The 57671-nt window shown below is 35.3% G+C and carries 47 protein-coding genes (2 of these 47 cut by a window edge); 34 read left to right on the top strand and 13 right to left on the bottom strand.

Annotation, left to right across the window (positions count from 1 at the left end; all coding sequences use genetic code 11):
* The 3 genes from feoB to M2265_RS24375 all read left to right on the top strand — a co-directional run.
* On the top strand, positions 1–460 hold the 3' end of the coding sequence (gene feoB / locus M2265_RS24385) for a ferrous iron transport protein B (protein ID WP_132772668.1). Its footprint begins 1640 nt before the window's first position; the window shows 460 of its 2100 coding nt (coding positions 1641–2100); its start codon lies beyond the left edge, outside the window; the stop codon is at positions 458–460.
* A gap of 6 nt (positions 461–466) precedes the next feature.
* Complete coding sequence (locus M2265_RS24380) at positions 467–634, top strand: FeoB-associated Cys-rich membrane protein (protein ID WP_021191178.1); 168 nt, start codon at positions 467–469, stop codon at positions 632–634.
* Positions 635–915: 281 nt separating this feature from the next.
* Positions 916–2343, top strand: a complete 1428-nt coding sequence (locus M2265_RS24375; RefSeq protein ID WP_132772666.1) for an amino acid permease — start codon at positions 916–918, stop codon at positions 2341–2343.
* A gap of 161 nt (positions 2344–2504) precedes the next feature.
* Here M2265_RS24375 and M2265_RS24370 read toward each other — a convergent pair whose 3' ends face one another.
* Together M2265_RS24370 and M2265_RS24365 are read right to left on the bottom strand one after the other, a co-directional pair.
* The gene (locus tag M2265_RS24370; protein WP_132772664.1) at positions 2505–3362 is read right to left on the bottom strand and encodes an aminotransferase class IV; all 858 of its coding nucleotides are present in this window, start codon (positions 3360–3362) and stop codon (positions 2505–2507) included.
* A 13-nt stretch (positions 3363–3375) separates the two neighbouring features.
* Entirely contained in the window at positions 3376–4419 is a 1044-nt protein-coding gene (locus M2265_RS24365; protein WP_132772663.1) for an RluA family pseudouridine synthase, read from the bottom strand.
* A 55-nt stretch (positions 4420–4474) separates the two neighbouring features.
* Here M2265_RS24365 and M2265_RS24360 point away from each other — a divergent pair, with 55 nt between their 5' ends.
* The 7 genes from M2265_RS24360 (at position 4475) to ppk1 (ending at position 15394) form a co-directional block, all read left to right on the top strand.
* Positions 4475–5380: a 1-aminocyclopropane-1-carboxylate deaminase/D-cysteine desulfhydrase gene (locus M2265_RS24360; protein ID WP_132772661.1), complete on the top strand. Its 906-nt coding sequence runs from the start codon at positions 4475–4477 to the stop codon at positions 5378–5380.
* 89 nt (positions 5381–5469) lie between these two features.
* Positions 5470–6033 (top strand): NADPH-dependent FMN reductase, encoded by a 564-nt coding sequence (locus M2265_RS24355; protein ID WP_132772660.1) that lies wholly within the window; start codon positions 5470–5472, stop codon positions 6031–6033.
* Between the two features lie 72 nt (positions 6034–6105).
* Positions 6106–6684: a DJ-1/PfpI family protein gene (locus M2265_RS24350; protein ID WP_021191181.1), complete on the top strand. Its 579-nt coding sequence runs from the start codon at positions 6106–6108 to the stop codon at positions 6682–6684.
* A gap of 153 nt (positions 6685–6837) precedes the next feature.
* Positions 6838–7218 carry a hypothetical protein gene (locus M2265_RS24345; RefSeq protein ID WP_132772658.1) on the top strand — a complete coding sequence of 127 codons (381 nt, stop codon included), beginning with the start codon at positions 6838–6840 and terminating at the stop codon, positions 7216–7218.
* Between the two features lie 76 nt (positions 7219–7294).
* Entirely contained in the window at positions 7295–11887 is a 4593-nt protein-coding gene (locus tag M2265_RS24340) for an alpha-2-macroglobulin family protein (protein ID WP_132772656.1), read from the top strand.
* Between the two features lie 93 nt (positions 11888–11980).
* The gene (locus tag M2265_RS24335) at positions 11981–13192 is read left to right on the top strand and encodes a hypothetical protein (protein WP_132772654.1); all 1212 of its coding nucleotides are present in this window, start codon (positions 11981–11983) and stop codon (positions 13190–13192) included.
* 132 nt (positions 13193–13324) lie between these two features.
* A complete protein-coding gene (gene ppk1 / locus M2265_RS24330) occupies positions 13325–15394 on the top strand; it encodes a polyphosphate kinase 1 (protein WP_132772652.1) in 2070 nt (689 codons plus the stop codon).
* A gap of 37 nt (positions 15395–15431) precedes the next feature.
* Here the strand turns inward: ppk1 and guaB are convergent, their stop codons facing one another.
* Entirely contained in the window at positions 15432–16907 is a 1476-nt protein-coding gene (gene guaB / locus M2265_RS24325) for an IMP dehydrogenase (RefSeq protein WP_021191186.1), read from the bottom strand.
* A 239-nt stretch (positions 16908–17146) separates the two neighbouring features.
* Between guaB and M2265_RS24320 the strand changes: the two genes are divergently transcribed.
* The 13 genes from M2265_RS24320 (at position 17147) to rodA (ending at position 33645) form a co-directional block, all read left to right on the top strand.
* The gene (locus M2265_RS24320) at positions 17147–17620 is read left to right on the top strand and encodes a hypothetical protein (RefSeq protein ID WP_031289033.1); all 474 of its coding nucleotides are present in this window, start codon (positions 17147–17149) and stop codon (positions 17618–17620) included.
* A gap of 240 nt (positions 17621–17860) precedes the next feature.
* The gene (secDF, locus tag M2265_RS24315; protein ID WP_132772651.1) at positions 17861–20827 is read left to right on the top strand and encodes a protein translocase subunit SecDF; all 2967 of its coding nucleotides are present in this window, start codon (positions 17861–17863) and stop codon (positions 20825–20827) included.
* A gap of 144 nt (positions 20828–20971) precedes the next feature.
* On the top strand, positions 20972–21406 hold the full coding sequence (locus M2265_RS24310; protein WP_132772649.1) for a MarR family winged helix-turn-helix transcriptional regulator: 435 nt from the start codon (positions 20972–20974) through the stop codon (positions 21404–21406).
* Positions 21407–21414: 8 nt separating this feature from the next.
* Positions 21415–22419 carry an NAD(P)/FAD-dependent oxidoreductase gene (locus tag M2265_RS24305; RefSeq protein WP_132772647.1) on the top strand — a complete coding sequence of 335 codons (1005 nt, stop codon included), beginning with the start codon at positions 21415–21417 and terminating at the stop codon, positions 22417–22419.
* Positions 22420–22422: 3 nt separating this feature from the next.
* Positions 22423–22752 (top strand): 2Fe-2S iron-sulfur cluster-binding protein, encoded by a 330-nt coding sequence (locus M2265_RS24300; protein WP_132772645.1) that lies wholly within the window; start codon positions 22423–22425, stop codon positions 22750–22752.
* A 265-nt stretch (positions 22753–23017) separates the two neighbouring features.
* A complete protein-coding gene (locus M2265_RS24295; protein WP_132772643.1) occupies positions 23018–24337 on the top strand; it encodes an NAD(P)/FAD-dependent oxidoreductase in 1320 nt (439 codons plus the stop codon).
* Position 24338: 1 nt separating this feature from the next.
* Positions 24339–25994, top strand: a complete 1656-nt coding sequence (locus tag M2265_RS24290) for a DNA polymerase/3'-5' exonuclease PolX (RefSeq protein ID WP_132772641.1) — start codon at positions 24339–24341, stop codon at positions 25992–25994.
* Between the two features lie 83 nt (positions 25995–26077).
* Entirely contained in the window at positions 26078–27736 is a 1659-nt protein-coding gene (locus M2265_RS24285) for a M1 family metallopeptidase (RefSeq protein ID WP_132772639.1), read from the top strand.
* Between the two features lie 173 nt (positions 27737–27909).
* Positions 27910–28935 carry a rod shape-determining protein gene (locus M2265_RS24280; protein WP_021191193.1) on the top strand — a complete coding sequence of 342 codons (1026 nt, stop codon included), beginning with the start codon at positions 27910–27912 and terminating at the stop codon, positions 28933–28935.
* An 89-nt stretch (positions 28936–29024) separates the two neighbouring features.
* Positions 29025–29867 carry a rod shape-determining protein MreC gene (gene mreC / locus M2265_RS24275; protein ID WP_132772637.1) on the top strand — a complete coding sequence of 281 codons (843 nt, stop codon included), beginning with the start codon at positions 29025–29027 and terminating at the stop codon, positions 29865–29867.
* Positions 29860–30375, top strand: coding sequence for a rod shape-determining protein MreD (locus M2265_RS24270; RefSeq protein ID WP_132772635.1), 516 nt, complete (start codon positions 29860–29862; stop codon positions 30373–30375). Before mreC ends, M2265_RS24270 begins: the two co-directional genes overlap by 8 nt.
* Positions 30376–30410: 35 nt before the next feature.
* On the top strand, positions 30411–32387 hold the full coding sequence (mrdA, locus tag M2265_RS24265) for a penicillin-binding protein 2 (RefSeq protein ID WP_132772634.1): 1977 nt from the start codon (positions 30411–30413) through the stop codon (positions 32385–32387).
* Positions 32380–33645: a rod shape-determining protein RodA gene (rodA, locus tag M2265_RS24260; protein ID WP_132772632.1), complete on the top strand. Its 1266-nt coding sequence runs from the start codon at positions 32380–32382 to the stop codon at positions 33643–33645. Before mrdA ends, rodA begins: the two co-directional genes overlap by 8 nt.
* 20 nt (positions 33646–33665) lie before the next feature.
* On the opposite strand, the gene M2265_RS24255 is transcribed toward rodA, so the two are convergent.
* The 3 genes from M2265_RS24255 to M2265_RS24245 are packed head-to-tail and all read right to left on the bottom strand — an operon-like array spanning position 33666 to position 35994.
* Positions 33666–34520: a nucleoside phosphorylase gene (locus tag M2265_RS24255; protein ID WP_132772630.1), complete on the bottom strand. Its 855-nt coding sequence runs from the start codon at positions 34518–34520 to the stop codon at positions 33666–33668.
* Positions 34517–35134, bottom strand: coding sequence for a YigZ family protein (locus M2265_RS24250; RefSeq protein WP_021191198.1), 618 nt, complete (start codon positions 35132–35134; stop codon positions 34517–34519). Before M2265_RS24250 ends, M2265_RS24255 begins: the two co-directional genes overlap by 4 nt.
* Positions 35131–35994 (bottom strand): hypothetical protein, encoded by an 864-nt coding sequence (locus M2265_RS24245; protein ID WP_021191199.1) that lies wholly within the window; start codon positions 35992–35994, stop codon positions 35131–35133. Before M2265_RS24245 ends, M2265_RS24250 begins: the two co-directional genes overlap by 4 nt.
* An 878-nt stretch (positions 35995–36872) precedes the next feature.
* Between M2265_RS24245 and M2265_RS24240 the strand changes: the two genes are divergently transcribed.
* The 5 genes from M2265_RS24240 (at position 36873) to M2265_RS24220 (ending at position 42206) form a co-directional block, all read left to right on the top strand.
* On the top strand, positions 36873–37697 hold the full coding sequence (locus M2265_RS24240; protein ID WP_132772628.1) for a prephenate dehydratase: 825 nt from the start codon (positions 36873–36875) through the stop codon (positions 37695–37697).
* Between the two features lie 133 nt (positions 37698–37830).
* Positions 37831–38937, top strand: a complete 1107-nt coding sequence (locus tag M2265_RS24235; protein ID WP_021191200.1) for a chorismate mutase — start codon at positions 37831–37833, stop codon at positions 38935–38937.
* On the top strand, positions 38937–40184 hold the full coding sequence (aroA, locus tag M2265_RS24230) for a 3-phosphoshikimate 1-carboxyvinyltransferase (protein ID WP_132772626.1): 1248 nt from the start codon (positions 38937–38939) through the stop codon (positions 40182–40184). The genes M2265_RS24235 and aroA overlap by 1 nt, the downstream gene beginning before the upstream one ends.
* A gap of 68 nt (positions 40185–40252) precedes the next feature.
* Positions 40253–41356, top strand: coding sequence for a chorismate synthase (gene aroC / locus M2265_RS24225; RefSeq protein ID WP_021191201.1), 1104 nt, complete (start codon positions 40253–40255; stop codon positions 41354–41356).
* Positions 41346–42206, top strand: a complete 861-nt coding sequence (locus tag M2265_RS24220) for an ROK family protein (RefSeq protein WP_132772624.1) — start codon at positions 41346–41348, stop codon at positions 42204–42206. The genes aroC and M2265_RS24220 overlap by 11 nt, the downstream gene beginning before the upstream one ends.
* A 20-nt stretch (positions 42207–42226) precedes the next feature.
* Here the strand turns inward: M2265_RS24220 and M2265_RS24215 are convergent, their stop codons facing one another.
* Positions 42227–44641: a thiamine pyrophosphate-dependent enzyme gene (locus M2265_RS24215; protein ID WP_132772622.1), complete on the bottom strand. Its 2415-nt coding sequence runs from the start codon at positions 44639–44641 to the stop codon at positions 42227–42229.
* 212 nt (positions 44642–44853) lie between these two features.
* On the opposite strand from M2265_RS24215, the gene M2265_RS24210 reads away from it, so the two are divergent.
* From M2265_RS24210 to M2265_RS24195, 4 genes are all read left to right on the top strand, one after another.
* Complete coding sequence (locus tag M2265_RS24210; protein ID WP_132772620.1) at positions 44854–46032, top strand: DEAD/DEAH box helicase; 1179 nt, start codon at positions 44854–44856, stop codon at positions 46030–46032.
* An 85-nt stretch (positions 46033–46117) separates the two neighbouring features.
* Positions 46118–46864 carry a hypothetical protein gene (locus M2265_RS24205; RefSeq protein ID WP_132772619.1) on the top strand — a complete coding sequence of 249 codons (747 nt, stop codon included), beginning with the start codon at positions 46118–46120 and terminating at the stop codon, positions 46862–46864.
* Complete coding sequence (locus M2265_RS24200) at positions 46864–47667, top strand: DUF1080 domain-containing protein (RefSeq protein WP_132772617.1); 804 nt, start codon at positions 46864–46866, stop codon at positions 47665–47667. Before M2265_RS24205 ends, M2265_RS24200 begins: the two co-directional genes overlap by 1 nt.
* A gap of 11 nt (positions 47668–47678) precedes the next feature.
* Positions 47679–48131 (top strand): NUDIX domain-containing protein, encoded by a 453-nt coding sequence (locus M2265_RS24195; RefSeq protein WP_021191207.1) that lies wholly within the window; start codon positions 47679–47681, stop codon positions 48129–48131.
* A 550-nt stretch (positions 48132–48681) separates the two neighbouring features.
* Here the strand turns inward: M2265_RS24195 and rlmH are convergent.
* A complete protein-coding gene (gene rlmH / locus M2265_RS24190; RefSeq protein ID WP_132772615.1) occupies positions 48682–49155 on the bottom strand; it encodes a 23S rRNA (pseudouridine(1915)-N(3))-methyltransferase RlmH in 474 nt (157 codons plus the stop codon).
* A 496-nt stretch (positions 49156–49651) separates the two neighbouring features.
* Between rlmH and M2265_RS24185 the strand changes: the two genes are divergently transcribed.
* Entirely contained in the window at positions 49652–50533 is an 882-nt protein-coding gene (locus M2265_RS24185) for a DUF3078 domain-containing protein (protein WP_132772613.1), read from the top strand.
* Between the two features lie 59 nt (positions 50534–50592).
* On the opposite strand, the gene M2265_RS24180 is transcribed toward M2265_RS24185, so the two are convergent.
* The 5 genes from M2265_RS24180 to pheT form a co-directional block, all read right to left on the bottom strand.
* Positions 50593–51117 (bottom strand): hypothetical protein, encoded by a 525-nt coding sequence (locus tag M2265_RS24180; protein ID WP_132772612.1) that lies wholly within the window; start codon positions 51115–51117, stop codon positions 50593–50595.
* 1221 nt (positions 51118–52338) lie between these two features.
* Positions 52339–53892 (bottom strand): ribonuclease Y, encoded by a 1554-nt coding sequence (gene rny / locus M2265_RS24175; RefSeq protein WP_132772610.1) that lies wholly within the window; start codon positions 53890–53892, stop codon positions 52339–52341.
* Positions 53893–54138: 246 nt separating this feature from the next.
* Complete coding sequence (locus M2265_RS24170; RefSeq protein ID WP_021191210.1) at positions 54139–54429, bottom strand: cell division protein ZapA; 291 nt, start codon at positions 54427–54429, stop codon at positions 54139–54141.
* 55 nt (positions 54430–54484) lie between these two features.
* Positions 54485–54793, bottom strand: coding sequence for a hypothetical protein (locus tag M2265_RS24165; RefSeq protein ID WP_021191211.1), 309 nt, complete (start codon positions 54791–54793; stop codon positions 54485–54487).
* A gap of 36 nt (positions 54794–54829) precedes the next feature.
* Positions 54830–57226 carry a phenylalanine--tRNA ligase subunit beta gene (gene pheT / locus M2265_RS24160; RefSeq protein ID WP_132772608.1) on the bottom strand — a complete coding sequence of 799 codons (2397 nt, stop codon included), beginning with the start codon at positions 57224–57226 and terminating at the stop codon, positions 54830–54832.
* 410 nt (positions 57227–57636) lie between these two features.
* On the opposite strand from pheT, the gene purL reads away from it, so the two are divergent.
* Positions 57637–57671, top strand: partial view of a phosphoribosylformylglycinamidine synthase gene (purL, locus tag M2265_RS24155; RefSeq protein WP_132772607.1) — the 5' end (the start) only. The gene runs 3640 nt beyond the window's last position; the window shows 35 of its 3675 coding nt (coding positions 1–35); its start codon is at positions 57637–57639; its stop codon lies off the right edge, out of view.

The raw sequence follows: 57671 nt of genomic DNA, 5'->3' as shown, positions 1-57671 counted from the left end.
GCAAGAAGATCTCGATCATGAAATATCTTCTTATAAGGTGGAACACTCCTATTTAGGATATCTGGGCATGGTAATTGAACCTATTGTAGAACCATTGGGGTATGATTGGAAAATGGGAATTGGTTTGATATCTTCATTTGCAGCGCGTGAGGTCTTTGTTGGAACAATGGCTACCGTTTATAGCATTGGTGATGATGCAGATATTGAAGATGATGCTTCTAAAAGAACAATCTTAAGTAAAATGAGAGCTGAGGTAAACAGAAATACAGGTTTACCTGCCTATAATCTTGCTTCAGGTGTTTCCCTTTTACTATTTTATGCCTTCGCAATGCAATGTATGAGTACAATAGCAATTGTAAAAAAAGAAACAGCATCTTGGAAATGGACTTTAATTCAAGTAGGATTTATGACAGGCTTAGCTTATATAGCAGCTTTAATCGCCTATCAAGCATTAAAATAAAATATTATGACGAATTTAACTATTCAATACATCATCGTTGGAGTAATCATTATCGCAGCGGTAATCTACTTTTCAAAAACGATGCGTGCTTCATTCAAAGGTAAAAAAAGTTGTGGTAAAGGTTGTGGCTGTGATATGACGCAACCGAAAGTTCAACAAAAAAATAATCTGTAATCACATTCAAATTAGAGATCATTCTTTAGTATAATATATACTGAGTATTAAAAATAAAAACCGTTGTCATGTTCGATGTCAACGGTTTTTGTATTCCATTCGGAGCTGAAATAGAAAAGTTATTTTTGTTGTTAAATAATAAAAAATTACCCTTCAGCTTTGATTAGTTGTTATTAGCTCGTATTAACATCAATACAATGCCGAATTATTGATAGATAAAAACTATATTAGTCCTATCTAATGATATCAGCCCGTATATTAACTTTATAAAAAACAATTACGTGGATCAAAATCCAAAACAAAATAACGAATTAAAAAGAGGTCTACAGAATAGACACATTCAACTGATTGCTTTAGGCGGTGCTATTGGAACAGGCCTATTTTTAGGTATCGGTAAGGCTGCTATTTTAGCGGGCCCATCTGTGATCTTGGGCTATGCTTTAGCGGGAATCATTGCTTTCTTTATCATGCGCCAATTAGGCGAAATGGTTGTAGAGGAACCCGTCTCTGGGAGCTTTAGCTTTTTTGCAAATAAATACTTAGGATCTTTTGCAGGTTATGCTTCAGGATGGAATTATTGGGTGTTGTACATATTGGTAAGCATGGCAGAGCTAACTGCTATTGGTGTTTATGTGCAGTTTTGGTGGCCCGAAATACCACTCTGGACTTCCAGTCTGTTTTTCTTTTTTATCATTAATGGGCTAAACCTAGCTTCTGTAAAAGTTTACGGAGAGGCCGAGTTCTGGTTTTCTATAGTAAAGGTAGCCGCGATTATAGCCATGATTTTGTTTGGTTCTTATTTGCTTATCAGTGGTACAGGTAGCCCACAATCTTCGATCAGTAATCTTTATAATGACGGGGGATTTTTCCCAAAAGGCTGGCTATCCCAAAGCAGTAATGGCACGTACGAAGGTCTACTTGCCGCGATAGCTTTGATTATGTTTTCTTTTGGTGGCTTAGAATTAGTCGGCATCACCGCCGCAGAGGCCGAAAACCCTGAAAAAAATATACCCAAAGCGACAAATCAGGTGATCTATAGAATTCTTATCTTTTATGTTGGCGCCCTTATTGTTTTGTTCTCCCTATCGCCTTGGCAACAGATTACGGCAGATACAAGTCCTTTTGTAACGGTGTTTGACTCTTTGAAAAGTTTTCAGTTTACCCTATTTGGTAAAACCATCTACGCAACAAGCTTAATTGCCAATGTGTTAAATCTAATCGTACTAACAGCAGCATTATCCGTTTATAACAGTAGTGTCTATAGCAATAGCCGTATGCTATATGGTTTAGCAAGTCAGGGCAATGCCCCGAAGTTTCTAAACAAATTAAGTAAGAACCATGTTCCTGTCAATGCCATCTTAGTTTCGGCATTATTTGCAGCTATCTGTGTTGTTATTAATAAAATTATGCCCCAGGATGCATTAGAAATATTAATGTCGTTAGTTGTTTCTTCGCTCATTATTAATTGGGTCATGATCACCGTGACACACTTCTACTTTAAAAAGGATAAAGTCCGTAGGCATATAAAAACAAAATTTCCATCTTTTCTCTTTCCGATCAGTAATTACATCTGTATTTTATTTTTAGTAGCCGTATTGGTTATCATGTGGATAACAGGAATGAAAGTACCTGTTGAACTAATTCCGATATGGATGGTCCTTCTTTATTTATCTTATCTTTTAGTGAAAAGAAACAAATCCAAACAATAAAAATATAGCGTTCATACTTTTGAACGCTATATTTGTTTAAAATGTATAGGAATGATTCCCAAATTGATCACCACTCTTTTCAATTGTAATCATCACATAAATAAAAAAGCTTCTAAACAGTAATACCGTTTAGAAGCTTTTTATTGAATTTCTACTTTACTTTATTCAGGATCGTTATAATTCCAGTTTTGCAATTTATTCTGCAATATTCTGGAAATTTTATTGAAATATCTTTTTTGTTTATAACCCATGACCCATTGTACCCCTTGAACAGCGTTCGTGAGAAATATCTCTTCTGCTTCTTTCATGATCTGTGGGCTTATCTGAGCTTCTACTACTTCTATTCCTTCATCAATGGCCATGTCGATCACAACACGTCTCATAACACCTTCAATACAGCCTTCTGAAAGAGCAGGTGTATATAACGTTTTCTCGTAATGAACAAATATATTTGAACTCAATGCTTCGCATAAAAATCCTTCTTGATTCAATAATAAAACATCATCAAAACCCATCTTTTTCTTGTGAATTCCAGCTAAAACATAAATTTGAGAATTTAATGATTTAATTTTTGATAGATCACTAAATGGTTTTTTATATTCTGTGTACAAATCAACAATTAAACCTACTTTTTTATCCTTCAGATTAGGTTCAGGTCTCGCAACTTGAAATACGTATGACGGTTTATTCGAATTTGGGCTATATAAACCTCCTCCACTTCTAAAAACAGTTAAGCGTATGCGGACAAGCTGACCGACCATATTATTTTTCCGTATCAGTTCTTCCACCTTTGAACGAAAGAAAAACTCATCAAAGAGATTAGCATCCTCCAAATGTAAAGCGCTCATCCCTTTTTGCAACCTTTCCATATGGAAGGCTAGGAATCTGATCTCACCATCTTTAAACAGCATCGTTTCAAACAAGCCGTCGCCATAACGTACTGCCCTATTCTCAATAGAGAATATCTCTTGTTCTTCAGGTAAAATATTACCGTTAAAATTGATATATGTTGTTGGCATTTAAGTATAAATATTATTCTTCAGTTGGTTTTGATAAAGCGGCATAATGACGCCATTTCTCCAATCCTAAACGAAAATCTTCTGGTAATGGTACTTCAAATTTAATATTTTCTTTTGATGTTGGATGCACAAAACCAATCACTTCAGCATGAAGAGCTTGTCTAGGTAATATTTTGAAACAATTTTCTACAAACTGTTTGTATTTTGTAAATACGGTACCTTTTATAATCTTGTCTCCACCATACATGGCATCATTAAATAATGGATGACCAATAGATTGCATGTGTGCACGAATCTGATGTGTTCTTCCCGTTTCCAACTGACATTCAATTAAAGTCACATAACCTAAACGTTCTATAACCCGGTAATGGGTAACAGACCAGCGCCCATTTGCTTCACTGTCGTACATAGCCATAATACGTCTATCTTTCTGATGGCGTCCTATATAACCTGTAATGGTACCATCTTCTTTAATATCACCCCATACCAGCGCAATGTATTTTCTTGTGATACTGTGATCAAAAAATTGCTTCGCCAAGTGAGTCATCGACTTTTCATTCTTCGCAATAACAAGTAATCCAGACGTATCTTTATCAATACGGTGCACTAAACCTGGACGATCAGAGTTTCCGGGTAACTGTGGCAACTGCTGAATATGATGCGTTAAAGCATTTACTAATGTTCCATTATAGTTATTAAAACCAGGATGGACAACCATTCCTGATTCTTTGTTGACGATCAATACATCATTATCTTCATAAATGATATCCAAGGGAATATCCTCGGGATATACTTCGGTATCTCTTGGGGGATCGGGCAAGACAACAGTGATCACATCAAATGGTCTCACTTTGTAGCTTGCCTTTACAGGCTTTTCGTTCACTAATACGGACTCCGCTTCAATAGCTGCCTGAATTTTATTTCGAGATGCATTCTCTACTCTATTCATCAGAAACTTATCGATGCGCAGTAACGCTTGTCCTTTATCTACCTCTATACGCAAATGTTCAAATAACTCTTGATCATCTTGCTCTTGTAACTCTAAATTTTCAGCCATCGTACAAAAATAACCTAATTCATACAAATTCTACTAACTTTGTACATTAAAGTGTATGATATCTTTTAATTTTTATAGTCCCGAACAAAAAATTAGTTTTCCAAACTGGGAAAAAAAAACTATTTATGTCTCTATAAAGCGTGATGACATGATCCATCCGTTTATTTCAGGTAATAAATGGCGGAAATTAAAATTTAATTTGGAGCGTGCATTATCAGAAAATAAAAACCATTTGGTCACTTTTGGCGGTGCATGGTCTAACCACATTTTGGCAACAGCTTGCGCCGGTGCTACCTTTGGTCTAAAAACAACAGCCTTTTTACGGAGTGACCCTGGAATAAATAATCCGCTCATCGCCATGTGTCGATTATTTGGGATGGAAATTATCTATACTGATCGTACAGAATATAAAAATAAGCAAGTTCTGTTTGATAAACATTTCAGTAATAACTCAAATGCTTATTTTATAGATGAAGGAGGTCATGGACCGCTTGGTTCTAAAGGATGCGAAGAAATTATAGCATCACTACAAGAATCTTACGATCATATTTTTTGCGCCTGCGGTACTGGGACTACCCTCGCAGGATTACAACACGCTGTAGCGGCATCTGGATTACAAACCGTTGTCCATGGTGTTCCTGTCTTAAAAGGAGGAGATTTTATTCATGATGAAGTGCACAAAATATATCCTAGCGATCCTGTTGCAACCCTTCATACTGGATATCATTTTGGAGGATACGCGAAAACTAAACCCGAACTGTTACGGTTCATTGAAAAATTTGTTTCCAATACAGGAATCATGATCGAACCAACTTATACAGGTAAACTATTTTTTGCGGTTAATGATTTGATTTCTCAAGATTACTTTAAACCTGATGCACGCATTTTGGTTATTCATACCGGAGGGTTAACTGGCTTTCTGGGCATGTATGAACGTTTTAATCTTGATCTAGGTCAATAAATAACTATTTTGGAACCTTTCAAACATTATTTTGACATTTTCATAAAATTAATATTGTACGTTTGAACATCAAATAATAAAAGCTCAAAATGAAAATATTAGCATTTGCTGCTAGTAACAGCAGAAATTCAATTAACAAAACTTTCGTTACTTCAGTTTCTAAATATTATAAAGAAGTAGACGATGTAATCGATATATTAGATTTGAATGATTACGAAATGCCCTTGTATTCTATTGATAGAGAAATAGAGTCTGGCATTCCACAATTAGCATTAGATTTCGCTTCAAAAATTGATGAATCCGATTTTTTATTGATATCGATTGCAGAATACAATGGTTCTTACAATGTTGGTTACAAAAACATCATCGATTGGGTATCCAGAATTGCAGGTCGTAAAACGTTCAATGGAAAACCTGTTTTTCTATTAGCTACTAGCCCAGGACCTATGGGTGGATCTACTGTTTTAAATACAGCCGTAAATAGAATCACTTGGGATGGGGCAGAAGTTTTGGACTCATTCTCCTTACCTGAATTTGGAAATAATTTCGAAAGCGGAAAAGGAGTTACAAATATTCAACATAGAAGTAAGTTAGAAGCTAAAGTACGAGCAACTAAACGTGCTTTAAAAGAGAGAACGGCAAAGCTAGTTTAACCATAACTTAACAGAAAAAGTCATAGTCGTCTCTGACTTTTTTTGTATCTTGGAGAGATAAAAAACAAATTTATGGCAAAGAAAATATTATTACTTGTTGGCGATTTCGTAGAAGACTACGAAGCAATGGTTCCTTTTCAGGCTATGGGTTCTCTAGGTATTGATGTTGATGCTGTAGCACCAGATCGCAAAAAAGGTGATGTAGTACCTACTGCAGTTCATGATTTCACAGGTGACCAAACCTATAAGGAATTACGTGGACACAATTTTGGAATCAATAAAGATTTTGATACCATTAATGTAGAAGAGTATGATGGTCTGTATATAGCGGGAGGCCGGTCTGCAGAGTATATCCGACTGAACAAACGTGTATTAGAAATAACAAAGTATTTTTTTGACAACAATAAGCCCGTTGCGGCGATCTGTCATGGCATACAAGTTTTAACAGCAGCAAAAGTACTCCAAGGACGTACATTAACGGCGTATGTAGCTGTAGGACCAGACATCGAACTTGCTGGCGGAACATGGAAAAACATCCCCGCAGATCAAGCGATTGTAGATGGAAATTTAGTAACATCACCTGCTTGGCCAGGTCATCAAGCTATTCTTAAGGAGTTTTACAAACTATTAGGAATTACAATAGCAATTTAATTACAATACGTTTAAGGAAGCTATCAAGATCGTGAAATAAGTAAGGATATAAATTTTTTGCTCATGATAGCTTCATTACCATTACAAAAACAACTCGAGTACGCTGAGCTTACTGATACAAATGGAAGCTTACACTCATAATGAATAAGTTTAATGAAAAAAAATAAACGGGTATGGTTAATTATCATACCTATTCTAGCAATTCTAGCCTTCATGTTAAAGGATTCTTTAACACAAAAAAGCATTGAAGATCTACCTGGCGAATTTAAAGAGGTTGCATTTGTAAGAAATGAGCAAAATAAAGGCGGTATCATACGCATATATGCAATTTCTGTTGGCAAACCTGATGAAGCAGATTATAAGGCCTGCATAGATTTACTACCGGTAAATGATTATGGAAGCTCAACTACGGCTTACTTTTTTGATAAAAATACGCCCTATCCTACTTCACTAACTATAGAAGCTCCCCACTATGATGGGAAGAAGTTTCAAGCGATTCAAATTTCAAAAAAATCGGGTATGGATAAAAAATAAAAAGGAACAATAAATTCTTTATATTTAAAGAGAATACGCATTGTATTCTCTTTTTTTATTTTCTATAGGTTTTATCATGAAAAAAATACTCCTTTTCATATACTCATTATTGTGCTTATCGCATTCATATGCACAAAAGAAAAACAATCTTGCTCCCTTATGGATGCAGATTGACAGTCTGGCTGATAATCAATTTTGGAAAGAGATCTCTCCTATTCTTGCTAAGGTAGAAGCCGAAGCAGTAAAAAGAAATTGGTATGATGAACAGGTCAAAGCTTTTCTATATCGCCAAAAGATAAACATGCAGACTTCAGATGATTCGGATATAAAATTAAAAGTCATTCAAGAATTTGATATCAAAATTAAACAGCTCGAGAATAAAACCGCGAAAGCCATTTTAACCATTCAACAGGCCCGTAATTATAACGATTATTTCATCAGTAATTATTACAGCATTAATCAGCGTACTGAAGTACAAAACGATGTTAATAACGATTTTACTTTCTGGACAAGTAAACAATTTGAAGATAAAATCAAATCCTTATATCAAAATGCCTTAATAGAAAAAGACATGCTCTTGCATGAACCAAAAGAAAAATGGAGTAAACTCATTGAATCACCACAGCAGTCCTATCTGCCAACGCTATACGATATTGCAGTTTATGATTATATCGATCTCCTTCAACAAAATCAGCCCTACCAGATCTCTTCAGCTAGAAATCAAAAAGATAGTAATACCAAAATTGTCGATAGCTTATACCACGATCTTATAAAAATCCATGAGGGCAAAAATATAGATGCCTATTTATTTAATCAATACCAATTATTGCGTAGCAAAAATAATCCGGATTCTTCCAGATTACAAATTCTTGAAAATTGGATCGCAAAATATAAGCAGTCCCCACTCAAAGAAATTATGATTGTAGATTATATCAACATCTACAAAAACAAGGCAAATATTGTCGCGGTAAATCAACAAGAACAAATAAATATCTTACTAAGAAAAATAGAAACGTATTTACCACTTGCGGACAGTGCTCATACAAAAACCTATCTATCAACAGTCCGTCAAAATATATTAAAACCAGAAATTCTTCTTGAATCGAAGGAATTTAATACCGCGAATAAAGAGGCATTAATGAAAGTGACACACCGAAATGTCAGTAAGATATTCTATAAAATAATACGTCCAAGAAATATCTTAGATCGTTTTCAATCCGAAATTAACAACGCTAATGATAGTACATTATGGAACATAATCCACACTTTCACCAAAAATAACAACGTTGTAAAGGAAGGCTTTTTTGATCTTAAAGATTTTAAAGATCAAGTAAGTCACGAGACAACTTTGCTAATCCCTGCACTTGATGCAGGTTCTTATACCATCGTATATGCTTCCTCTCCATTTGAAAACGAATACAATGAAAAAAACTGCTATGGCTATCTAAAATTAAATTTTAGCAAATACGCAATGTTGCAAGATGATCAAGTTGTACTGATCGTAAACCGGGAAACAGGTGCACAACAATCCAATGCCTCATTGAAATTTTACAACTTACGTCAAGATAAGTTTGAACTACAATCAACTGAAGCGACAAATAAGAATGGTGTTTTTAACAATAAAAATCAAAATAGAAATCTTTTTTTAAGGATTAATGATGAACCTGTATTCATCCCCTTCAATTCATACTATTATCCTCAAGTTGATCATAAAGAAGACGCACATTACGATGCAAAAATATTTACGGATAGATCGATCTATAGACCGGGCCAGATTGTCTATTTCAAAGCAATCGTATATAAGAATTACGAAAAGATTAAATACGCAACTATGGCTGATAAACGCATCGTTGTGGGATTATACGATACAAATAATCAACGTGTTGATGAAAAAACATTGGTCACCAATGATTTTGGATCAATAGCAGGATCATTTATCTTAAATACAGGTAATGTAACAGGTCAGTATTATATACAGATTACTGGTGATGGCATAAACCAAAATTACAGCTTCAGTGTAGAAGAATATAAACGTCCAAAATTTGAAGTTACTTTTGACGAATTTAAAGATAAGAAATCATTAGGTGACTCCATTTCTATAACAGGAAAAGCTATATCTTTTAGCGGTGTTCCTATAGCTAATGCCACGGTGGCATATTCGGTCAACAAAGTTGAAAATAGAATAAGACCTTTCGATGTATATGATAGAATTATCGATCGCACATTTAGCGAGACAATCAAAATAGATACCATACGAACTGATAACGAGGGAAATTTTATCATTAGTTTCAAAAGTGAAATACCACAAGATTTTAACAGCAAGTGGCGAGTTACCCAATCATTCAACATCGATGCCTCAGTAATGGATGCTACTGGTGAAACCAATGAAAGTACCACCCGTTTAACTATCGGAAATATTCCCTTTACTTTACAGATAGATGCACCAGAACAAATTGATGCAAATGATCTGGATTCGATTACAATAAGTGCACAAAACCTATCTGGACAAAAAGTACCTGCAAAAGGTAAATTTATACTAAAAAAACGAATAGAAAATAAACGTCTTATTGTCTCCCCGTCATTCTATATTGCACATGACTTTAGTTATTACAATAGCATTCCTAAGGATGAATTTTTACAGAAGTTCCCCTATGAACCTTACGGAATTGAATATAAAAAAGAAGAGGATTTTACGGTGGCTTACGAGGCAGATTTTGATCTTTCCCAATCAAATAAAATAAAACTTCCAAACAGCAGTAGTTTTGCAGGAAAATATAAATTGGAAGCAATTTCAATTGTTGCGGAAGATACTATTCGTAGTGAGCGGATGATTGAAATCAACAATTCACGGCTACAATCAGATGAAAAATCACCTTTGACCGTTACTGCTGACAAAGCTAATTATCAACTAGCTGACAAGGCTAAAATAAGTCTGGAAACGGATTTTGATTCTCTTCATCTCAACATGACTTCTTCCGAAGATGAAAAAATAGATTTTAAAGTCGTTTCAAAAATGAAAACAACAATTCAAGTTGAAATTCCTAAAACCATCAAGAATAGTTTGGTATTGAATTTCACTGGTGTTAAAAATGGACAGCTTTTCACTAAAACTTTGGTATTGCCAATACAACAATATAGCCCATCGCTAACAATAGAAACAAAAACTTTCAGAAATAAACTGTATCCTGGACAAAAAGAAACTTGGGAATTGGTCATTAAAGGAAAAAAAGGGGAGCAGATAGCATCAGAGCTTTTGGTGAATATGTATGACGCATCTTTAGACAAACTTAAAAATGTGACCAGCAATGATTTTTCATTTCCTCTAAATCCTTATTCATATCCTTCTTATAGAGCCTGGTATTATACCAATAATCTCAGCAGAAGTACTTTCATCCAAAATTTTAGCGAATTGAATTTTAACACGGCACTAAATTACGATCGATTTAAGAATTTTGGATTCAATATCAATAATTATGATTTTGGCCGTACCAGAAGAATGTCCCCTACTGGATCACTTAGAATCCGAGGTGCAGTAGCAAAACAGGCGGCTGGAGCAGCCCAAGAAGATCTTATGCTCGCAGATGCAGCATCTCCTGTAATGGAAGAGGTAGTCGTAGTCTCCAGTCAAGCAGAAATCGACAAAAATAAAGGCGAGAATCCAATTCAGATTCGGAAAAATCTACAGGAAACAGCTTTCTTCTTACCTCAACTACGAACAGATAAAGATGGTCATGCGGTGTTCAGCTTTGATTCTCCAGAAAGTTTAACCCGCTGGAAGTTTATGGCAATCGCGCATAGTAAAGAATTAGCTATAGGTACCTACACTAATTTTGTTGAAACACAAAAAGATCTGATGATTGTACCCAATATGCCACGTTTCTTTAGAGAAGCAGATCAAATAACAATCAAAGCAAAGGTCAATAACTTGTCTGCAAATGATTTAAAAACCTCTGTTTCGCTAGAAATGTTTGATGCAATTACCATGGCGCCCCTAGCTCTTAACATTCCAATAAAACAAATTACGGTAATTGCTAAAGGCAGTGAAAATACGAGCTGGGAAATTACGATCCCTAAAAATATTGAAGCAATCACATACCGTATCGTGGCAAAAGGAGGTAACTTCTCTGACGGTGAAGAATCCACTATTCCTGTTCTAAAAAACAGTATGTTAGTCACAGAAACTTTACCTATTGCTGTAAGAGAAGGTCAGTCGAAATCTTTTGAAATGAAAAGTTTACAACAGGGCTCGTCTACTTCCGAACCATACCGCTATACAGTAGAATTAACAAGCAATCCGATCTATCATGCCTTATTTGCGCTACCCTATGTCAATGAGTATCCATATGAATCATCAGAATCAATTTTCAGTAAATTCTATCTAAATTCATTTTCTGCACATCTGGTCAATCAGCACCCAAAAATAAAGCCTGTATTTGAACAATGGAAAGGTAAACAGCAACTTCAATCAAATTTACGTATCAATGAGGAATTGAAAACAATTATGATACAGGAAACACCTTGGTTAAAAGATGCAATTAATGAGGAAGAAACAATGAAGAACATTGCACATCTATTTGATCAGAATACGCTTAAAAATACATTAAAAACAGACGTCGCGAAACTTGCTGCTTTGCAATCATCCGGTGGAGGGTTTTCATGGTATCCTTGAGGTAATGAGAATTTCCAGGTCTCCACCTATATACTTGAGGGCATCAATAAATTAAATGCGAAAGGCATCATTGCTGAATTTGATTTGACAAATATGGTTAAACCGATCATCACGAAAGGCTTCGCATTTTTAGACAATGAGATTTTACATAATTGGTCCCGTTTTCAGCAAGACAATAAGATGAAACCTAATATTGATCAAGGAATCGAATATCTCTTCGTAAGAAGCAGTTATTCGCCTGAAGATAAAAATACGCAACTGGAACCAGCTATTGCATATTTTCTAAAAGAGATAGATAAAAATAAACTAACATATAGTATTAGCACCCAAGCCAAAGTAGCCCTTATTTTAAATCGCTACAACTTAAAGGAAGCTGCTGCACTAGTCATCAAACAATTGCAACAAAAATCTATTGAATCTGTTGAAAAAGGTATGTACTGGAATCAAAATCAACCTGGCTGGTCTTGGTACGAAGCACCAATTGAGACACAAGCCCAACTGATAAGAGCATTTGACGAAGTAAGTCAAGATAAAAAAGCAATTGAAAATATGAAGATCTGGTTGATCAAAAATAAACAAGTACGACACTGGAATTCAACTAAAGCGACCGTCGCTGCTGTTGATGCCTTGATCAACTATGGCGAAAACTGGCTAGATGCTCCAGAAGGTCTTACCATAAAAGTCGCTGGTAAACCATTAGATGAAACACAAATATCGAAACAAATCGGTTCTGGTTACAGGAAAGAAAGTTGGATGAAAAAAGAAATTAAACCTGCATTAGGGAAAGTTGAGATCTCAAAAGCAAGTCCTGGCATAGCATTAGGAGGTTTGTATTACCAGTATTTTGAACAATTAGATCAGATACGGTCCGCCTCATCAACCATTAGCTTACAAAAAGAGCTTTATCTCAAGAAAATTGAACAGTTGAAAGAAGTACTAGTCCCTATAACAGCAACAACACCTATTCAACTTGGAGATATTGTGAAAGTACGGATTTTGATAAAAAGTGATAGAAATCTATCATTCGTACACCTCAAAGATATGCGAGCATCTGGGTTTGAGCCAACAAATGTAACATCAACCTATAAATACAAACAAGGTTTTGGTTATTATGAAAGCACCAAAGACGCTGCAACGAATTTTTTTATCGATTATTTACCACAAGGAAGCTACGTATTTGAATATGAGTTAAGAGCAAATAATGCGGGTATATTTTCAAATGGAATAACAACTATTCAAAATCTATATGCGCCAGAAATGTCATCACATTCGACAGGTATTCAGATCAAAATAACGGATAACTAGATCACTTAATAGTATTAAAGAGGTGTTACTACATATATATTTAACAATAATTTAATACTATTAAAATACTACATTAATTAAGTAAATTTACATTTGAGGCTAATCGCATAAATAAGAAGTATTAAAAAAAATATGGCACGAAAATTCATTCCTAGAGATGTCAGCTGGTTAAGTTTTAATAGCAGAGTTCTACAGGAAGCGGCTGATGAAACAGTACCTCTTCCTTCTAAAATAAAATTCTTAGGCATATTTTCTAATAACCTAGACGAATTTTTTAGAGTACGCATACCGGGGCTAAAACGCGCAATAGATATTAAAGACAAAGAGGCTAATACATCCTTTTTTGAAGACCCGCAAATTATACTGGATGAAGTCAATACGATTGTTATAAAACAGCAAAAAAAGTTTGATAATTTTTGGGCGCTTATACAAAAAGAGATGGCGCAACAGCATGTATATATCAAAGATGCAAGTCAGCTCAACCTTAAACAAGAAGAATTTGTTCGCAATTTCTATTCAGAAGATGTCGAGTCTAACGTCATTCCATTATTGCTCGATGATAGTCGCCCTATGCCCTATCTTCGCGATAAAAGTCTTTACTTAGGAATTTCCATGCGCAAACAGGAATGGGAATATGAAACAAAATTTGCCATAATCGAAATTCCAACTACGCTAAATGGTCGTTTTGTAATCTTACCCGCCTCAGCGAAGGAAAAACATATTATTTTACTAGAAGACATCATTAAATTCAATCTTCCTTATATCTTTTCTTATTTTGGATTCGACGAATTTCATGCGCATGTCTTCAAAATAACTAAAGATGCAGAATTTGATATTGATAATGATATCAATACCACATTAGCAGAGAAAATATCAAAAGGGATAAAAAACAGAAGAAAAGGTAAAACAACACGCTTTATCTTTGATAAAGAAATGGACCCTAGGCTAGTCGAATTTTTAATCAAAAAATTACAATTAACGAAAAAAGATAATATCATACCCGGGCAGAAAATCCATAATTTCAAACATTTTATGGACTTCCCTAATGTATTTAAGCAACCAAACCTGCCTATTACAAACCCAGCATTTACACATCCTCAACTGAACAAAACACAAAGGATTACCGATATCATTATCAAAAAAGATATCTTGCTATCATTTCCTTATCACACTTTCCGTCCAGTAATCGATCTGCTCCGCGAAGCGGCAATGGATCCAGATGTTAAGACTATTCAAATCACAGCATATCGCCTCGCATCAAATAGTAAAATCGTCAATGCGTTGATTAATGCGGCACGAAATGGAAAAGATGTAACAGTAATGCTTGAACTACAGGCTCGATTTGATGAAGAGAATAATCTATTTTGGAAAGAGAAACTTGAACTTGAGGGTATTCGGGTTTTAACTGGTGTTCCTAATAAAAAGGTACATGCAAAACTCTGCATCATTAAAAAAAGAGTTGGTGCCAAAACCATTCAATATGGTTTTGTAAGTACAGGGAACATCAATGAAAAAACAGCAAAACTATATGGAGATTACTGTTTATTGACCAGCAATAGAAGTGTCATGGCAGATATAAACAAAGTCTTTCATTTCCTAAAAAAGCCAAAAAGCAATCCAGCTGAAGTCATTAAAAACTGCAATAGCCTACTCATCTGCCCTACAGATATGCGTAATGGAATTATTCATTATATCGATAAAGAAATTGAGGAGGTTAAAGCTGGAAGAAAAGCGCGTATCATCTTAAAGGTGAACTCGCTCAGTGATCGGATACTGATTAAGAAATTATATGATGCCGCCGAAGCGGGTGTACAGCTTGATCTCATTGTAAGAGGTATCTATTGCGCCACGAATCAAACAAAATTTAAAAAAGCAATCAATGCTATCAGCATCGTTGACGAATTTTTGGAACATGCCCGTGTGATGTATTTTTATGCTGCTGGAAAAGAAGTGACCTATATCTCTTCAGCAGATTGGATGACGAGAAACTTGGATCACCGTATAGAGGCTGCTGTAAAAATTAACAGTAAGAAAATAAGGGATGAAATCAAAGATATGTTGCAGATCCAGCTACGCGATAATGTAAAAGCCCGTATTTTGAACAATGAACTCAATAACCGGTACGTTGAAAATGACAAGGAGTCTTGTCGCTCACAAATTGAAATCTATAATTATCTCAGGAAAAAAACAGACGAGGTATAAAAAAAAGGTCAGCGATTGAATCGCTGACCTTTTTTTATTAACCTCTACTATTGTAGTTAGGAGCTTCTTTTGTAATCGAAATATTATGTGGATGAGATTCACGTAATCCAGCACCTGTAATACGTACAAATTGTGCTTCTTGTAGCTTTTCAATTGTAGCAGCTCCACAATAGCCCATTGATGCCTTCAATCCGCCCATGTATTGATATACAACCTCAGCTAACGTCCCTTTATATGGAACGCGACCAACAATACCCTCAGGAACTAATTTCTTAATATCATCTTCAACGTCTTGGAAGTAACGATCTTTAGATCCTTTTTCCATCGCTTCGATAGATCCCATTCCGCGGTATGATTTAAATTTACGTCCTTCGTAAATGATCGTTTCTCCCGGAGCTTCTTCAACACCTGCAAATAATGATCCGGCCATAATGGTATAAGCACCAGCTGCAATTGCTTTTGCGATATCACCTGTTTGTTTTATACCACCATCAGCGATCAATGGAACACCAGTGCCTTTTAATGCCTTTGCTACTTCATAGATGGCGTACAACTGAGGCACTCCAACACCAGCAATAATACGTGTTGTACAGATTGAACCTGGTCCGATACCTACTTTTACAGCGTCAGCACCGGCTTCTGCTAATGCTTTTGCAGCTGCACCTGTAGCGATATTACCAACAATAACCTGTAAGTCAGGGAATGTTGCTTTCACCAATTTCAATTTATCAATTACACCTTTTGAATGACCGTGCGCAGTATCAATAGTAATCACATCAACACCAGCTTTTACTAAAGCTTCTACACGATCTAAAGTATCTGGAGTGACACCAACTGCACCACCAACCAATAAACGACCGTGCGTATCTTTAGCTGCATTTGGATAATGTTTGTATTTTTGAATATCTTTAAAAGTAATAAGACCTTTTAATATACCTTCATTATCAACAACTGGAAGTTTTTCAATCTTATGATCTTGTAAAATTTCTTCTGCTCGTACTAAATCTGTCCCTTCTGGTGCAGTAACAAGATTGTCTTTCGTCATTAACGAAGAGATCGGTTGACTCATGACTTTTTGGAAACGTAAATCACGGTTCGTTACAATACCAACTAACTTGCCTTTTTCATCTATTACAGGAATGCCGCCAATCTTATGATCTTTCATAATTTTAAAAGCATCTCCTACTGTTGCAGTTTGCAATAAAGTTACAGGATCTTGAATCATACCGCTTTCTGAACGCTTTACTTTACGTACTTCAGCAGCCTGCTCTGCAATCGTCATGTTCTTATGCAACATACCAATACCGCCGGCTTGTGCGATAGCAATAGCTAAATCAGCACCCGTCACCGTGTCCATAGCCGCAGATACTAATGGAATATTTAATTTGATTTTTTTTGTCAGAAAAGTACTTGTATCGACATCACGTGGTAAAACTTCAGAATAAGCTGGAATTAATAATACGTCGTCGTAGGTAAGTCCTTCTGCTACGAATTTTTGTGGATCTAATTGCATGGCAAATATGTATTGGGTTCTCTATTTGCCAGGCAAAATTAAGTATTTTCAGCGAAATATAAAAATTAATTTCACTAATTACATTTAAATGATTATCCTAACATGCAGTTAACAGCTCATTCTCATTAGCTTAATCATGCAACCTTATCAAACAGCCAACATTCCGGCATCGTGCGTAACAACTTTTGGCAGGTTATTTGCATAAGATGTCTAAATTGAATTTATATAAAACACATATTATGAAAAAAGTATTACTATCGGTAGCAGCTGTTGCCATATTAGCTCTAGGAGCACAGGAGGCAAAAGCACAATCACCACAACGCGCTGCAATTGGTGTTGTATTTGACGGTACAGCTGGTGATTTATGGGGTGTTCAGTACAAACAGTCTATGGGAGGTGCAAACAACGGACAGGCACAAATTATGTTCGATGACAATGTGGTTGCTGTAGGAGCAGATTACCAATATGCAAGACCATTTTCTGGTGCTAAAGGATTAGGATGGTATGCAGGTGTTGGTGCACAGTTATCTTTTGTTGACGCAGGTGACAATATTACTCTTGTAGCACTTCGTCCTCAATTAGGTCTAGAATTTAAAATTCCGGCTGCACCTATCGGTTTTCACGCAGATTGGAAACCAGATTGGAGATTAAACCACAATAGTGACTTTGATGCATCTACTTTTTCTTTCGGTATCAAATACACGTTGAGATAAATAAAACAGTACATTTTTATAGAAAAAGCCTCCCAAACGGGAGGCTTTTTCTATTAGATTGCATAGCAATATCGTATTCATTGCAATTTAATCGCTTTTTATCATAAGCTTAATCAAATAAAGCTTTTCATTTTACAAAATTTTTATACCTTTGGCATTCTTGGAGAATTGTAATTTTCATACAAGAATGAGTTATCAATTATATCATATAATATCAAACTAATACACTAAAAACAGACGATGCAAGGTAAAGGGCTGATTAAATTTTTGGTGATAGCGGTATCTATAGCATGTCTATACGCCCTATCATTCACTTTTGTAACCCGCAAAGTTGAGCGTGATGCTGAGAATTATGCACAAGGAGATATGGCACGTGAAAAATCGTACCTAGACTCTATCGCTGGCGAGGTTGTTTACAATTTAGGTTTTGCAAAATACACCTATAGAGAAGCTAAAGCACAAGAACTTGCTTTAGGACTTGATCTAAAAGGGGGTATGAACGTTACGATGGAAATCTCAATCGATGAGTTGATTCGTAACTTAGCAGATAATCCTAAAGATGAGAAATTCAATGCTGCACTTACAGCTGCTATTTCGAAAAGTAAAACAAGTCAAAAATCTCTAGTTAATTTATTCATTGAAGAATATAAAGCTGCAGGTAGTACGACTCCACTTTCAACTTATTTCGCGACTAAAGATAATGCATCTTTAATCAAAGCGGGGGACTCTGATGCACAATTGGAATCTTTTTTACAAAAAGAAGCTGATAATGCTATCCAAAACTCATACAAAGTACTTCGTACACGTATTGATAAATTTGGAGTTGCTTCTCCTAACATCCAGATTCAACAAGGTACAAATCGTATTTTGATCGAACTTCCAGGTGTTAACGATGAACAACGCGTCCGTAAATTATTACAAGGATCAGCTAAATTAGAGTTTTACGAAACTCATGCTAATCAAGAAGTGTATCCTTTATTGGAAAACATCAATAAAACTTTGTCTGCAACTTTAAAAGTTGCTTCGACAGATGATAAAGCAACAACAGATTCGACTAAAAAGTCTGATGACTTATTAGCGAACCTTGGTGCTAATAAAAACACAAAAGATAGCGCTGCTGCTAAATTGTCGCAAGAAAATCCATTATTTGATGTTTTGAGACCTGCTGTTTACATGGGTGAGAATCAACAGATGGCCTTAATGCCTGGCGCAATGGTAGGTAGTGCAGAACTTAAAGATACTGCCAAAGTAAATGCTTTTTTAAACAGACCTGAGGTTAAATCTATTATCCCTGGAAATCTAAAATTGTTATGGTCAGTAAAACCAGAAGCTAAAACACCAAATATCCTTTCTTTATATGCAATCAGACCTGCAGGGGTTGATAATGGCCCAGTATTAACTGGTGATGTTATTACCAATGCGCGTGATGAGTTTAATGAGAGAAATGAACCCGTTGTTTCCATGCAGATGAACAGCGACGGTGCTCGTGAGTGGAAAAAAATTACAGCTAAAGCAGCACAAGGTCACCAATCGATCGCTATCGTTCTTGACAATGTAGTCTATTCTGCACCTGGCGTTAATGAAGAAATCGCTGGTGGTAATTCATCTATCTCTGGTTCTTTCACAGTGGAAGATACAAAGGATTTAGCGAACGTACTAAAAGCTGGTCGCTTACCAACTACCGCTAAAATCGTTGAAGAAGCGATCGTAGGTCCTACTTTAGGACAATCGGCTATTGATTCTGGTGTGAATTCAGCAGTTATCGGTATTGTGCTTGTTCTTGTATTCATGATTGCATACTATAACACTGCAGGTTTAGTAGCAAACATTGCTGTTCTAATAAACGTATTCTTTATCATGGGGGTATTGGCATCGCTGAATGCAGTATTAACACTCCCAGGTATCGCGGGTATCGTATTAACGATGGGTACTGCGGTGGATGCCAACGTCCTAATTTACGAACGTATACGTGAAGAATTAGCCGGTGGAAAATCAATCCGTCAAGCGGTTGCAGATGGTTACAAACACGCATTACCTTCGATCTTAGATTCACAGATTACAACATTCTTAGTTGGGTTGGTATTATTCTTCTTCGGAACAGGTCCAATTTTAGGATTTGCTACTACATTAATGGTGGGTATTATCACTTCATTATTCACAGGTATATTCCTTACTCGCATTATTTTTGAGTGGATGTTAGAACGTGATATGAAAATTAAAGTTTCTTTCCCTTGGTCTGCGAAAACATTGCAAAATGCAAATTTCCAATTCATCAAGAAAAGAAAAGGCCTTTACATCGTTTCTATTGTAATTGTTATCGCTTGTTTTGCATCAATCTTTATTAAAGGCTTTAGCCAAGGTGTAGATTTTCAAGGTGGACGTACTTATACCATCCGCTATGATAAACCAGTTGATTTGGAAGCTGTGCGTCAAAACTTAGATGATGCTTTCCAGAAAACAACTGAAGTTAAAGTCTTTGGTGCTGCAAATCAAGTACGTGTAACAACAACTTACCATGTAGAAGAGACTTCTGATGAAGCAGATAAAGAAGTCTTAACTAAATTGAATGACGGATTATCGAAGGTAGATGCAAGCAACAAATATGAGATTCTTTCTTCTCAGAAAGTTGGTCCTAGTATCGCGACAGATATGAAAGCAAGATCAATTTATGCAACTATCTTTGCGTTATTAATCATTGCGGTTTATATCCTAGTGCGTTTCCGTAAATGGCAATATTCAGCAGGTGCGGCAATCGCAACTGTACATGATGCCATCATTGTATTAGGTTTGTTCTCTATTTTAGATGGTATTGTTCCATTCTCATTAGATATTGATCAGCATTTTATTGCCGCTATTCTAACGGTATTAGGTTATTCAGTGAATGATACTGTAGTGGTATTTGACCGTATCCGTGAAGATGTAAACAAACCAAATGCTTTAAATAAAGATTTTGGTGAAACGATCAACCACGCCATAAATACGACATTAAGTAGAACGGTTATTACATCATTGACGATTGTATTCGTATTAGCAGTATTATTTATTTTCGGTGGTGAAGTTATCAGAGGTTTCTCTTTCGCGATCTTAATTGGTATTATTGTAGGTACTTATTCATCTATATTCTTAGCTGCACCAGCAGTATATGATTTAAGTAAAGGAAAACACTTCGAAGAAGCTCCTAAAAAGGCAGAACCGGTAACTCCTTAGTAAAAAATCAAAACGTTTAAAAAAGGCTTTCAGATAAAACTGAAAGCCTTTTTTATTTTACAATAAATCAACCAAATACTTGTTGCACTAAGTATTAAATGATTATATTTGTTGTACTAAATATTAGCGATACAAATATTTTAAATGCAAGACGAAAAATTCAATCGATACTCTTTCATATTAGAAAGAACAGCAAAAAAAGTAAAACAATTTGCACAAAATTCTTTTACAGATAATGATTTTGATATCACCGTAGATCAGTGGACCATCATGAAGACACTTTATGAGAATGATAATCTATTGCAAAAAGAACTTGCTGAAAAATGTTGCAAAGATCAACCTACTCTCACCCGAATTGTTGATCTGTTAATAAAAAAAGGATTAACAGAACGAGTGATCCATCCCTCTGACAGGCGAAGTATCCACTTGCACCTAACAGAGGAAGGTCGAAAAAAAGTAGAAAACTACTCTCCCATCGTTTCCAGCATTCGCATGAAAGCTTGGGAAAATCTAACAGACGAAGACTTTAGTTCTTTCACACGTATTCTAGACAAAATTTATAATAACTTAAGTAATTAACATTTGATATGATAACAACAGACATATGTATTATAGGAGCCGGACCAGTGGGTCTATTTGCTGTATTTGAAGCAGGTTTGTTAAAGATGAGATGTCACCTCATTGATGTTTTACCTCAAGTTGGAGGTCAGTTGTCTGAAATATATCCGCATAAGCCGATATACGATATACCGGGCTACCCGACTATCCGTGCTCAAGAGTTGATTGACAATCAGATGAAACAGATCGAACCATTCAATCCCACTTTTACACTCGGCGAGCGTGTTGAAGGCTTAGAAAGGCAGGAAGATGGTTCATATGTGGTCGTTAGTTCAGAAGGAACACGTATACAATGCCAAGTTGTTGTTATAGCAGGCGGTTTAGGATGCTTTGAACCCCGGAAACCTGAACTGGCCAATTTAGTTAAGTATGAAAGAAAAGGTGTTGATTACATGGTCAGAAATCCAGAAACGTATCGTGACAAGAAGATCATCATCGCGGGTGGTGGCGACTCTGCTCTAGACTGGACGATTTACTTAGCCGATATTGCAAAGGAAGTTACTTTAATTCATAGAAGTGACTCTTTCAGAGGAGCACCAGATTCTGCAGAAAAGGTTTATCATCTAGCTCAAAAAGGGGCTATCAACCTCTTACTGTCCCACAACCTAGCAGATGTACATGGCTCAGATAGCTTATCGCATGTGATTGCAGTCAATAAACAAAAAGAAGAAGTCAAAATGGAAGCGGATTATTTTATACCGCTATTTGGGCTAACCCCAAAATTAGGACCTATTGCGGACTGGGGCTTAAATATTGACAAGAGTGCTATCGTAGTAAACACAGTTGATTATTCGACAAATGTAGAACGCATTTATGCTATAGGAGATATCAATACCTATCCAGGTAAATTAAAGTTAATTTTATGTGGATATCATGAAGCGGCATTAATGGCTCAAAGTGCTTTTAAATATGTGTATCCAGATCAAAAACTAAGCTTCAAATATACAACTGTTAATGGCATCAATACTTTTTAAATTATGGACAATATTATTGAAATAGAAATTGAAGATCGGGATGGAACTGTTCAAACAATCGAAGTTCCTACGGATGTCAACTTATCCCTAATGGAATTGCTAAAAGCATGCGATTATGAGGTCCTAGCTACCTGTGGAGGCATGGCACTTTGCGCAACTTGTCATGTTGAAATTAAATCTGGAGGTGAAAACTTGTCCGAACCTCAAGACCAAGAGCTCGATATGCTCGATACTTTACCCGATGCTAATGATGATAGCCGACTAGCATGCCAGCTGCGATTAACAAATGAAAATAACGGCCTAAGTATTAAAATAAGAGGAGCATTACAGTAATAAATTGTCAAAGTGTACTTTTTACACACTTTTTTTCATTTTTTGAGACAAACCGTATTAATAAACCATGCAATTAATACGGTTTACAAAACACTGATTAACAAGGAGTAATAAAACAAGAGATATATTAAAACAGTTAGTTATCAATAAATATGACAATAAAAAGCAAGTATATATAAAGATATTTTAGTTTTTTGAGTGAAAAATTAAGATATTTGCAGAAGGATTACAATTTTCCGAATATTTTATATAAATTTCAAATAATATGCTAAGCAATCGTTCAGATAGAAAATTCCCAAAAGTGGTCATTATTGGTGCTGGATTTGGTGGAATTGAAGTTGCTAAAAAGTTAAAAAATAAGGAAGTAGAAGTACTATTATTAGACAGAAATAATTTTCATACCTTCCAACCTTTAATGTATCAGGTAGCTACAGGTACATTATCTGCAGATTCGATCTCTTTCCCTATCCGTAAGATGTTCAAATCTCAGGAGAATTTTAGTTTCAGAATTGCAGAAGTTAATCATATTGACTCGTCCAACAAGACTGTTCAAACGAATATCGGTGATTTTGAATATGATTACTTAGTGGTTGCTACTGGAGCAACAACAAATTTCTTTGGAAATCAGCAAATTGCAAAATATGCGTTACCAATGAAAAGTATTCAAGAAGCTCTAAACATTCGGAGCTATGTGCTACAAAATCTTGAAAAAGCTGTTCAAATTGCAAATCCGGAAGATCGTAAATCATTTTTAAACTTTGTAATTGTAGGCGGTGGCCCAACTGGTGTTGAGCTTTCTGGAGCAATTGCTGAGATCAGAAATAATATTCTGGAAAAAGATTATCCAGAATTACGCAAGGAAGAAATGAATGTTTACTTAGTCGAAGGACAAAGTAAAGTATTAGCAAACTTATCAGAAAAATCTTCTGAAGACTCTGAAAAATATTTAAAAGCATTAGGTGTTAAAATATTACTAAATGTTTCTGTAACGGGCTTTGATGGTACTGCAATCTCTTTTGGTGATGGTAGTTCGATCGAAACAAAAACAGTTATCTGGGGCGCAGGTGTTGCAGGACAATTTCCTGAAGGTTTCAAAAAAGAAAATATTCAACGCGGTAACCGCATTCAAACAGATGATCAATGTCGTGTGTTAGATATGGAAAATGTATACGCAATTGGTGACGTTTCCGCATTTATCACAGATGATTTACCACGTGGATTACCTGGTGTGGCACCTGTAGCACAACAACAAGGTAAATATGTTGCCAAGCACATTAGCAATGTGATGGATAACCGTTCAAATGAAAAATTCTCTTACTTTGATAAGGGCTCAATGGCGACAATTGGTCGTGCGAAAGCTGTAGTCGATATGGGTAAAATCCATTTTAATGGATTCTTTGGCTGGATTGTTTGGATGTTTGTTCACTTAATGTCTATTTTTGGTTTTAGAAACAAAGTAATTACCTTTATCAACTGGACAGTGAAATTTTTCACAAAGAACTCGGGTGTTCGATTAATTTTCTATAAATTCAATCAACCGGCGCCAGAGGTAAAACAACAAGATCAAGTATTAGAAAATAACTAAAATGGATAATAAGACAATTGCTAAAAAATTCAAGTTATGTAGCCAACTGATGGAATTACATAATGAAAACCCATTCAGAACAAAAGCAATTGCCAGTGCATCCTTTAAGTTAGATAAAATACCTTTTCTGCTGGAAACAGCTTCTTTAGAAGAAATAAGCAGTCAGCCCGGTATCGGGAAAAGCACTGCAGAGAAGGTGAAAAAATTAGCCGAAACTGGCTCGTTCGATGAGCTAGACGCAATGTTAAGCATTACTCCAGAAGGAATTTTGGAAATGCTTAACATAAAAGGCTTAGGTCCAAAAAAGATACAAATTATCTGGACTGAGCTCCAGATTGAAAGTGTTGGTGAGTTATTGTATGCGTGCAACGAAAACAGGCTCATTGAGGCAAAGGGTTTTGGCCTAAAAACACAAGAGGATATTAAAAAATCCATCGAATTCTCCATATCCAATCAAGGTTGGTTTTTATATGCAAGGGTATTATCCAATGCAAACAACTTACTAGCTTCATTACAAAAGAACTTATCTCCTACCCTGATTTCATTTACTGGAGATTTTAGACGAAAATGCGAAGTACTTAGCGCTGTTGATATCTTATTGGATACGGATAAACAAACTACTTTAGCTTATCTAAATGCCAATTATGCTGACAGTCTAAAGGAAGAACTTGAATACATTTCATTTCGAGATGAATTAGGATTTTCCTTTCATATATATCTATCAGCAACAGCAGAATTTTACCAAAACTTAATATTAACCACCGGTTCTAAAAACCACTTAGAATTACTCGATCTAACTTTGGTTACAGCTTTAGGTTCTGAAGAAGAAATCTATGCTAAACAAGGCTTAGACTATATTGAACCTGAGCTTCGAGAAGGGCTGGATGAAGTATTTTTGGCGAAAAATCATCAATTACCCAAATTGATCAATTTTGATGATCTTAAAGGAACTTTACATAATCACTCGACATATAGTGACGGTGTGCATACCTTAGCTGAAATGGCAAGATATACAAAGGAAGAATTAGGACTTAGTTATTTCGGAATTTGTGATCACTCAAAAACTGCTGTATATGCCAATGGCCTCCCTATTGAGCGGGTGCAAAAACAGTGGGAAGAAATCGATCAGCTTAATCAACATCTTGCTCCCTTTAAAATATTCAAAGGCATTGAGTCAGATATTTTATCCGATGGTTCGTTAGATTATCCAGATGAAATTCTTGCAGGTTTTGATTTTGTAGTTGCGTCCGTTCACTCTAATCTAAAAATGGATGAAGAGAAAGCAACTGCTAGACTGTTAAAAGCAATAGAAAATCCCTACACGACGATATTAGGACATCCAACAGGTCGCCTCTTATTAAGTAGATCCGGTTATCCATTGGATTATAAAAAAATAATTGATGCTTGTGCGGCTAACAACGTTGTGATTGAAATTAATGCTAACCCGTTAAGACTTGATTTAGATTGGAGATGGCATCGCTATGCCTTAGAAAAGGGCGTACTTTTATCAATTAATCCAGATGCTCACCGCACGGAAGGCTTACTTGATATGCATTACGGGATATTTGTCGCAAGAAAAGGAGGATTAAGTGCTAAAAATTGCCTTAATAGCTTTTCATTAACAGAAATTGAAAGCTTTTTTAATAAAAAAAGCTAATAGATCTATTTCTTAGAAAAGATCCCATTTTTTTAAATAGGCAAATTATCTTATATTTAACACTTATATTAAAATTATAAGCGTTGAAAAATCTATCCTATTTAATTCTATTTCTTTTATTATCTCCCTGCCTTGTAAATGGGCAATTATTATCGGACAAAAATGAATTTTCCCGCAAAGATTCTTTAAGAGGTCAACTGACTCCCTTAAGAACCTGCTACGATGTCACCTATTATCACTTAGATGTTGATATTAATATTCCAAAACGTAGCATTGCAGGAAGCAATCTCATTAAATTTAAAACTATTCAAGATTTCAATCGCATCCAGATTGATCTTTTTGATAATATGGCAATTGATAAAATTCTTTACAGGGGTAAACAGCTAAAGTATACAAGAGAATTTAATGCGGTTTTTATAGATTTTCCAACACAGATTAAAGCAAACACACTGGATTCTATTTTAGTGTATTTCTCAGGCACACCACATCAAGCCAACAGAGCTCCTTGGGATGGCGGATTTGATTGGAAAAAAGACAGCAATAACAAACCTTGGGTAGCAAGTGCAAATCAAGGCATTGGAGCAAGCTTATGGTGGCCCAATAAAGATCATCAGTCAGACGAACCCGATAGCGTCTTAATCTCTGTAACGGTGCCTAAAGAACTTATGAATGTTTCTAATGGTCGTCTCCGTAATACGGAAAGCATCGGTAAGAAGAAAACTAAATTCAACTGGTTTGTTTCCAATCCCATTAACAATTATAACATTGCAATCAATATTGGTGATTACGTACATTTTCAAGATAGCTTTAATGGTGAAAAAGGAAAGCTAGATATTGACTACTACGTACTACGTGAAAATATAGAGCGGGCAAAACCGCATTTCGAGGCCAATGTAAAACCGATGTTAAAAGCATTTGAATATTGGTTTGGCCCCTACCCTTTTTATGAAGACAGTTTCAAACTAATTGAAACATCTCATCTAGGGATGGAACATCAAAGTGGTATAGCGTATGGCAATCGTTTTTTAAATGGCTATCTGGGAAGAGATGGTTCTGGAACAGGATGGGGATTAAAGTGGGACTTTATCATCATACATGAAGCCGGACATGAATGGTTTGGAAATAATATCACAGCATCGGATATTGCCGACATGTGGATTCATGAAAGTTTTACCAATTATTCAGAAGCACTTTATATCGATTACTATTTTGGTAAAAAAGCTGGACAAGAATACATACATGGCAATCGAAGAGCAATTCAAAACAAAACACCGATTCAAGGACAATATCATGTTAATAATGAAGGCTCCGGAGACATGTACAATAAAGGTGGTGTACTGCATAACATGATTAGAACAATTATAGCAGACGATGATAAATGGCGATCTATTTTGAGAGGATTAAACGCTAAGTTTTACCATCAGCAGGTTGATTATGATGATATTGTCAATTTCATCAATCAAGAATCTGGTTTAAACTTCAACTCCATATTTGAGCAATATGTGAAGACAACTTTGATTCCTGTGTTATGTATTTCAGAGACAAAAGATGGAAAAGTTCAGGCGAAATGGAAAAATACAGTCGAAAATTTTGAAATGCCAGTCTATATTGGTACCGCAGATAATAATTTAAAAGCAATTAATATCACGAACAACGACCAAACATTAAATATTCACAATCTAACCAAAGAAAATATAAAGATTGACACTTTTAATTACTACATTGACATACAGAAAAATTAATTTCTGCAGTAAAAACATAAGAAAATGCTTTAATTAACGTTTACTTGTTATCATCCTTAAAGCTCCGCAAAAGAGTTCTAAATTATCAATAAAAAAAATCAAGACTTACCTACAAAAACTAATAATTTTTAGTAGGTTTGCATATTCATAAAAAGTAGCTTAAAATACAGCAAATGGGTTTATTTAACTGGTTTACACAAGAAGTTGCCATCGATTTAGGTACCGCAAATACCTTAATTATCTATAATGACAAAGTAGTAGTTGATGAACCTTCTATTGTAGCCTTTGATCGTACGACAAACAAAGTAATTGCAATCGGACGTCAGGCAATGCAAATGGAAGGTAAGACACACGATAATATAAAAACAGTACGCCCTCTCCGTGATGGAGTTATTGCAGATTTTACTGCCGCAGAACATTTGATTCGTGGTATGGTAAAATTAGTAAATAATGGTAAAAGTTGGTTTTTCCCTTCTTTAAGAATGGTGGTTTGTATCCCTTCAGGAATCACTGAAGTAGAGAAACGTGCCGTACGCGATTCTGCAGAAATTGCAGGAGCAAAAGAAGTGTATTTAATTCATGAGCCAATGGCTGCCGCAGTAGGTATCGGAATTGATGTCGAAGAACCAATGGGTAACATGATTATTGATATCGGTGGTGGAACAACAGAGATTGCAGTAATTGCACTTTCGGGTATTGTTTGCGACCAATCAATCCGTGTTGCAGGAGATAACTTCGACTCCGATATTGTACAGTATATCCGTAGACAGCACAACATCATGATAGGTGAACGTACAGCTGAGAAAATTAAGATTGAAGTTGGTGCAGCTCTTCCGGAATTACAGGATCCACCTGAGGATTTCGCCGTTCAAGGCCGTGACCTCATGACAGGTATCCCAAAACAGATCACCGTTTCATATACAGAAATTGCACATTGTTTAGATAAATCGATTTCTAAAATTGAAGAAGCAATATTGAAAGCTTTAGAAATTACGCCTCCAGAGTTGTCTGCTGATATTTACCAAACTGGTATCTACTTAACAGGTGGTGGTGCTCTATTGAGAGGATTAGATCGCAGGATTCAAGCTAAAACTAAATTACCGGTACACATTGCAGAAGATCCTCTTCGTGCAGTAGTGCGCGGTACAGGCATAGCATTAAAGAATATTGGCAGATTTAAGTTCTTAATGCAATCATAATTGCCACAACATAAAATTTTATATGCGATATAGCTGATTTTTCACTATATCGCTTCTTTATTAAATAGCAAAGTAATAATTATTAAACAATGAGAAACCTTTGGTTATTCCTTAGACGTTATAACGCTTTCTTTTGGTTTATCCTTTTTTTTGGATTTTCTATGTTTCTGGTTGTTACTAACAATACCTTTCAGCGTGCTAGTGCATTAAACTCTTCCAACACGATAATTGGCAATATTTACCAAAAAGTGAATTCATGGAAAAGCTACCTGTCACTAACAGAAACAAATGATCAACTTGTAAAAGAAAATGCAAGTTTGAGAACGCAGTTAGAAAACTATTTGACGACCGATACAGTCGCCATGGCTAAGAGACCGGTCATTGATAGTAGTGAATTTGGACGTTATGAGTTTATTATTGCAAGCGTTACAAATAATAGCATTCACCAAAAAAGTAATTATCTCACCCTAAATAAAGGTTCTTTAGCTGGTATTGAAAAAGGAATGGGCGTAATTGCTCCAAATGGTGTGGTCGGTATTGTGCTAAACGTAACACCGCACTTTTCGACAGTTCAGTCTCTACTTCATCCCGACACAAAAATATCAGTAACATTAGCTAATACAGATGTATTTGGTTCTTTAGTTTGGGGCAGCAACGTAGACTACCGTTTTGCAATGGTCAAAGAAATCCCGAATCACGTAAAAGTTAAGACTGCGGAAAAAGTGTTCACTTCAGGCTACTCTGGCCACTTTCCAAAAGGTATACTGGTAGGCGCAGTTGTGGAAACGGGAATATCTTCCGGAGACTCTTTTTTAGATTTAAGAATTCTCTTGAGTACTAATTTTTCAAACCTCCACCATGTATATGTTGTGAAAGATTTATTGGCAAAAGAATTAAAACAATTAGAAGAAACGAATCAGGATAATGGCTAGAATATTACTCTTTAATATCATTCGGTTTTTGGTACTTATTGCCATGCAGGTATTCTTGTTTAAAAATATCGGCTATTATAATCTAGCAAGTCCTTTTCCATATATTCTATTTATCTTTTTGCTTCCTACCGGAATGCCGAACTTTGTATTATTTACAATTGCATTTTTAACCGGACTTTCGGTAGATGTATTTTATGATACACTTGGAGTCAATGCCGCTGCGTGTGTTGCATTAGCCGCCTATCGTGTATTTTTTATGAAAATTACAATTGAAAACGATATGGATACATTCATTACACCAATTTTAGGTGAAATGAATTTTAAATGGTTCTTTTCATATACTTTTTTCGGAACATTGATTCATCACTTTGTTCTTGTCACATTAGAAACATTCAGTTTCAAACAGTTTCAGTACACATTAGCGACTATTGGTTTAAGTTGTATCTTTACAATGGTTATCCTACTCATTTTTAGTTTTCTTTTCTATAAAAGAAAGAGTAGAATTTAGTAATTCCATCGCTTAAAAGGAGGATAAAAGAATTTATGAATAGTTTTTTTGCACGTAAATTTGTCATTCAAGGCATTATTATTAGTATTGCGTTATTAATAATAGCAAGGCTATTTTATCTTCAGATTATAGATGACTCCTATATACATTCTGCTAACAGCAATGTCATGCGGAAAGTTATAGTATATCCCGCACGTGGTGTTATTTTAGATCGTACAGGTCAGGTATTAGTACAAAATGAACCTGTATATGACCTCATGGTTACGCCAAGAGAAGCAAAAGATATCGATACCGCTCTATTATGTCAATTGATTGAAATTGACAAAGAAGGTTTTATCAAACGTATGGATAAAGCCCGTGCACATTCCCCTTATCGTGCCTCCATCTTTGAAAAACAACTATCATCCCGAACGTATGCCCATTTACAAGAGTATTTGTATCGATTCAGAGGTTTCTATGTTCAAAATAGAACTGTGCGAAATTATCCGGATAGTATCGCAGCACAGTTTCTGGGCTATGTAAATGAAGTTACAGAAAAAGATGTGGAGAAGTCAAATGGCTTCTATCGTCCAGGAGATTATATTGGCCGAAGTGGTGTTGAGCGCTCTTATGAAGATTTATTAAGAGGAAAAAGAGGAGTTAAAAACCTCATGGTCGATGCCTTAAATAGACCAAAAGGTGTATTTATGGAAGGACGCTATGATACTTTGGCTGTTTCTGGGGAAGGTCTAGTATCTTCTTTAGACAAAGAACTTCAGATCTTGGGTGAAAAACTGATGAAAAACAAACTGGGATCTATTGTTGCCATTGAACCTTCCACAGGAGAAGTGCTTGCTTATGTAAGTAGCCCCAGTTATAATCCAAATGACATGGTCGGTCGTGAAACAGGTAATAATTATATGAAATTATTAAATGATGAGACCAAACCCTTATTTAATCGTCCAATTCAAGCATCTTATCCCCCTGGCTCTGTATTTAAGGTTGTTGCAGCCTTAACTGCTCAACAAGCTGGCGTTATTGATGAGAACACCTCTTTCTTTTGTCCACATGGTTATAGCTATGGTGGCGGAAGAGGTTTTATGCGCTGTACCCATTACCATGGAGCAACATCTTTGATCAGATCCATTCAAGTCTCTTGTAATACCTATTATGGGTATACTTATGCCAAAATGATTGATTCAAGAGGCCTGTCAGGACCGAAAGCGTACGATCTATGGTACGATGCAATTTCCAAATTTGGTATTGGTCATCGATTAGGAATTGATTTACCTGGTGAAAATGCAGGCTTATTATATAAATCGGAACATTTCACTAAAAGTTACAGAAACGACAAATGGCGTTCATCTTTTAATATTTCATTATCGATTGGTCAGGGAGAAATGGGCGTTACTCCACTGCAGATGGCAAATATTATGGCTATTGTGGCAAATAGAGGTTTTTATTACCGTCCTCACCTTATTAAAGGTATTGGCGATAAAAAGATCGTTAAAAAGGAGTTTACTGAAAAAATATCAGCAGGTGTAGACGCTAAATACTATACTCCGGTAATAGAGGGATTAAGCAGAGCAGTAAATATGGGAGAAGGAACAGCCTTCGCAAATAGAATTGCTGGTATTGAAATGTGTGGAAAAACAGGAACAGCACAAAACCCACATGGTAAAGATCATGCTGTATTCTTTGCATTTGCTCCTAGGGATAATCCTAAAATTGCCATTGCCGTTTTTGTTGAAAATGCTGGTTATGGCGGTGTATGGGCTGGCCCTATTGCCAGTATGATGGTTGAAAAATATATCAAGGATACAATCACAATGCCGAAGCATATTCAAGATCGTATTTACAATGCTAATTTTATGCCTGCTCCAAAAGCAGACCCAAAGAAAGCAGATTTGAAGAAAACTACGGATTCAACTAAATCTAAAAAAGATACCACAAAAAACGTTAACCGTATTGCTGCAGTAATGCCAAAGGAAACAATTGTCCACCATAGTGCTGTAAGGAGAAATCATGAATAACCAAAAAAGTAGTTTTTTCGGAAAGATAGACTGGTTAACCATTTCTTTATGGTTAGCTTTATGTTTGATCGGTTGGTTTAATATACATGCAGCTGTCTATGATCCAGAAAATCCTGGATTATTTAATATGGCAACAAATTATGGTAAACAGTCCATGTACATTGCTTCTGCATTAATTATAGGTATTACCATCTTAATTATAGACGCTAAGTTTTTCAGTTCCGCATCTCCCGTTATCTATGCTGTAGTTGTGCTATTATTAATAGCGGTCTTGGTTATTGGTCGAAATGTTGGTGGAAATCAGGCATGGATTCCTATTGGAAGTTTCAGGCTTCAACCATCCGAATTTGGAAAACTGGCAACCTGTCTCCTCTTGGCCAACTACCTCAGCTCTCAAAGCAACAAAAACCCAAATATGCATACTTTAGCCATCGGTGCTGGTATAGTATTATTCCCCGTATTCCTCGTAATGCTTCAGCCTGATACCGGTTCTGCTCTAGCTTTCTTTTCCCTCATCTTTGTATTCTATCGAGAAGGATATGTCAATAACAGCTTACTTATTTTCGGAGGACTCTGTATTGTCCTATTTGTTATGGCACTACTCGTAAATGCATGGATATTAATTGGCATACTCGCTTTAATTGCGGGCTTTTTCATGTGGACGTTTAGAAAAAAGCGGAAAAATTTAATTAATATAGGAATTCTTTTTGCCGCTTCGTCGGTATTCATATTATGTGTGGATCTTGTCTACAATCATGTTTTACAATCTCATCAAAGAAATCGTATTGATATCATCCTTGGGAAAATGGACGATCCACGAGGACAGGGTTACAATTTAAATCAATCTAAGATAGCAATTGGTTCTGGACAATTTTGGGGTAAAGGCTATCTTCAAGGTACACAGACCAAATACAATTTTGTTCCCGAGCAAAGTACAGATTTTATTTTCTGTACAGTGGGTGAAGAATGGGGATTTGTCGGCTCTACATTTTTAATAGCGATATACTTAACATTATTGCTCCGCATCATTCATATAGCAGAACGACAGCGATCTGCTTTTGCAAGAATTTATGCTTATGGAGTGGCTTCCATCCTATTTTTTCACTTCTTTATTAATATAGGAATGACAATAGGAATTGTACCTGTCATTGGTATTCCATTACCATTCATAAGTTATGGAGGATCTTCGTTATGGAGTTTCACCATTTTACTCTTCATCATGCTAAAATTTGACTCAAATAGAAAAGGAGTTGTTTAATACAACTCCTTTTCTATTTTTTAAAAACGTTCTAAAATCATTTTTATAGCACGATCTACGACTTTATCTGGCTCTGAACTAAAATGTCCCGCTACACGGCTGGCTAAAATAGCATTAATAGATAGCGCTTGATGACCAAACATACGGGATAAAGCATATATTCCAGCAGTCTCCATTTCTAAATTTGTAATTCGTAAACCATCTGACTTGAAGCTATTCGCCAATTGGATCAAATTAGGAAACGTATTTTCAGAGCGCACATTCCTACCCTGAGGTGCATAAAAACCAGGAGCAGTCATCGTCACTCCTTTTGGCAAATCGTAAGCATATTGTGCTAATAAATTTTTACTGCCCTCCGCAACATAAGGCTTTAGATATAAATTCGGAAAAGCATCCCATACTGCTCTTTCCAAAGTTTTCTCATAAGCTGAATAGGGTTTTACATAATATTGCATCAGGGCATCAAAGCCTACTCCAAATGAAGAAGCCAAAATCGTTCCCATTTCAATATCCGATTGAACAGCACCAGAAGTTCCGATTCGAATGATATTTAAACTTGTTAGCTTTGACTTTAATGCTTTTGATTCAAAATCAATATTCACGAGCGCATCCAATTCATTAAAGACAATATCAATATTATCCGTTCCAATGCCTGTTGATATAACAGAAATACGTTTATTACCAATATATCCTGTGTGTGTAATAAACTCCCTTTTTCCCTTCTGAAGTTCAATACGGTCAAAATACTGAGATACCTTTACTACACGGTCAGGATCCCCTACTGTGATAATGGTATCTGCAATATCTTCTGGCATTAAATTCAGATGATAAATACTCCCATCTTTATTCAATATTAATTCTGAATCATTTATCATATTGTCCGCAAATAAGAAAGTTTACAATTATCAATTTTATCAAAACGTGTAATGACCGAATTGACCTGCATTTTTCGTACTTCAATTTCCATATAGCATGTATTATCAAAAACTTGTTTACTGACAGTTATATTCTCTTCTTTAACCACGCGCATCACGTCGTTCATAGCTAAGTAATCAAATTCAATTTTATAGATATCATTGACAGTTTTCTCTACAATCTCTACGGCAGATAAAACCTCTTGAGTCGCCGTTTTATAAGCATTAATCAGACCTGGGACGCCTAATAAAGTTCCTCCAAAATAACGAACTACAACCACAATAATATTTGTTACATCTTGTGATAGTAATACATTTAAAATAGGCCGACCGGCCGTCCCCGAAGGCTCTCCATCATCATTCAGCCGATATACTGTTCGATCCGGACCAATTCGATAAGCCCAGCAATGGTGTCTCGCTTTAGGATGTAGGGTTTTTAGATCTGCTATGATTTCCTTCAACTGATCTTCCGTAGTGAATGGGTAGGCATAGGAAATAAATTTACTTCCTTTATCACGAAATATTCCCTCTGCACTTTTTTCAATTGTACGATAAGTATCTTCAAATAAACTCACAAATATGTTATAATTAAAACTGATATAATAGAAAGTGCTAGCCCTAATTTATTGATAGCACTTAATTTTTCTTTAAATAATAAAACACCGACCAGAGCCCCTATTGAAATTACACCAATATTCATCCCTGTGAAAACAATAGAAGGATTATCTGGAATTGCTCTATGAGCTTTCATATAAAACAATATATTCCCAAAATTGAAAAAGCCCAATACAATGCCAAATCCGAAAGATTTAAAAGAAAATGACTGCTTTTCAATTGCTAAGAAATAAATCATAAATAGAAACGCCACAGCTATGGCCAATAAAAAAACAACAAACATAGCTGTAATATAAGGAACAGATTGATGAAGCGCTATTTGTTTAAAAAGAATGTCAATAACACCCATTCCAATAAAAACAATTAAAGGATACAGCAGGCTACCAATCTTATTGTTATTTTTAACATTCCCCTTTTGCCAACCAATGGAACAAATGATAGCAACTAAACCGACTAGAATACCAATTCCTTTATTCCAGGTAATGACTTCCGAAAAAAGCACAAAGGATGCCATTAAAGGAATAAACAGAGACAATCTTTGTGCAATCTCCGTTTTAACCAAACCTGTGTATTGAATTGTCAATGCAATAAAAATAAAAAGTGTTGGAAGTAAAATTGCCAAAGGAATATACAATTCCCAAGGCATTTGTCCAATCTGTATATCTCCGAGGTCTGGCTCTAAAACAAAATAAGTTAGTACTGCTGCTACAGGATAATTCCAGACAATAATTTGTTTGGTGCTTACCTGCTGTAGTTTTGCATACTTTAATAGCACTGCGACCGTAACACTACATAGAACACTTAATAAAACAAAAATCATAAACTTAAATAATTTCGAAAACCGTTTAAAGCTATTCAGGCCTTCTCCTTCAATTTTACGAAATATTCCCCGTATTTCACATTTAGAAGACCTAAAACTGATAAAAGCCAGTTGCTATCTTCAGATAGGAATTAGTGATTGGTATCAAAATTAGCTAGCAATTTTCCAGCGATACAGCTTACTCACTATCCAGCCTTAGTCATTGATGTAGTTTTTATGTTCCGTCATATGAGAAATATCTCCGATAACATAGACTTCTATTTATGCATAACTTAAATAGTGATCGTATGACAAGCAACACACCTTGATATACCTAATCAACTCATTGCGGAGACTAAATGTTGAAAATTTTCAGCTTAATTTTCGATATATTCTAAACAAAAACACAAATAAACCACCAAATTAATGACATAAAATAGTGTTTTTAAAACAAAAAAATAACATAAATAAACTTAAAAAAAACACAAAAATAAACTTAAAAAAGAGACAAAATAAACTGATTTTTTTCATAAAAAAATAATCTATATTATAATTTATATGCATTTAAACAAAATAAACAAGGATATCAAACACAAAAAGTACATAAAAAATTACATAAAAAACAGCTAAAAAAATAGCTGTATTTTTCATTAAAAAACACATAAAATTACGACTAAAAAAATATTTAATTTTTATCTTGCATTTATAAAAAACATCCGTATATTTGAAATATCGAAACGAACAAATAATGAAAACGACGACTACATATTTTTTCAATTACTTTTATTTTAGACAATAAGAGCAGGGACGAATTTGTAATTATCACAAGATATTAAAAAGCAAAAGTTCCGATCAACAATCGGAACTTTTGCTTTTTCTAAGAACATATAAAACAAACAATGGGTTTAAAAATTGCAATACAGGGAGTAAAAGCTTCCTTTCATGAAGAAGCATCATTTAAGTACTTCGGTGAAGACATCGAAACGATAGAATGCGATACTTTTAAAAAAACCTGCGAATTATTAAAGCAGAAAAAAGTTGATTATGTTGTAATGGCTATTGAAAACTCAATTGCGGGAAGTATCTTACCCAATTATAATCTTTTGAGAGATTATAAATTCAACATTGTAGGTGAAATTGCCTTAAGCATTCATCAAAATTTATTGGCTTTACCAGGAGTTAAACTTGCTGATATAAAATTCATAGAATCGCATCAAATGGCCATTCGCCAATGCGAAGAGTTCTTGCAGGAATTACCAGATGTTAAAATATCAGAAAGTTCAGATACAGCGGCTTCAGCAGCAAAAGTGGCAAATCAAAAATTAACTGACACTGCTGCTATTGCAGGTACACTTGCTGCAAAAACGTATGGTCTCAATATATTAGAAGCAAAGATTGAAACTAACAAAAAAAATAGTACGAGATTCTTAGTGTTATCCAATGATGTCGAAGAACAAGCAAGTGCAAATAAAGCTTCTTTATCCTTTCAAACAGGAAACTCGGTAGGTTCTTTAGCTTCGATTTTACAATGCTTTGCTGATCAAAATATTAACCTAAGTAAAATCCAATCTATGCCTGTCATAGGAAAAAGAAATGAATATGATTTTTTCGTTGATGTGGAATGGAAAAAGCAATCAGATTATGACGCTGCTATTCGTAAAGTATTAAAACACAGCATCAATTTTAATATTATGGGTGAATATGTAAAAAATGACCGCATATAAGTTCTAATAAATAAAAAGTAAAAAATAAAACTCACAATAGATATTGAAATCATCATGGCCTAAAGCGCTCGAAAAGTAACGAAAAATGATCATGATAACTTCATAACCACTAAAAAAATAAAATTACATAATAATGAAAAACACATTAGATATCGTCCCCTTAAAATCTTGGTTAGATACAGGAGACAAGCCTTTAATCATAGCAGGACCTTGTAGTGCTGAAACAGAAGATCAATTGGTTTCAACAGCGCATTTATTAGCAAATACTGGTAAAGTAAACATCTTACGTGCAGGTATATGGAAACCACGTACTCGTCCAGGAGAATTTGAAGGTATTGGTTCTATTGGTTTAGAATGGTTGAAAAGAGCAAAAGCAGAGACAGGATTATTGACAGCGACAGAGGTTGCAACAGCGAAGCATGTTGAAGAAGCATTAGCTGCTGGCGTAGATGTGTTATGGATTGGAGCGCGCTCTACTGCAAACCCATTTACTGTGCAAGAAATTGCTGATGCATTAGTTGGAGTAGATATCCCTGTATTCGTTAAAAACCCGGTAAACCCTGATTTATCATTATGGTTTGGTGCTTTAGAGCGTATTAACCGTGCGGGAATCAAAAGATTAGGAGCTATTCATAGAGGTTTCTCTTCTTACGAAAAATCAGCTTTCCGTAACGAACCAATGTGGGATCTTGCGATTCAATTAAAATCATTATGTCCTGATTTGCCAATTATCAACGATCCAAGCCATATCTGTGGTAACCGTGAATTGTTGCCGTACATTTCTCAAAAAGCAATGGATATGGATTTACAAGGATTGATCATTGAATCACATATTGACCCTTCAGTTGCTTGGACTGATGCAAAACAACAAGTTACTCCAGCGGCTTTGGCTGATTTAATTGATCACTTAAACTTACGTAAAGCAGACTCAGATAATCAAGCTTTTGAAGATAAATTAGCAGAATTACGTACAAGCATCGATAAATTAGATGATCTAATTATTCAAAAAATTGGTGAACGTATGAAAATTGCTGAAAAAATTGGCGAATACAAGCGTGATAATAGTGTCACAATCTTACAAGTTAACCGTTGGGACGAAATCGTTCAAAAACGCACGCAGCTCGCTGAAGCATTAACTTTGAGCAATGATTTTGCAGTTAAATTCTTAGAATTAATTCATAATGAATCAATTCGTAAACAGAATGCAATCATGAATACTCAACCTACTGCGGAGGCATAATGAGTCAACAGGTGATTACACTTACTCACCCATCTAAAAGTATTAATGGTACGGTTCAACTTACTGGTTCAAAATCAGAAAGCAACCGTGCCCTTATTATTCAAGCATTGGGAAAAGAGAAAGTACAAATAGAAAATCTTTCGCAAGCTTTTGATACAGTTACACTAAAGAAGGCTCTTCTGCTAGCTACCAATACGCAATCTGAACTAACAAAAATTGATATTGGACCCGCAGGGACCGCAATGCGTTTTTTAACAGCCTATCTTAATCTGATTAAAGGAAATTTCATTCTAACCGGTTCAGAACGTATGCAACAAAGACCTATCGGTATTTTAGTTGACGCGCTCAAGACTATCGGAGCTGATATTCATTACGAAGCAAAATCTGGCTTCCCACCTCTTCATATAGAAGGTGGCATGATTCAGAGTAAGGATAAAATTTCAATTAAGGGAAATATTAGCAGTCAATATATTTCAGCTCTATTGCTCATTGCGGCATCCTTAAAAAAAGGTTTAACACTTGAAATTGAAGGCGAACTTACTTCACGACCTTATGTCACCATGACGTTGAATATGTTGAAAGAAGTTGGTATTCAATACGAATGGTTGCATAATACCATTCATATTCCAAATCAAGAAACAAAGGAAGCAACGATTTATGTCGAACCTGATTGGAGCGCGGCGTCTTATTGGTATGCCATAGTAGCACTTTCTAATTCAGGATCGATCATACTTCCCGGATTGAAAAAAAGTAGTCTACAAGGTGATATAGCAATTGTTGAAATTATGAGCCACTTTGGTGTTGCATCAGCGTTTGAACAAGATGGTTTACACCTTACAAAAATAAGTGAACCTTCTGGGAAAACATTTTTTGACATGAAAGAATGCCCAGATTTAGCACAGACAGTAGTAGTTATAGCGGCTGCATTAAGACGCGATATATCACTTACAGGTTTAGAAACATTGAAAATTAAAGAAACAGATCGAATTTTAGCTTTAAAAACAGAAATTGCTAAATTCGGAGCAAAATTGATCGAAGATGGAACCACTTATCACATCAAAACTGATGAAGTCTTCGAACCAACAGCTGTTTCTTTCGCCACATATGAAGATCATAGAATGGCAATGGCATTTGCCCCACTTGCATTAATATTCAAAAGTATTAATATTGAGGAACCACAGGTTGTCGAAAAATCTTATCCAGACTTCTGGAAACATTTAGCTGAGCACAAATTTATTATTACTTAGCAAAAAATACCGCAATAATGCTCCTATTATTGCGGTTTTACCTATATTTATAGAAATTATATTAAATCATGGCAGGAAATTCATTTGGCGATTTATTTAGAATTAGCACTTTTGGGGAATCTCACGGAAAAGCGATTGGTGTTATTTTAGATGGCTGTCCTCCAAATATAGCTATTGATGAGGACTTTATCCAATCAGAACTTGATAAACGTAAGCCCGGTCAATCAAAAATAACCACACAACGCAAAGAAAGTGATACAGCACAAATTCTTTCTGGCGTATTTGAGGGCAAGTCTACAGGAACACCTATTGCCATACTTATCCCAAACGAAGATCAAAGATCGAAAGATTACTCACATATAAAAGATATCTTTAGACCATCACACGCAGACTATACATATCATATGAAATATGGTCATCGTGATTACCGAGGTGGAGGTCGCTCATCGGCTAGAGAAACTGCAGCTAGAGTTGCCGCAGGAGCAATTGCCAAATCCTTTTTAAAACAACATGGAATAGAAATATTTGCGCACGTATCAGGTGTTGGCAAAATTGAATCTCCAAATTTAGATACAAAAGATTTAGAAGCATTGTTAGATTTGAGAGAATCTAATATTGCACGATGTGCTGATCCTGCTACAGCGAATGAAATGATTGAATTTATTGATGCTGTTCGTAAATCAGGTGATACTGTAGGAGGACGCATTTCAACTATTATTAGAAATGTACCAGTCGGATTGGGTGAACCTGTTTTTGACAAATTACATGCGGATCTAGCTAAGGCAATGATGAGCATCAATGCCGTACACGGTTTCGAATATGGATCAGGATTTGCTGGTTCTGAATTACTAGGTTCACAGCATAACGATCTTTTTGTATCTGAAGAACATGATATCCATCGTACTAAAACCCATACCAATTTCTCTGGAGGAATACAAGGTGGTATTTCAAATGGTATGGACATCACATTTAAAACAGCTTTCAAGCCTGTTGCTACTATTATGAGAGATCAACAGACAATTGATTCAAATGGTAATGAAGCTACAGTTCAAGGAAAAGGAAGACATGATCCTTGTGTAGTTTCCCGAGCTGTTATTATTGTTGAGGCAATGGCTGCATTAGTTATTGCTGATCATTTATTAAAACAATCTAGTTACAAAAATGTCAGATAAAAGTGAATTCATTTTAGGAGTGGATATCGGCGGCACACATATTAGCGCCGCTATAGTAAATAAATTAGATTGGAAAATTATTCCGAATAACGTGGTGAGAAACCACGTTTTTTCGCAAGAAAATGCTAAATCGATTTTCCTTACTTGGGCAAACACAATTAACAGTTGCGTAGAAGCTGCTGGATCTATGGTAAAACACATTGGAATAGCAATGCCTGGCCCTTTCGATTATGAAAATGGTGTGTCTATGATGACTGGACAAAGCAAATACGATGACCTATATAAAATGAATGTCAAAACCCCGTTGGCAACATTAATAGGAATTCCAGAACAAAATATTCATTTCATTAACGATGCCGCGGCTTTTTTGCAAGGAGAGGTTTTTGCTCAACACCTGAATACAAAAGAAAGAATTTTAGGAATCACTTTAGGTACAGGTCTCGGTTCAGCAGTCTGGAACAAAGGAGAAAAATCTTTCGATGCCGATCTTTGGAACACACCATATAAAAATTTAATTTTTGAAGAGTTTTTAGTAACCAGATGGTTTATAAAACGGTTTAAGGAACTTACAGATATTGAAGTAACGGGACTTAAACAAATTATCAATGAGCATCAACAAAACCCTGCCTTTAGCATATTATGTGAGGAATATAGCATCCATTTATTGGATTTTCTTGATTTCTTCAGTAAAAAATACAATTGTATAGACTTTGTAATCGGAGGAAATATTGCAAAAGCACTACCTATACTATTGGGTCAAAAGAAAAATCAAGTAGAAGCATATAATATAAAAACTGCAATTCTAGGAGAAGAGGCGGCAATTATTGGTGCTGCCGCTCAATTCTCATAAAAGTATCTATCCCTCACTGACTAAAATAGTGAGGGATATTTATCCGGATTACCTTCGTTCATCATTTCAAAGACAGTTTCCACAATATCATCGCTCGAAGGTTTTGTGAAATAATCCCCATCAGAGCCATAAGGAGGCCTATGTGCTTTAGCACTCAACGTTCTAGGCTGGCTATCTAATAAATAATAACCATTTTGATCCTCCAATATTTGCTGCATAATAAATGCCGATGCACCACCAGGGACATCCTCATCCACAACCAATAGTTTATTCGTCTTTTTTAACGATTCAGCACATAAATGAGCTTTATCAAAAGGCTGTAAAGTTTGAGCATCAATAATTTCAACACTGATGCCCAATCGATCCAGTTCCATCGCAGCCTCTTCGACCACACGTAAAGTAGAACCATATGAAACAACAGTAATATCAGCACCTACTCTAATGCACTCAGCATAACCAATCGGGATCGTAAAGTCACCAATATTATCTGGTAAACGTTCTTTTAAACGATAACCATTTAAACACTCGATCACAAGAGCAGGCTCATCGGATCTAAACAAAGTATTATACATTCCAGCAGCTTGAGTCATATTACGAGGAACACAAATATGCAGCCCCCTTAAAGTCCCCAAAATCATAGACATTGGGGAACCCGAATGCCAGATACCCTCTAAACGATGACCACGAGTACGAATAATAACAGGCGCTTTCTGTCCCCCAAACGTACGATAACTCAAACTCGCCAAATCATCACTCGCCACCGTAATACCATAAAGAAGATAATCTAAATATTGAATTTCAGCAATAGGCTTAAGTCCCCTAATAGCCAATCCAATTCCTTTCCCTATAATAGAATTCTCTCTAATTCCAGTATCAAATACTCTATGTTCTCCAAACTTCTCTTGTAGACCAGCAAACCCTTGATTTACATCACCAATTTTACCAACATCCTCACCAAATGCTAACAAGCGCTCATCTCGACGGAAATTCTCTTCGAAGCATAAGTTAAGAACTTCCCGGCCGTCAATAAATTTAGTATCATCAGAATATTGAGGGTCGATAACTTGGATATTTTCCGGACCATCAACTCCTGTGGTAAATAATTTCGAATTATATCGGGATTCATTTACCCCTTGTTGAAGTTTATACCAAGCCAATAAAGCACCTTTACCTTCAATATCCTTCCCTTTCAGTTCACGAATGACCTTGCGGACAGTACTATAAACCTCCTTCAAAGAAGGTTCAGTTAAAGATTGCAATTGTTTTAAAGGTAATTCGACCAGTTCGTCATCAATTTGACTTAAAAGTCCAATAGCCTGTGAAGCATCAACAGCTAAAGCTTTATTATAATCAGACCAGGCACGTCTCTGCTCCTTCCTCACGAAATCCTTCGCTTCTTCGTCAATTAAATTCAACTGCTCAGCAGTTGCAATATCCGAATCAATCAACCATTGATGCATTTTAGCAATACAATCATGCTCAAGCTCCCAGTTTAAACGCTCTTTCGACTTATAACGTTCATGAGAACCAGAAGAAGAATGCCCCTGTGGTTGAGTCAACTCGATAACATGAACAATACAAGGCGTATGGTGCTCCCTAGCATATTTTGCAGCTCGCTCATAAGCCTGACAAAGTCCTGGGTAATCCCAGCCTTTTACTTTAAATATCTCAAAACCGTTAGATCCATCTTCCTTCTGAAATCCTTTCAAAACTTCGGAGATATCCCCTTTAGTCGTTTGCACCTCATTCGGAACCGAGATTCCATAACCGTCATCCCATATCGAAATAACAACAGGAATCTGTTTAACACCTACAGCATTGACAACTTCGAAAAATACTCCCTCTGAAGTTGACGCATTACCTACAGAACAAAAGACAACCTCATTACCCCCATTAGAAAAATACTTTAAATAAGATAAATTCGGATTCTCACGATACAGTTTTGAAGCTAGGCCAAGACCTAAGATACGAGCCATTTGCCCGCCAGTAGTCGAAATATCTGAGAAAGTATTCTTTTGCTTCGTTTGGTCCAACCAATTACCTTCCTCATCAATAACACGGACTGAAAAATGACAATTCATTTGACGCCCCGCAGAAGAAGGATCATACTCAACATCAGGATGAGCATATAATTGCGAAAAAAAATGATAAATTGAGGTCATTCCACTTGCAAAGGCCAAGGTTTGGTCCCTATAATATCCGGAACGCCAATCACCCTTTTGAAATACTTTAGACACTGCAATCTGCGCCAGTTCCTTCCCATCTCCAAAAATTCCAAATTTTGCTTTTCCTGTTAAGACTTCCTTACGTCCCAATAGACTAACATATCTGCTCTCTACTGCAACCCTATAATCTTCAACAATGATCTTTCTAAAGTCATCAAAACTTAATTTTGAATTTAAATCACTGCCTTGGTCTAATGTGGTTTCCAACATATTATATTTTCAGTTTCCAACAAATTTAATAAAAATAATATTCTAAAATAATCATTATTAACATTAATAAATAATTGGAGATAGCTATTTAAACAATATAAATAATTGCTTAACGGAATTAGCACTTACAATTAGCTTATAGCTACTCTACTAAAGAATATTATCAATTTAGTCACTAAATCTTATCTTTGGTAAAATAAAACATCAAAACTTTGAAATTTCAAGATCTTAATATTCATTCAAGTCTTTTATCCATCTTAGAGCAATCAGGATTCACAATCCTCACATCCGTTCAAGAACTTGTGATTCCTCATATACTAAATAAAAAAGATCTTATTGCGATTGCTCCTACAGGAACAGGAAAAACCGAAGCGTTTACAATACCCATCTTACATCGCTATTTCACACAAGAAATTACATTACAGGAGCAGACACTTATATTAAATCCTACAAGAGAATTAGCGTTGCAAACACAAAGTCGTATAAATAAGCTCATTCAAAGCTACCCCGTTACAACCATCACACTTGTTGGAGGACAGGCTTATGATATGCAGCTAGCAGGACTATTGCAAAGTCCTACTATACTTATAGCGACCCCTGGCCGTATCTTAGATCTTATTGACCAAGGGAAAATTACATGTAATACTATTAAAACGCTGGTTATAGATGAGTTTGATCAGTTATTACAACTAGGTTTTATTAAAGAAGTAAATCAAATTTTAAAGCATTTACCAAATAAAAAACAAAGCCTTTACTTTTCAGCTACACTTCCTAAAGATATTTTGAAACTTGTGAATAAAACGTTGAAAAATCCAATTAAAATTGAAATAGAAAAGGAAGTGAAGAAATGCACGATCGAAGAAAGTGTATTTTATGTAGACAGAACCAATAAAAAAAAACTGATCAAGTACTTAATCGAGTTAAACCCGGAAGAACAGATACTGATCTTTAGCAGAACAACACATGCAGTAGATCGTATCGTAGCGGATTTAAAAAAAGAAGGAATTGTCGCCGAAGGGCTTTACGCAGATAAAGCGCAGAAAAATAGAACGCAACTATTAACGGCTTTTAAAGCAAAAGAAACTCAGATACTTGTTGCCACAGACCTACTTGCTAGAGGAGTAGATATCGAAAACCTTCCCATAGTAATAAATTACGAAGTCCCGGATAGTGATTCCTTATACACGCATAGAATTGGGAGAACAGGAAGAAGTATGACAACAGGTAAAGCTTATACCTTTTGCGACGCACAAGACAATAACAAGTGGATCCAATTACAATTATCATTAAATAGACAAATAAAAATAAACGACCAGCACCCTTATATATTAACCTGGGAACAAATGATTTCCACAAGTCAAGTCAAAACAGCTAAGAAGAAAAAAAAATAAGGAATCGAAATTGTTGCACATCCTTATATCCCATTCCTAATAAAATGTCTATTTTTACTAATTATCATAATGATCGAAATTTAATATGAGTACGGTACATTTATTTAACGACAGTGAAAACTCAAATGAAAATCTGCTAGGGGATCTTTCAAAAACTATCAATATTAATTCTTTACTGGAGATTCCGTTTAAAGAACGTGATGAAAAATGGGTAGCAGAATTTTTAGACAACATAGGTGAGTCAACCTTCCAGCTGGCAGCATCAGAACTAATCATAGGTCCTGATGGATATCCTTATTTTCAATTAGAAAATGCACCGAAAGATCAAAATTTTCAAGCTTTTGTGATCAAACATAAATTGAAATCATTCCTTCTCAAAAAAGGTATGGGGCTTGCTATTAATACGCATCAAGAGCAACCAGACTGGATCTTCTCATATGGTGACCTAGTCAACTATTCCTTAAATAATGAATTCTATTCTGATGAGTCTATTTTTTCAAAAAAAACGGAAGAGGCTCACATTGATAAAGATGAAAAAATCTTAGTGGGACAACCTTCAGAAACAATTCTACCAAAAGACTTACGCCATAATTTGAGAGAATACTTAGTAAACATGGGGATCAAAGAACCCAAAATTATGTTGATAGCAAGAAATTATGATGATGAAACTTTGGTAAGTCAGGATTTAGTTTTTAATATTACACCAGCTATGTTTCAGACTGAGCAAGATTTTAAACAAATTATGGCATCTATATCTTGGTTTTTACCGAGGCATTATTCCTATATGGGTATAGACGAGCAAACAGTTGAAAATGGTTTTATGCCTTTATAATGATGAACCTCAAATATATATTGCCGATCGGCTTATTAGCATTGTCTGCTGCCTGTGCTACACAGCATCATTCAAAAAATCAAAATAAAAACGAGTGGATCAGTCTGTTCAACGGAAGAAATCTTGATAATTGGATTGTGAAAATACACCATCATGATGTAGATGTAAACTTTGCCAATACCTTCCGCGTAAAAGACGGTGTAATACAAGTCAATTACGATGGCTATGGTGATTTTAATGAGCAATATGGACATCTTTATTATAAAACGCCCTATTCAGATTATCACGTTAAGCTAGAATATCGATTCTATGGAGATTTACAAAAGGGTGCACCATCCTATACCTTACGGAACAGCGGACTGATGTTTCATTCACAAGATCCAAGAACGATGCCTAAAGAGCAGGATTGGCCAATCTCAGTTGAAATGCAATTTTTAGGAGGGTTAAGCGATGGAAACCCGAGACCAACCGGCAATATGTGTTCTCCAGGAACAGATATCGTCTATAAAGGAAAAAAATTGGAATCACATTGTCTAGAATCAACCTCTAAAACATATGATGGAGATCAATGGGTCAAAGCAGAATTAATTGTACATGGTGATTCATTGATAACACATATCATTAATGGGGATACTGTCCTTCAATATAGCCAGCCAACGATAGGTGGCGGAGTGGCAAATAGGTATGACCCAAGAATAAAAATTGATGGCAAAAAGCTAAAACAAGGATTTATAGCCTTGCAAAGTGAAGGTCAGCCTGTGGAATTCAAAAATATTTATCTTAAAGATTTATCAAAAAAATAAAATAATAGCACATGTTTCCTTTTAATGTAAGAGTATATGGAATTTTGATTAATGATGATAATGAAGTACTCATCAGCGATGAGAAAACTGAAAATGTATCGTTCACCAAATTTCCTGGAGGTGGTTTAGAATACGGAGAAGGACTTATTGATGCCCTAAAAAGAGAATATCAAGAAGAATGCAACTTTGATATTGAAATCTTATCACACATCTATACAACTGATTTTTATGAAAAATCAAGCTTTAATGACAGTCAGATTATTTCAATATATTATTTAATCAAAAACAGCACCCCCATTCAGATCCGAACCACAAAAAAAGAATTTGACTTTGAAGGCCAGGAATATGAAGATGGTAAAGCGCAATCTTTTAGATGGGTAAAAATAGAAAACTTGAAAGAAATTAATCTAACATTCAAAACCGACCAAATGGCATGGAATATTTTTTATAAGGATATAAAATAAATTTGTATTTATAAAAAAAAACATTAAATTTACGTATACCAATAAAAAAATTACCTTTTATAGAAGGAACCTAATAAGTTATTTTGTTAAGACTATTCCAGATTTAAAAAAGTAAAACTTTGGTATACTGAATTTTGCAAATTCCTAGTTCTATAGGTATTTTAATAGTTAGTGTGATTTTATGGCGATACTCCCGGTATCGCCTATTTTGTTTTAATAAAAGTCCAGACACTTAAGTGCAGGAACTTACATTGCTTCAAAAATTATATTGAAAATATATACTTTTATGCAGGATCTCTACGCATTTATAATCAAATCACTAAAACTAAAAGAGGCTCTAAACGAAGAATAGAACCTCTTGTGAAAAGTTCGTGCTATAAATCGTTTAGACAAAATAAGCCAAAAGCAATACAATGATAATACAAACAATAATAATAATCTTAGTGACTCCTGAATTATTATCATCGCTCTTAAAGTGATAATCTCTTTTACTTGGTAACATATGTAACTCCTTTCTTTAATTGATGCATAAATTATATTAATTCCACAATTATTCATGATGATAAGGCTCACCTTTTAAAATTGAAAATGCGCGATAGGTCTGCTCAACAAAAAACAAACGAATCATCTGATGCGAAAATGTCATCTTTGATAATGATATTTTCTGATTAGCACGCTGATAAATCTGGTCATCAAAACCATAAGGCCCTCCTATAACAAAGATAAGATGCTGCGTACTCTGAATCATATTCTTTTCCAAATAAGAAGCAAATTCCAAAGAACGATACTCCTTCCCAAACTCATCCAGTAAAACAACAGTATCCAAAGAATTAATATGTTTCAGCAAAAGTTGTGCTTCCTTTTCCTTTTGTTGTTCGTTCGTTAGATTTTTACTATTCTTGATATCTGGAATAACTACGAGATTGAAGGTTATATAAAACTTTAATCGTTTCAAGTATTTTTCAATTCCTTCAATCAAATATTTATCATCTGTCTTCCCAATGCACAACAAAGTTATTTTCATAAATCATTCTCTTTCTACAAAAATGACTTATTTTTTGATTATTTTGTAATAAAAGTTCCAATTATTAAACAAGCGAACTATTAACTTTGTTTAATATGCTAGATTTGGAACAGTTAAAGCTACCCTATTTCTATCGAAATCCTAACACCTGCTGCCAAATCGACTCACAAGTAAATGATGCATCAATCTGTATCCTATTTTTCAGACATCGGATTACGACCAAATCCTCTCCCCTAATAAAAAACTAGCACAACAATCAAATAATCATCTTGATCACAAACAGTTCCATATGACCTCCTTTTCTAATTCCTATTTAGATCTGAGCAATTACTTTTTTAAGAATAGTGATTCTTAATACACATCATATTGTTTGCAAAAAACAGTGTTCTTCTAGACAAAGGTTGTTTTTTTGATTGTTTAATAATAAAATATTGACTTTAACTAAACAATCTAAGTTGGCTTTGTGTTTAAGCTTTTAGACTTAAAAAAATGAAATATGAATAAAATAAAACTTTTATTGTTTGCAGCCATCTTTCTAATAATTAACAAAGGTCAGGCACAAGTTGATTCGACAAAGAATTGGACCATACATGGAGAGAACACATTTCTGATTAACCAAAGTTCATTCTCGAATTGGGCTGCCGGGGGAGTCAATTCTTTCGCAGGCAACATAATCTTAAATTATGACTTCAACTATAAAAAAGAAAAATGGTCCTGGGATAATAAAGTAATTGCAGCTTATGGTCAAACTTTTCAAAAGGAAACAGATTGGAGAAAAAATGACGACCGATTATCTTTAAACAGTTTATTGGGTTACCAAGCTAAAGAACATTGGCTGTACACCTTTTTTCTTAATTTTAACACCCAATTTGCCAAGGGTTATGATTATACATCCGCAAATAAAAAATTGCTATCAGAGGCCTTTGCTCCTGCCTATTTAAGCTTTGGTCCCGGTATAGCTTATAAAAAATCAGATAATTTAAAATTTAACTTGTCTCCCGCAGCCGTTCGCTTTGTTATTGTTAAGAATGATAGCCTAGCGCCAAATTATGGACTGGATCCTGGAAAAAATACACGCGTAGAATTTGGTGCTTCATTTGATGCCTATTATAAAACACAAATTATGGAGAATGTTACTTTTGAAAATATCCTAAAACTTTATTCCAACTATTTAGCGAAGCCACAAAATGTAGATATTGACTATACGGCCAATCTAAATATGAAGGTTAACAAATGGATTACAGTAAATGCAGGTGTACAGTTAATATATGATGATAACACCAAACTTCCTAAAATAGAAAATGGAGTTCAAGTAGGCAAAAAATCTGATCTACAAGTGAAACAAATACTAGGAGCTGGTATTACTTACAAATTCTAATGATGTAAAAAAGCCTTGTTCTTAGTAAAGAACAAGGCTTCCAAATAACTATATAAGTTTTAATATTTTATCTTAACCTTTCTAAAAACAAAATGCCAAAGCCAAATAGGACCTACGGAAATTAATGTCCAAAATTCACCTAATGAAATAGCTTTATTCTCTTTAGACTTACCCCACCATAATGCAGCTAAAGAAACTGCTGTAATCACTCCAGAAACAAGTAATACACTTGGTCCACCATCCCGCTCAATATATTCGAGTTGCACAATAAAATAACTCATTATGCCTATACATAGTAAAACAGCATAAGATAGTGTTGGAGAAAGCTTTAAATAATAATAGATAAGCACGGCAATAAAAAATGAACCCCAGTTCAGAAAAGTATGCCATCCCAATTTAACCAAAAAATCAAATTGAGGAAATGGAATCATCCAAATCAGTCCCATTAAACCAAAAAAGAATAACGGTAAAAAAATAATTTGAAAAATTCGATTCGTAGGATTCTGAAAATTTGCATTTAAATTCTCAAAATATTGATCAACTGGTCTTTTTACTTCTTGAACGGGCGGTTGCTTTTTCTTCATCTGATCTGCGTTATAGTTGCTATGCAATATGAACTGCAAAAATACTAAAAATAAAAGTTGAAAGTAAGGCGAAATAGCGATTAAAAACAAAAAAAGCCAGTCTGTAAATAAACCTGCTCTGTTGAAAACCGAATATAATGCCAATAATAAATATTAATCACTAAATAGGATCAAAAAGAAATCTAAAACACTTATTTTCATTACGGTACAAATATTCAAAAATTACTTAAGAGACAGCTTTTCTTATTAGAGACTAGATAGCAAGGGATGATATTTTCACCCTCAGAAGCAAAAATATCTTAACATATGCTTTATGCCAGGATGTTCTCTATTTAAGTTTAGAGTGACTACAATACATAAAAGACAATGGAACCTTGGACCTTTCGACACGATAAATGTAGAAATCATTTTGCGCAAACGCAGTAAAACAAAGCACAATGGCTTATTACTTTCTCCCTCCCGCCTACATATATCGCAATATGGCGGACTGACTATGCGCCTTTAGTCAATCATGATGCGCAAAGGCAATAAAGCAATGCGCTATGGCTTATTGATTTCTCCCTCCCGCCTACGTATGTCGCAATATGGCGGACTGTCTATGCACCTTTAGTCAATCATGATGCGCAAAGGCAATAAAGCAACGCGCTATGGCCGATTGGTTTATCTCCATAGCCATAGTATAGTGCATTATGGCGATACATTTCGGTACTCTGGGTAGTTCATATTGCGACACGGCTTATTGAAAATTCTGGATGGCCTTTAAGTATCGCTACGTAACATGCTTTTAAGATAATACTATTTAACTATTAAGAATAAATGATTTACAAACAAGTAACGTTGCAATACTATTTAGCCCCCTGTTAAAACCCAAAGTACTCCTCGCAGAAACTCTCTGCACCTACGGAAAGTGTTATTTTTACTCAAATCTATTCATAATCATCTTTGGGAGCTTATTTTTCAGTCAAGCGAAACGAAAAATCCATGTAACAACTTTGCTTTGCAGTATGGTGAAATAAAATAAACAGAAGAATTTGTGCGCAAACTATACCGCGATAAGATCAATCACATGCTCCTCCTTTCCATGTTACGTAGAATAATGAGCTACTTTGAATATATAACAGTAAAAACATCCTCTTAATAGCGCAAATCATTAAAAAAATTAAGGCTGTCTCAAATAAATGAGACAGCCTTAGTTTTAAGCTATATTTTTAAAATCTCGTTTTATTTCGCGTAGGCGACAGAACGGATTTCACGAATAACAGTTACTTTAATTTGACCTGGATAAGTCATCTCAGTCTGAATTCGGTTTGAAATATCAGCGGCTAGAATCTCAGCCTGTGCATCAGATATCTTTTCACTTTCAACAATAACACGTAATTCACGACCGGCTTGTATAGCGAAAGTTTTTTCAACGCCTGGATAAGATAATGCTAGATCTTCTAACTCCTTTAGTCGTTTGATATAACTCTCCACGACTTCACGGCGAGCCCCAGGACGAGCTCCTGAAATAGCATCACAAGCTTGCACAATTGGTGAAATCATTGCTGTCATTTCAACTTCATCATGGTGAGCACCGATAGCATTACAAACATCAGGATGTTCTTTATACTTTTCAGCCAGTTGCATTCCCAAAATAGCATGTGGCAATTCTGGATTATCATCAGGCACTTTACCAATATCATGTAAAAGACCAGCACGTTTTGCATGCTTAACGTTTAACCCCAACTCTGCTGCCATTGTAGCTGCAAAATTTGCAACCTCACGGGAGTGCTGTAACAAGTTCTGTCCATAAGAAGAACGGTAACGCATACGACCGACCATACGGATCAATTCCGGGTGTAAACCGTGAATACCAAGATCAATAGCTGTACGTTCACCTATTTCAACAATTTCGTCTTCTATCTGTGTACGTGTCTTTGCAACTACCTCCTCAATACGCGCAGGGTGGATACGTCCATCTGTCACAAGACGGTGCAAAGCCAAACGAGCGATTTCACGACGAACAGGATCGAATCCCGATAAAATAATTGCTTCAGGGGTATCATCAACAATGATCTCAACACCAGTAGCAGCTTCTAATGCACGAATATTACGTCCCTCACGTCCAATAATACGGCCCTTGATTTCATCATTCTCAATATTGAAAATAGAAACCGTGTTCTCAATAGCAGATTCTGTAGCCGTACGTTGAATGGTCTGGATGACCACTTTTTTAGCTTCTTTTGTTGCTGTCAATTTAGCTTCATCAACGATATCTTTAATTTGGCTAATTGCTTGTGAACGTGCCTCTTCACGCAAAGAGTCGACCAGTTGATTTTTAGCTTCTTCCGCTGTAACTCCAGCAATACCTTCCAGTTGTTTAATTTGCTGTAGCTTTAACTGCTCAACTTCCTCAGACTTACTTTCATTTACTTCAACAAGCTTTTCAAGCTGTTTACGGGTTCCATCTAATTCTTGTTTTTCGCGGTTTAAATTCTCAAGCTTCTGATTGACAGATTGTTCCTTCTGGCGTAAGGTATTTTCCTTTTGACTGATTGTATTATTTCGCTGACTGACCTCTTTTTCATGCTCTGATTTTAGCTGTAGAAACTTCTCTTTAGCTTCTAAAAGCTTTTTCTTTTTCAGATGTTCTGCTTCTTGATCTGCCTCTTTTATAATGCTTTTCACCTTTTCTTGAGCTTCTGCTGTTTGTTTACTAAACAAAAGAGCTAAAAGATAACGGCCAATTGCAATACCAACAATCAGAGAAAGTATGATATAAATTGCGATGTCCATGTAATATTAATTGTTTATATGTATTTTATTTATTTATAATTTCAAAAAAAAACCGCAATTAAATAACGGGTATCTAATATTATTAAACTTCTATATCATATGATTAGGCTATGATCATGGTCCAGATGGCTTACGCAAAATGACCTACATCTTTTTCGCCTGTAATATTGAAGCGTTAAGTTTAAAATAGTGACAACCCGAATTCAACTGCGGCAAATTCGTTTAGTAAAGCGCTATAAAGAACGATTATTTTGTAAAGAAATTAGATAATAGCTGATCCAGTTCATGAACTGATTGCTCTAAACCTTGATCTTGTGTTTGAACTTGTCGCTCAGCTTTCAACATTCCTGTTGCGTACTGAAGGACGCACATTGACAATAAATCCTGTTTATCACGAACAGTATAGCTATCTTGTAACTCTTTTACTTTTTCATTAATCAATTTCGCTGCATGGCGGATTATCTCCTCCTCTGCTGTATCAACACGTAGCGGATACACACGATCAGCGATATTTATTTTGATGGAAATCTCTCCCATTGTTATTTGAGCTTTACGTTGTATTAGTAAGTTATCCTTGTACTACACTCTTCACTTACTTCAACAAACTAATACATTTGTCTATTTCTCGCACAAAATCGTTAATTTTTTGCTTTGTGTCAAGTATTTTCTCATTAATTGCATCCTTATCGGCTTCAGAACTATCAAGAGAACGAGCAACTGCCATTGCTTTCATTTGCTCCTCCATTTGCTTATTCTTATCGCTACTCGTATTGAAAGCGACTTGAAGCGATTGAACCTCTAATTTAAGTAAATCATTTTCTTCTTGCAAGACTTCGCACATTTGAATCAAGTTTTTCGTTTTCTCAACGATAATATTCATTTGTGAAGATAATGCTGCCATATACTAAATTTATACAATTAAATGTTATTATTCAAATTAACCACGCACTTCTGCGTTTACTTCTTTCTCAAAGTTAAGAATTAATTTTTGAACTATTGCGTCAATTTGTTTGTCCATTAAAGTTTTTTCCTCATCCTCGATAATAAAACTCAAAGCATATGATTTTTTGCCTACAGGAATCTTGTCTCCCTTATAAACATCAAATACTTTAACCTCTTTTAAGAGTTTACGTTCGGTTTTATGCGCGATTGTTTCCAATTGTTTGAACGTAACTGCTTCATCGATCAACAACGATAAATCACGTTTTACAGCAGGAAACTTAGATACCTCTTTAAACTTAATAACATTTTTACGGATGATCTTCAGTATTTGATCCCAGTCAAAATCAGCAAAAAACACTTGCCCATCGACGTCAGCTTTGGATAAAGCAACATCAGATACCGCTCCGAAAGTTACTAAAGGTTTTGTACCCTTCATATAACTTAATCCGTAAGCGAAATGATCGGTAGGTGCATCTTCCAACTGAAGTCCTTCAATTTTCAATCTTTTCAAAATAAGATCGACAACCGCTTTCAGATTGTAAAAATTTACCGATTGCTTACTATTGTTCCATTGCTCAACTTCCAACTTTCCACTAATAGCAATAGCCAAGTGCTGTTTCTCTTTATATCCCTCACCATCGATCGAATATGTTTTTCCAATTTCAAAAACCTTCAAATCAGAATTTCTTCTCTTTTGATTATAAGAAACTGCTGTTAAAGCTGAAAACAACATATTTTGTCGCATGGTATCCAAATCAGAACTTAATGGATTACACAAACGAACGGCGGTCGCTTCATCATTTACATAATCCAACTTCGTTAATGAATTCGAAAGAATTTCTCTAAAACCATTTGCAATAAGCAAATCTGCCAGTTGATTTAAAACAACCTCTTTATCAGGTTTTTCCGAAGTATTTAAAGATGACTTTATCTGTGGTTTCAATGCTACGTTATTGTAACCGTAGATACGCAAAACCTCTTCTATCACATCCACCTCACGCGTAACATCAACACGATAAGCAGGAACTAATACATCAATACTATCTGCCGATTCTTTTTCAATACCGATACCTAAGGCAACTATAATTGATTTTATTTCCTCATTAGGTATATCCTGACCGATTAATTTACGGACATTATGGTAATTGACATTAAAAGCAAATGGATTTATAACAGCAGGATAAATATCGGTAATATTAGAAGTGATCTCACCACCAGCGATCTCTTGAATCAGAATAGCCGCCTTTTTTAATGCATTAACGGTAATATTTGGATCAGTTCCTCTTTCATATCGGAAAGAAGAATCTGTTTTCAGATGATGACGCTTTGCTGTTTTACGTACTGAAACTGCATTAAAATATGCTGACTCTAAAAATATGTTTGTAGTCGATTCTGAAACGCCTGAATTAGCACCACCAAAAACACCAGCGATGCACATTGGCTTCTCAGCATCGGCAATAACAAGATCTTCAGCAGAAAGCTTACGCTCAACACCATCTAAAGTGACAAAAATCTCATCTTGTTTCGCTTGTCTAACAGTAATTTTATTACCTGCAATCTTATCTTGATCAAAAGCATGAAGTGGCTGACCCAAGTCATGTAATATAAAATTAGTAACATCAACGATGTTATTAATGGGACGAATACCGATAACGTTTAAACGCTCCTTTAACCAATCAGGGGATTCAGTTACTTTAACACCTGAAATATTAATTCCTGAATATCTTGGACTGCCGGAATGATTTTCTACAATTACTTCTGTATTGACACCAGACCCTTCTTTAAATTTAGAAAGATCAATTTGCTTCATTTCAGATCTAAAATATGCGGCAATATCACGAGCGACACCTAAATGTGAAGCTGCATCTGCACGATTCGGAGTCAAACCAATTTCATATCGGTAGTCATCTTCGATCTGATAAAAATCTTTGACAAGTGTACCAACCTCAGCATCTGAAGGAAGTTCTACAATACCTGCATGCGAATTGCCTAAACCAACTTCATCCTCCCCGCAGAGCATTCCTTCAGAAACTTCACCACGGATTTTTGATTTATTGATCTTAAAAGGCTCACCGCTAGTTGGATGAACTGTTGAACCAACTGTCGCAACAATAACTTTCTGACCGACTGCTACATTTGGAGCTCCACAGACAATATTTAACAACTCGGGCTGACCAACATCAACCGTTGTAACTTTCAATTTATCTGCATTCGGATGTTGTTCGCATGATTTTACTTCCCCTATGACCAACCCTTCTAAACCTCCTGGTATACTTTGGACCACATCTAAAACCTCAACCTCTAATCCTACGTTAGTTAGAATCAAAGAAAGCTCTTCTGGTTTTTTATCAATATCGATATGATCTTTAAGCCACTTATATGAAATATTCATTTTAGAATCTTATTTTACGCACAAACTTAGATAAATTTGCTCTGATTCGCAATATAATTACAGTCTTATCCATGCAAATTTATCGTTTTATCCTATACCCTTGAGAGTTTATTACTACCTATAATATTAAAATTTGTATGTAAATAACCAATTTAGTTTTATAGACTGGCTCAGTTTCTATATTTAAGTAATAAAAAAAGAGAACGTATGGATAGCTCATTTACAGCATATAAAACTTAAAATCGTAAGTACTTCAAAAATTAAAAAGAAGTTGAGATCAAGCAAAAGATGAACCGCTTAAGAGTAAAAAATATTTTTACGATTATTTAGCACTTTTCATTCCTAATAAGTCAAAGGATTAACGTAAATTTGTATTTTAATTTGAAGAACGTTCAAAACTTACAGTTATAATGATTCATTTCTTTGTGAACCCAAGCGACATCGT

This window comes from Sphingobacterium kitahiroshimense, assembly GCF_025961315.1.
Classification (GTDB): Bacteria; Bacteroidota; Bacteroidia; order Sphingobacteriales; family Sphingobacteriaceae; genus Sphingobacterium; species Sphingobacterium anhuiense.
The sequence above is the reverse complement of the archived record's forward strand: the minus strand, read 5'-3'. Positions and strand labels throughout refer to the sequence as shown.

What these genes read in the sequence shown, in the direction of transcription:
- M2265_RS24380 (WP_021191178.1), top strand. Translation starts at nt 467, where the DNA reads ATGACGAATTTAACTATTCAATACATCATCGTTGGAGTAATCATTATC.
- M2265_RS24370 (WP_132772664.1), bottom strand. Translation starts at nt 3,362, where the DNA reads ATGCCAACAACATATATCAATTTTAACGGTAATATTTTACCTGAAGAA.
- M2265_RS24365 (WP_132772663.1), bottom strand. Translation starts at nt 4,419, where the DNA reads ATGGCTGAAAATTTAGAGTTACAAGAGCAAGATGATCAAGAGTTATTT.
- M2265_RS24360 (WP_132772661.1), top strand. Translation starts at nt 4,475, where the DNA reads ATGATATCTTTTAATTTTTATAGTCCCGAACAAAAAATTAGTTTTCCA.
- M2265_RS24355 (WP_132772660.1), top strand. Translation starts at nt 5,470, where the DNA reads ATGAAAATATTAGCATTTGCTGCTAGTAACAGCAGAAATTCAATTAAC.
- M2265_RS24350 (WP_021191181.1), top strand. Translation starts at nt 6,106, where the DNA reads ATGGCAAAGAAAATATTATTACTTGTTGGCGATTTCGTAGAAGACTAC.
- M2265_RS24345 (WP_132772658.1), top strand. Translation starts at nt 6,838, where the DNA reads ATGAAAAAAAATAAACGGGTATGGTTAATTATCATACCTATTCTAGCA.
- M2265_RS24340 (WP_132772656.1), top strand. Translation starts at nt 7,295, where the DNA reads ATGAAAAAAATACTCCTTTTCATATACTCATTATTGTGCTTATCGCAT.
- M2265_RS24335 (WP_132772654.1), top strand. Translation starts at nt 11,981, where the DNA reads ATGGTTAAACCGATCATCACGAAAGGCTTCGCATTTTTAGACAATGAG.
- ppk1 (WP_132772652.1), top strand. Translation starts at nt 13,325, where the DNA reads ATGGCACGAAAATTCATTCCTAGAGATGTCAGCTGGTTAAGTTTTAAT.
- guaB (WP_021191186.1), bottom strand. Translation starts at nt 16,907, where the DNA reads ATGCAATTAGATCCACAAAAATTCGTAGCAGAAGGACTTACCTACGAC.
- M2265_RS24320 (WP_031289033.1), top strand. Translation starts at nt 17,147, where the DNA reads ATGAAAAAAGTATTACTATCGGTAGCAGCTGTTGCCATATTAGCTCTA.
- secDF (WP_132772651.1), top strand. Translation starts at nt 17,861, where the DNA reads ATGCAAGGTAAAGGGCTGATTAAATTTTTGGTGATAGCGGTATCTATA.
- M2265_RS24310 (WP_132772649.1), top strand. Translation starts at nt 20,972, where the DNA reads ATGCAAGACGAAAAATTCAATCGATACTCTTTCATATTAGAAAGAACA.
- M2265_RS24305 (WP_132772647.1), top strand. Translation starts at nt 21,415, where the DNA reads ATGATAACAACAGACATATGTATTATAGGAGCCGGACCAGTGGGTCTA.
- M2265_RS24300 (WP_132772645.1), top strand. Translation starts at nt 22,423, where the DNA reads ATGGACAATATTATTGAAATAGAAATTGAAGATCGGGATGGAACTGTT.
- M2265_RS24295 (WP_132772643.1), top strand. Translation starts at nt 23,018, where the DNA reads ATGCTAAGCAATCGTTCAGATAGAAAATTCCCAAAAGTGGTCATTATT.
- M2265_RS24290 (WP_132772641.1), top strand. Translation starts at nt 24,339, where the DNA reads ATGGATAATAAGACAATTGCTAAAAAATTCAAGTTATGTAGCCAACTG.
- M2265_RS24280 (WP_021191193.1), top strand. Translation starts at nt 27,910, where the DNA reads ATGGGTTTATTTAACTGGTTTACACAAGAAGTTGCCATCGATTTAGGT.
- mreC (WP_132772637.1), top strand. Translation starts at nt 29,025, where the DNA reads ATGAGAAACCTTTGGTTATTCCTTAGACGTTATAACGCTTTCTTTTGG.
- M2265_RS24270 (WP_132772635.1), top strand. Translation starts at nt 29,860, where the DNA reads ATGGCTAGAATATTACTCTTTAATATCATTCGGTTTTTGGTACTTATT.
- mrdA (WP_132772634.1), top strand. Translation starts at nt 30,411, where the DNA reads ATGAATAGTTTTTTTGCACGTAAATTTGTCATTCAAGGCATTATTATT.
- rodA (WP_132772632.1), top strand. Translation starts at nt 32,380, where the DNA reads ATGAATAACCAAAAAAGTAGTTTTTTCGGAAAGATAGACTGGTTAACC.
- M2265_RS24255 (WP_132772630.1), bottom strand. Translation starts at nt 34,520, where the DNA reads ATGATAAATGATTCAGAATTAATATTGAATAAAGATGGGAGTATTTAT.
- M2265_RS24245 (WP_021191199.1), bottom strand. Translation starts at nt 35,994, where the DNA reads ATGATTTTTGTTTTATTAAGTGTTCTATGTAGTGTTACGGTCGCAGTG.
- M2265_RS24240 (WP_132772628.1), top strand. Translation starts at nt 36,873, where the DNA reads ATGGGTTTAAAAATTGCAATACAGGGAGTAAAAGCTTCCTTTCATGAA.
- M2265_RS24235 (WP_021191200.1), top strand. Translation starts at nt 37,831, where the DNA reads ATGAAAAACACATTAGATATCGTCCCCTTAAAATCTTGGTTAGATACA.
- aroA (WP_132772626.1), top strand. Translation starts at nt 38,937, where the DNA reads ATGAGTCAACAGGTGATTACACTTACTCACCCATCTAAAAGTATTAAT.
- aroC (WP_021191201.1), top strand. Translation starts at nt 40,253, where the DNA reads ATGGCAGGAAATTCATTTGGCGATTTATTTAGAATTAGCACTTTTGGG.
- M2265_RS24220 (WP_132772624.1), top strand. Translation starts at nt 41,346, where the DNA reads ATGTCAGATAAAAGTGAATTCATTTTAGGAGTGGATATCGGCGGCACA.
- M2265_RS24215 (WP_132772622.1), bottom strand. Translation starts at nt 44,641, where the DNA reads ATGTTGGAAACCACATTAGACCAAGGCAGTGATTTAAATTCAAAATTA.
- M2265_RS24205 (WP_132772619.1), top strand. Translation starts at nt 46,118, where the DNA reads ATGAGTACGGTACATTTATTTAACGACAGTGAAAACTCAAATGAAAAT.
- M2265_RS24200 (WP_132772617.1), top strand. Translation starts at nt 46,864, where the DNA reads ATGATGAACCTCAAATATATATTGCCGATCGGCTTATTAGCATTGTCT.
- M2265_RS24195 (WP_021191207.1), top strand. Translation starts at nt 47,679, where the DNA reads ATGTTTCCTTTTAATGTAAGAGTATATGGAATTTTGATTAATGATGAT.
- rlmH (WP_132772615.1), bottom strand. Translation starts at nt 49,155, where the DNA reads ATGAAAATAACTTTGTTGTGCATTGGGAAGACAGATGATAAATATTTG.
- M2265_RS24185 (WP_132772613.1), top strand. Translation starts at nt 49,652, where the DNA reads ATGAATAAAATAAAACTTTTATTGTTTGCAGCCATCTTTCTAATAATT.
- M2265_RS24180 (WP_132772612.1), bottom strand. Translation starts at nt 51,117, where the DNA reads ATGAAGAAAAAGCAACCGCCCGTTCAAGAAGTAAAAAGACCAGTTGAT.
- rny (WP_132772610.1), bottom strand. Translation starts at nt 53,892, where the DNA reads ATGGACATCGCAATTTATATCATACTTTCTCTGATTGTTGGTATTGCA.
- M2265_RS24170 (WP_021191210.1), bottom strand. Translation starts at nt 54,429, where the DNA reads ATGGGAGAGATTTCCATCAAAATAAATATCGCTGATCGTGTGTATCCG.
- M2265_RS24165 (WP_021191211.1), bottom strand. Translation starts at nt 54,793, where the DNA reads ATGGCAGCATTATCTTCACAAATGAATATTATCGTTGAGAAAACGAAA.
- pheT (WP_132772608.1), bottom strand. Translation starts at nt 57,226, where the DNA reads ATGAATATTTCATATAAGTGGCTTAAAGATCATATCGATATTGATAAA.